Here is a 57,671-nt window from a genome sequence, read left to right on the forward strand (position 1 = left end):
CCGAAGATGAGCCGGACGGTGCGCTGGGTCAGCACGATCAGTGGTGCGCCCGTCGTCGGGGCGGCAGGGGCGGCGGATGCCATGGGTGGTCCTCGTTCGACGGTCGTGCGGGTGGGATGACGGCGCCGTTGCCGGTGGAGCGGGACGTGCGTGCGGTGCGTGCGGTGCCTGCGGTGCGCCAGGTGGGCCCGGTCCTCAGAGCTCGGCGAGCAGCGCGCGCAGGTCCTCGACGACGCCGCGGACGTGGTCCCGCGCGTCACCCGCGCTGCCGGCCGTGTCCCAGCGGACGAAGGCGGACCGGGTGACGACGAGGACGAGGACGCCGAGGAGCTCGACGCGGTCGGGTGGGGCGTCGGCCCCGAGCCTGCGCCTGACCAGCGTGTCGATCTCGCGCCGGTAGTCCTCCAGCCACGCCATCTGCCGGACCACCAGGCGCGGCTCGTCCCGCGCGAGCCGGAGGGCGGCCGCGAGGCGTTCGCGTCCCAGCATCGGCTTCGCGATCAGGTGCCCGACGACGACCTCGAGATCGGCGACGATGCGTCCGGTCGGACCGCCCGCCACGAACTCCGCGGCGATCGCCGGGTCGAGCGACCAGGGCTCGATGCCGAGGACGGCGTCGTCCTTCGACTCGAAGTAGTTGAAGAAGGTGCGGGTCGAGACCCCGGCCTCGACGCAGATGGCCTCGACCGTCGCACCGTCGAGCCCGTGGCGCTCGACCAGCTGGTGCGCGGCGTCGATCAGCGCCTCGCGTCGAGCCTGCTTCTGCCGCTCCCGTAGCCCGACCGGGTGCTCGGCCCCCGCATCGGGGCCGCCCGGCGCGCGGGCGCTGGGTACGGAGACGGTCGACGGCACGCGGTGACGTTACGCGGGGTGCAACTTTGCAGTCAATGCAACCTTGTGTCGCGTGGGTCACCCCTCGCCGAAAGCGGCCTCGATCTCGTCCATCACCGCGACGAACGCCGGCCGTGCCTGCGGGCCCGACGCCGCGACCACCAGCTCGCGCCCGCCGGTCGCGCCCAACCCGATGAGCGCCAGCACGCTGCGCGCGTCCACGCCGTCGACCGTCACGGTGGCGTCGAACTCCGCGGCCGTGCGGGCCAGCTGAGCGGCCGGGCGCGCGTGCAGGCCGAGCGGGTTGCGCAGGACGACGCTCCCTCGCACCGTCGGCGACGAGGCGTGCGTCGACGCTCGCCCGCCGGGCGAACCCGCGGAGGAACCCGGCCCGGACGCAACCGGTGCGGGCGCGCCGGACCGCGCGAACGAGGCGGCGGCGGACTCCGCGGCCTCGGCGACCTCGCTCAGGCCACCGCCGCCGGCCGCGGCGACGGCTGCGGCGACCGCGCCCTCCACGAACGGGGCGTCCACCAGGAGGACGCGTCCGGCGACGTCGTCGGCCGCGAGCTCGAGGACCGACTCCGTGGTCAGCACCGCCGAGCCGAGATCCGTGAGCACGACGACCGGGCGGTCGCCGGCCGCCGCCTGCTCGACGGCTCGCGCGATGAGCGCGAAGCTCGTACCGAGGCCTCCGTCCTCGAGGCCGCCCGCGGGAAGGATCGCGACGTCGGTCGCCATCTGACGCGCCAGCGTGGCGGTGCCGACCGCGACGTCGGCGGAGTGGGAGACCAGCACGAGCGCGACCCGCGGCGTGCGGCCGGCGACCCGGCCCGTCGTCACGTCAGGCACCGTCATGTCGGGCGTTGTCGGAAGGGGCCCTGTTGCGACCAGCCCCCTCGGGACCGGCCCGCTCGGCACCGGCGGCGTCGGCCGCCGCTCGGAGCACCAGGGCCGTCGACGTCGCACCGGGATCCGCGTGACCCGCGCTGCGCTCCCCCAGGTAGCTGGCGCGCCCCTTCGTGGCGACGAGCGGGATCGTCGCCACCGCGCCCGCCTCCGCGGCGTCGGCCGCCGCCGCGAGCACCGCCGCGGGGTCGGCACCGGAGTCGGCGGCAGCGACCGCGGCCTCGACCGCCGGCGTCCACGCGTCGACCATCGTCTTCTCGCCCGGGGACGCCTTCCCGCGCGCGACGACGCCCTCGAGCCCGGCCTCGAGCATCGCCACGACCGCGCGCGAGTCGAGCGCGTCCACGCCGGTGACCTTCGCCGACCGGAGGTAGGCCGTCCCGTAGAGCGGGCCTGCCGCTCCGCCGACGGTCGACATGAGCGTCGTCGCGACGAGCTTGAGCACGTCACCGACCTCGGCGGGCGCGTCCTCGAGCGCGTCGAGCCGCGCGATGACCGCCGAGAAGCCGCGGGCCAGGTTCTCGCCGTGGTCACCGTCGCCGATCTGCCGGTCCAGCTCGGTCAGCTCGACGCGACGGGCGGCCACCTGCTCGGCCGTCCGACGGGTCCAGTCGACCGCCCATGCCACGTCCAGCGTCATCGTCTCCCTCTCCGCACGTCACGCGGGCGCATGCCGAGCACCCTCACCCGATCATCGACCCGCGCGCACGGTCGCGCGCCGTGAGCTCGCGTGATTCATCCACCGCGCCCGGGCCGGATCGGCGAGGTGCCGCCTCGCCGAGGCAGGCGGGGCGGGGCGGCACCCGGTCACCAGTGGAGTGCCGCCGTGCGGACCGGCGCGTCCCACAGCGCGGTCAGCTCGTCGTCGAGACGCAGGACCGTCACCGAGGCGCCCTGCATCTCGAGCGAGGTCACGTAGTTCCCGACGAGCGACCGCGCCACCGTGACCCCGCGCCCCTCGAGGAGCGCCCGCGCGTGCCGGTAGACGATGTAGAGCTCCGACGCCGGGGTGCCGCCCATCCCGTTGACGAAGAGCAGCACGTCGTCGCCACGCGCCAGGCCGAGGTCGTCCGCGGCCGGGGTCAGCAGCATCTCGGTGATCGCGTCGGCGCCGGCCAGCGGTATCCGGCGTCGACCGGGCTCGCCGTGGATGCCGATCCCGATCTCGAGCTCGTCCTCCGGGAGGTCGAAGCTCGGGCGCCCCGCGTGCGGCACGGTGCAGGCCGTCAGAGCGACGCCCATCGACCGCACGTTCGCCACCACGCGCTCGGCGACGGCCGCGACCGTGGCGAGGTCGTCGCCGCGCTCGGCGGCGGCACCCGCGATCTTCTCCACGGCCACCGTGCCGGCGACGCCGCGGCGACCGGCCGTGTAGAGCGAGTCCTCGACCGCGACGTCGTCGTTCACGACGACGGTGCGCACCTCGATGTCGTCGGCCTCGGCGAGCTCGACCGCGGTCTCGAAGTTGAGCACGTCCCCGGTGTAGTTCTTCACGATCGCCAGCACGCCCGCGCCGCCGCTCGCGACCGTCAGCGCGGGGGCGATCTGGTCCGGGGTCGGCGACGTGAAGACCGCGCCCGGGACGGCCGCGTCGAGCATGCCGACGCCGACGAACCCGGCGTGCAGCGGCTCGTGGCCGCTGCCCCCGCCCGAGACGAGCCCGACCTTGCCGGCGACGGGTCCACCCGCGCGCGAGACGACGAGGGGATCCGGGTTGACGGTGACGAGGTCGGCGTGGGCGAGCCCGAAGCCCTCCACGGACTCCCGCACCACGTCCTGCGGGTCGTTGATCAGCTTCTTCACGCGGCCACATCCCTTCGCACCCGGCGCCGAGCGCCGGAACCAACGGGTGCCACGCGACGTCGTCGACGCGTGGGTCACGCAGCGGTGGAGCAACACCTGTGCTGCTCACCCAACTCACGCGGCGGCGGCACGTCAAGAGACGGACAGCTGTCCAGGGATCAGTCCCGGCCGAGCAGGATGCGCACGTCCGCGACCATCGTGACCGAACCGGTCACCAGGACGCCCGCGCCGTGCTGCTGGGCGCCCTCGGCCAGCTCGACGGCGAGGTCGAGCGCCGCGTCGAGCCGCTCGACCTGGTGCACCCGGTCCTCGCCGAAGACCTCGATGGCGACCTGCGCCAGGTCGTCGACCGCGAGCGAGCGGGTCGAGGACGAGCGGGTCACCACCACCTCGGCGAGCAGCGGCTCGAGGCCGGCGAGCACCTGCTCGGCGTCCTTGTCCTCGAGCACCCCGACCACGCCGACGAGTCGCGTGATCTCGAAGGCCTCCTCGATGCCCTCGACGAGCGCCTCGATGCCGGCCGGGTTGTGCGCGGCGTCCACGAGGATCGTCGGGCTCGAGCGGACGACCTCGAGCCGACCGGGCGAGGTCGCACCGCCGAACGCGGCCTCGACGACGGCGCCGTCGAGCGCGGCTCCCCCGGTCAGCAGCGACTCGGTCGCCACGAGCGCGAGGAGCGCGTTGTGCGCCTGGTGCGCGCCGTGGAGCGGCAGGAACACCTCCGTGTAGAGCCCGCCGAGGCCGCGCAGCGAGAGCAGCTGCCCGCCCACGGCCACGCTGCGGGACTCGACGTGGATGTCCACGCCCTCGCGCACGACCCGAGCACCCCGGGCGGCCGCCGCCGCGAGGACCACGCCCTCGACGTCGTCGGGCTGCTGCGCGAGCACCACGGTCGCGCCGTCCTTGATGATCCCCGCCTTCTCCCCCGCGATCGACGCGAGGTCGTAGCCGAGCCAGCGCTCGTGGTCGAGCGCGACCGGCGTGAGCACCGCCACGTCGCCGTCGACGACGTTCGTCGCGTCCCAGCGGCCGCCCATGCCGACCTCGACGATCGCGACGTCGACCGGCGCGTCCGCGAAGGCCGCGAGGGCCATGACGGTGAGCACCTCGAAGAAGCTCATCCGCGGGCCGGCCTCGGCCGCCGAGCGCGTGTCGACGAGGTGCACCAGCGGGGCGACGTCCTGCCACAGCTCGACGAAGCGCTCGGCGCTGATCGGCTCGCCGTCGATCGCGATGCGCTCGCGCACGCTCGTCAGGTGGGGGCTGGTGAACCGGCCGGTCCGCAGCCCGTGCTCGCGCACGAGCCGTTCGACCATCCGCGCGGTGGACGTCTTGCCGTTGGTCCCCGTGACGTGGATCGTGCGGAAGCTCCGCTGCGGGTCGCCGAGCAGCTCGCACACCGCGAGCACGCGGTCCAGGGTGGGTTCGAAGTCGTGCTCGGGCGCGCGCGCCAGGATGCCCTGGTAGACCTCGCGCGCCGCCTCGTCGGCAGCCCGCTCGGCGTCGCGCCGGTCGCGGTCGGCCCGGCTCACGCGCCGGTCCGCCCGTCGGCAGCGGCCCGGTCAGCCCGCTCGTCCCGCGCATCCCGCGCGACCCGCTCGACCCGCTCGACCCGCTCGACCCGGACGGTGAGCTCGTCACCCGCCACCGCGTCGACCACCACCTCGACCGCGAGCGTCTCGTGCGCGACGAGCTCGCGGTGCCGCTCGACGGCCTCCTGCCACGGCGTCGGGACGCCGAGCGACAGCCGGATGCGGTCGGCGACGTGCAACCCGGCGGCCTTGCGGGCGTCCTGGACCGCACGCACGACGTCGCGCGCGTACCCCTCGGCCCGCAGCTCGTCGTCGAGGCCGATGTCGAGCACCACGAACCCCGAGCCCGGCAGCACCGCGGCGGCGATCTCGTCACCCTCGCGCTCGGCCACCACCGTGCGCAGCTCGTACTCGGGCTCGAGCAGCGCCACGTCGCCGCCGGCGGTCCGGACCACCACCGCGCCGTCGGCCGTCTGCTCCCAGTCGCCCGCCTTGGCGGCGCGGATGACGTCCTGGACGCCGCGGCCGAGCCGCGGGCCCGCCGCGCGCGCGTTCACGGTCAGCCGGCTCGAGACGCCGTACTCGGACGCGCCGGCGTCCGCCACGTCGAGCAGCTCGACGCGCCGGACGTTGAGCTCCGCCTGGATCAGCCCCGTGAGCCCGGCCAGGCGGGCCGGGGACGGGACCGCGACGCGCAGCTCGCGCAGCGGCTGACGCACGCGCAGACCGTTCGCCTTGCGCAGCCCGAGCCCCACCGAGCAGACCGCGCGCACCGTGTCCATCGCGGCCACCAGCTCGGCCTCGCCCGGCCGGCTCCCGGCACGGGCGTCGTCGACGAGCGACGGCAGCTCGTCCGCCGTCGGCCAGTCGGTGAGGTGGACGCTCCGCCCGCCGGTCAGCCCGCGCCAGACCTCCTCGGTCAGCAGCGGGGCGAGCGGCGCCATCACGCGCGTGAGGACCTCGAGCGCGGTCCACAGGGTGTTGAACGCGGCCTCGTCCTCGTCCCAGAACCTCTGCCGCGACGTGCGGACGTACCAGTTGGTCAGCACGTCGAGGTGCTCGCGCACGCTCTCGCACGCGCCCGGCACGTCGTACGCGTCGAGCTGGGCGGTCACGGTCGTCACGAGGTCCCGGGTCCGTGCGAGGAGGTACCGGTCCATCGTCGCCAGCCCCGCGACGTCGTCGGCCGTCACGCGGCGCGCCGCCAGGCCCTCGCCGCCCCGGGCGGCGCCCGCGTACAGCGCGAAGAAGTACCACGTGCTCCACAGCGGGAGCAGGACCTGGCGGACGTTCTCGCGGATGCCCTCCTCCGTCACGACGAGGTTGCCGCCGCGCAGGATCGGCGAGGCCATGAGGAACCAGCGCATCGCGTCCGAGCCGTCGCGCTCGAAGACCTCGCTGACGTCCGGGTAGTTGCGCAGCGACTTGCTCATCTTGCGGCCGTCTGAGCCGAGCACGATGCCGTGGGACACGGCCGTCCGGAACGCCGGCCGGTCGAACAGCGCCGTCGCGAGGACGTGCAGCGTGTAGAACCAGCCGCGCGTCTGCCCGATGTACTCCGTGATGAAGTCGCCCGGGTAGTGGCGGGTGAACCACTCGCGGTTCTCGAACGGGTAGTGCGCCTGGGCGTACGGCATCGAGCCCGAGTCGAACCACACGTCGAGCACGTCGGGGATCCGGCGCATCGTCGAGGCGCCGGTCGGGTCGTCGGGGTTCGGCCGCGTGAGGTCGTCGATGAACGGCCGGTGCAGGTCCGTCACCTCGACCCCGAAGTCCGCCTCGAGCTCGGCGACCGAGCCGTAGACGTCGATGCGCGGGTGCGCCGGGTCGTCGCTGACCCACACCGGGATCGGCGTACCCCAGTACCGGTTGCGCGAGATCGACCAGTCGCGCGCCCCCGCGAGCCACTTGCCGAACTGCCCCTCCTTGATGTGGTCGGGCACCCACGTGATCTGCTCGTTGAGGTCGACCATGCGGTCACGGAACTCCGAGACGCGCACGAACCAGCTCGAGACCGCGCGGTAGATCAACGGGTTCCGGCACCGCCAGCAGTGCGGGTAGGAGTGCTCGTACGTCTCGTGGCGGACGACGACGGCGCGCCGGTCCGCGGGCGTGGCGGCGAGCGGTCCCGTGCCCGCCTTGAGGTCGGCGATGATCGCCTTGTTCGCCTCGAAGACCTGCTGACCGGCGTAGTCCGCGACCTCGCTCGTGAACCGGCCCTTGGCGTCGACCGGCACGACCGTCGCGATCCCCGCCGCGCCGCACACCGCCATGTCGTCCTCGCCGAAGGCCGGGGCGAGGTGCACGAGCCCGGTGCCGTCCTCGGTGGTCACGAAGTCGGCGACGAGCACCTGGTGGGCCTGGGGGTCGCGGCCGGCGAAGTACGGGAAGACCGGCGTGTACCGGCGCCCCGCGAGCGCCGTGCCCGGCAGCCTCTCGAGGACCGTGGCGTCCTCGCCCAGCTCCCGCGCGTAGGACGCGAGCCGCGACGACGCGATCACGACCCGCTCGCCCGCCCAGGCGCTGGCGTCGCCCGGGGCGACGACGACGTACTCGATCTCGGGCCCGACGGCGACGGCCAGGTTGGAGGGCAGCGTCCACGGCGTCGTGGTCCAGAGCAGCGCCAGCTCGCCCGTCTCGAGCCGGACCCCGACCGTGAGCGCCGGGTCCTGACGTGACTGGTACACGTCGTCGTCCATGCGGAGCTCGTGGTTGGACAGCGGCGTCTCGTCGCGCCAGCAGTACGGCAGGACGCGGTAGCCCTCGTAGGCCAGACCCTTGTCGTAGAGCTGCTTGAAGGCCCAGATGACCGACTCCATGTACGTCAGGTCGAGGGTCTTGTAGTCGTTGTCGAAGTCGACCCACCGCGCCTGCCGGGTCACGTACGCGCGCCACTCGTCGGTGTACCGGAGCACCGAGGTGCGGCACACCTCGTTGAACGCGGCGATGCCCATCTCGTCGATCTGCGACTTGTCCGCGAAGCCGAGGATCCGCTCCGCCTCGAGCTCGGCCGGGAGGCCGTGCGTGTCCCAGCCGAACCGGCGCTCGACCCGGTGCCCGCGCTGGGTCTGGTACCGGCCGACGACGTCCTTGGCGTACCCCGTGAGCAGGTGGCCGTAGTGCGGCAGCCCGTTGGCGAACGGCGGACCGTCGTAGAACACGAACTCGTTGGCGCCGTTCTCGCCGGCGGGCCTGTTGTCGATCGAGGCCTGGAAGGTCCCGTCCGCCGCCCAGTACGCGAGCACGTCCTTCTCGAGCGCCGGGAGGTCCGGCGACGCGGTGACGGGGGCGACGACGTCGTCGTCGCGCGTCGGGTCCGTGGGTCGGTGCAGGGGGTACGCCATGGTGCCTGGCTCCTGGTCGGTACGTCGGGTGTCGTCGCGTCTGGGCCACGAGGACGACAGGCCGTGCGCGTCGCGCGCCGCCTGCCGCGGTACCACCCCGCTTGCCGCCGCTCGGCCCCGGAGCCCTGGGGGCTGGCCCGGTGCGTATGCGACGACCACTCGACCGGCTGTGACGGGCCACCCGTCCGGTTCTAGTGGGGCTGCGGTGCCGACGTGTGCGCCGGCGCCGAGGCCTGTTCTTCCGGAGGCTCGCCGGTGATGTCCGGGTCGACGCCTGTGCGGTCATGCTACCCCGCGTGCGAGCCTGCGGCCGGAGCCGGCACGGGGGTCGTCGCGGCCGAGGCGCCCGCGAACGCGCTGCGCCCCTCGCTGCGACTCGCTGCGCCTCGGCCCCTCAACCCGAGCAGCATGGGCATCCGCGCGCGTCCCCGCGACGGCCGCCCGACCATTCGCGCGCGCCGTCCACCCCGGGTCAGTGGTTCTGCGGGAACCCCAGGTTGATCCCGCCGTGGCTCGGGTCGAGCCACCGCGACGTCACGACCTTGCCGCGCGTGAAGAAGTGCACGCCCTCCATCCCGTGCGCGTGCGAGTCGCCGAACAGCGAGCTCTTCCACCCGCCGAACGAGTAGTACGCCATCGGCACGGGGATCGGCACGTTCACGCCGATCATGCCGACCTCGACCTCGTTCTGGAACCGCCGGGCGGCGCCGCCGTCGTTGGTGAAGATCGCCGTGCCGTTGCCGTACGGGTTCGCGTTGATCAGGTGCAGGCCGTCGTCGTACGACTCGACCCGCACCACCGACAGCACGGGGCCGAAGATCTCCTGCTGGTAGATCGACATCGCGGGCGTGACCCGGTCGAAGAGCGTCGGGCCGAGCCAGAAGCCGTCCGCCTCGCCGTCGGGCTCGACGCCGCGACCGTCGACCACGAGGTCGGCGCCCTCCGCCTCGCCCGCCGCGACGAAGCCGGCGACCTTGTCGCGGTGCTCGCGCGTCACGAGCGGACCCATGTCGGCGCCGACGCCGTCGCGCACGGCCGCGCCGTCCCCGGTCCGCAGGCGTCCCATCCGGTCGCGGATCTTCCCGACGAGCTCGTCGGCGACCGGCTCGACGACCACGAGCGCCGAGATCGCCATGCACCGCTCCCCCGCCGACCCGAACCCGGCGTTCACCGCGGCGTCCGCCGCGAGGTCGAGGTCGGCGTCGGGCAGCACGAGCAGGTGGTTCTTGGCGCCGCCGAGCGCCTGCACCCGCTTGCCCGCCGCCGTGCCGCGCTCGTAGACGTACCGGGCGATCGGGGTCGAGCCGACGAACGAGATCGATGCGACGTCGGGGTGGTCGAGCAGCGCGTCGACCGACTCCTTGGCGCCGTGCACCACGTTGAAGACGCCGTCGGGCAGGCCGGCCTCCCGCCACAGCTCGGCGATCCAGACCGACGCCGACGGGTCCTTCTCGCTCGGCTTGAGCACGACGGTGTTCCCCGCCGCGATCGCGATCGGGAAGAACCACATGGGCACCATCGCCGGGAAGTTGAACGGGCTGATGATGCCCACGACGCCGAGGGGCTGGCGGATCGAGTAGACGTCGACGCGCGTCGAGGCGTTCTCGGTGAACCCGCCCTTGAGCAGGTGCGGGATGCCGCACGCGAACTCGACCACCTCGAGCCCGCGGGACACCTCGCCGAGCGCGTCGGACAGGACCTTGCCGTGCTCGGCCGTGAGGATCGCGGCGAGCTCCTCCTTGCGCGCGTTGAGGAGCTCACGGAACGCGAAGAGCACCTGCCCGCGCCTGCTGAGCGCGGTGTCGCGCCACGCCGGGAACGCGGTGCGGGCCGCGGCGACCGCGGCGTCGACGTCGGCCGCGGTGCCCAGCGGGACGCGGCCCGAGACGCGCCCGGTCGCCGGGTTGGTCACGGCGGCCGTGGGCGCGCCGTCGGCCGGCGGCACCGCTCGGCCGCCGATCCAGTGCGGGATCAGCACGGGGGCGACGCCGCCGTCGCCCGAGCGCTCGTCGGTACCGGGGGTGGTCGAGATCGCGGTGCTCATGGTGGTCGCCTTCGTCGGAGGTGAGCGGGTGGTGAGCGGGAGTGCCGTCCGCAGCGGGGTCGGTGCCGCGCGCTGGACCCGAGGCTACGCCCGGGCCACCTGGGTGTTCGAGACCTGCGCACGCGGCCGGAGCACGAGGAGGTCGACGTTCACGTGGTGCGGTCGGGTGAGGGCCCAGACGATCGTGTCGGCCACGTCCTGCGCCGTCAGCGGCGCGTCGACGCCCGCGTAGACCGCCTCGGCGGCCGCGGCGTCGCCGCCGAAGCGCTTGAGCGAGAACTCGTCGGTGCGCACCATGCCGGGCGCGATCTCGATGACGCGGACCGGCTCGCCGATCAGCTCGAGGCGCAGCGTCGTGGCGATCTGCCGCTCGGCGTGCTTGGCCGCGACGTAGCCGCCGCCGCCCGGGTAGGTGCCGAGTGCGGCGGTCGAGGTGATCACGAGGACGTCGCCGCGCCCGCTCGCCCGCAGCGCCGGGAGCAGCCTCTGCGTGACGCGCAGCGTGCCGAGCACGTTGAGCTCGAGCATCGCGCGCCAGTCCTCGACGCTGCCGCTCGCCACCGGGTCCGCCCCGATCGCTCCGCCCGCGCCGTTGACCAGAGCGTGCACAGGCCCGGCCGCCGTCACCTCGGCGACCAGCCGCGCGACGTCGTCGTCGGACGTCACGTCGGCGACGAGCGGTGTGGCGCCCGTCTCGGCCGCGAGCGCGGCGAGCCGGTCCGCGCGCCGGGCCACCGCGACGACGTCCCAGCCGGCGGCGACCAGGCCGCGCACCGTGGCGGCCCCGATGCCCGACGACGCCCCCGTCACCACGGCGCGGAGACGCTCGAACCCTCCCGTCCGCGACGACACCTCGGCAGGAACCGACGGCTGCGCGGCCGTCACAGGCCCGCCTCGACGACCGAGAGGGCCTCGTCGTAGACGGCCAGCGCACGGCCGACCTCGTCGTCGGTCACGACGCACGGCGGCACGACGTGGATCCGGTTCTCCGCGAGGAACGGCAGCAGCCGTCGCGCCATGAGCTCGGACTTGAGCTGCCCCATGACCGCGGCCGGGACCGGCTCGCGGGTCGCGCGGTCGGCGACGAGCTCGAGGGCCCAGAACACGCCCAGCCCCCGCACCTCGCCGATCATCGGGTGGCGCTCGGCGAGGTCGCGCAGCCCCGGCCCGAGGACCTCCGCGCCGATCCGGGCCGCGTTGGCCACGATCCCCTCCGACTCCATGGCCGCGAGCGCCGCGACGATCGACGCCATCGCGAGCGGGTGCCCGGAGTACGTCAGCCCGCCCGGGAACACCCGCTCGTCGAACGTGGCGGCGATCTCGTCCGAGAGGATCACGCCGCCGACCGGGACGTACCCCGAGTTGACCCCCTTGGCGAACGTGATGAGGTCGGGCCGCACGTCGAACCGGTCGAACGCGAACCACGAGCCGGCCCGGCCGAACCCCGCCATCACCTCGTCGAGGACCAGGACGATCCCGTAGCGGTCGGCGATCTCGCGCACGCCCGGCAGGTACCCGGGCGGCGGCACGAGCACCCCGGCGGTGCCGACCACGGTCTCGAGGAGGATCGCGGCGATCGACCCCGGCCCCTCGGCCTGGATGACGCGCTCGAGGTGGTGCAGGGCGCGCTCGGTCTCCTGCTCCGCGCTGGTCGACCAGAACTCCGAGCGGTAGGGGTACGGCCCGAAGAAGTGCACGTGGCCGCGCGCGTACTCGTTCGGGATGCGGCGCCAGTCCCCCGTCGCGACGATCGCCGCGCCGGTGTTGCCGTGGTACGAGCGGTAGGTCGAGAGCACCTTGTCGCGTCCCGTGTGCAGGCGTGCCATGCGCAGCGCGTTCTCGTTGGCGTCGGCGCCGCCGTTGGTGAAGAAGACCTTCGACATCCCGCCCGGCGCGTGACCCACGATCGCCCGCGCGGCGAGCCCGCGGGCGAGGTCCGCGTTCGCGGGCGCGACCGTCGGCAGGACGTCGGCCTGCTCCTGGATCGCCGCGACCACGGCGGGGTGCCGGTGGCCGATGTTCACGTTGACCAGCTGGCTCGAGAAGTCCAGGTAGGTGGTGCCGTCGAAGTCCCAGACCTCGCACCCGAGCCCACCGGCGACCGCGAGCGGGGCGAGCGTCGCCTGGGCGGACCAGGAGTGGAAGACGTGGGCGCGGTCGAGCTCGAGCGCGAGCTCGCCGTCGGCGGTGCGGGAGGAGGGGCCGGTCTGCTCGGTCCCGGTCTGCTGTGTCACTGTGCTCAACCCATCACTGTGCTCAGGCCTGTCCCCAGGCGCCGGAGGAGGGCCGTCGCTCGCGCGACGCCGCTGGCGTCGATCCTGCCCGATGGCGCGCGCTCCGTGCCGCGCTGGGGCCGTCGGCGCGCCACCGGGCTCAGCCCGGCACGACGGCGGACGGCTGCGGGTCGGGGGCGACCAGCGCGACGGGCGGGCGCCGGACGGCGGGGATCACCGTCTCGCCGTACACGCGGAGCGTCTCCTCCTTGTTGTCGTGCTGGAGGTAGCCGGCGAACTGGTCGACGCCGAGCGCGCGCAGCTCCTCGAGACGCTCGACGTGCTGGGCCGCGGTCCCGAGCAGGCAGAACCGGTCGACGATCTCGTCGGGCACGAACTCGGCGTGCGTGTTGCCCGCGCGACCGTGCTGGTTGTAGTCGTAGCCCTGCCGGCCCGCGATGTAGTCGGTGAGGGCCCGCGGGATCCCGGCCGCGGCGTCGGCCCCGTACCGCGCGACGATGTCGGCGACGTGGTTGCCGACCATGCCGCCGAACCAGCGGCACTGGTCGCGCATGTGGGCGCGCGACGACGGCGTGTCCGCCCCGACGTACATGGGCGCCGCGACGCAGAACCGGACGGCCGCGGGGTCGCGCCCTGCCCGTTCGGCCGCCTCGCGCACCACCCGGATCGTCCACGCGGCGATGTCGGGGTCCGCGAGCTGCAGGATGAAGCCGTCGCCCACCTCGCCGGCCAGCCGCAGCGCGAGCGGGCCGTAGGCCGCGACCCACACGTCGAGGCGCGACCCCTCGCTCCACGGGAAGCGCAGCTCGACGCCGTTGACCTCCACGGGGCGGCTGTTCGCCAGCTCCCGGATCACGTGGATCGACTCGCGCAGCGTCGCGAGGCTCGTCGGCTTCCCGTTGAGGACCCGGACCGCGGAGTCGCCGCGCCCGATGCCGCAGATCGTCCGGTTGCCGAACATCTCGTTGAGCGTCGCGAACAGCGAGGCCGTCACCGTCCAGTCCCGCGTCGCGGGGTTCGTCACCATCGGACCCACCGTGACCTTGCGCGTCGCGGCGAGGATCTGCGAGTAGATGACGAACGGCTCCTGCCAGAGCAGGTGGGAGTCGAACGTCCAGACGTGGCTGAACCCCTGGGTCTCGGCGAGCCGCGCGAGCTCGATCGTGCGGGCGGCGGGCGGATTGGTCTGCAGGACGACGCCGAGATCCATGCGGGCTCCCCTCAGAGCAGGTACTGGGACAGGCCACGAGGCACGTACCGGCCGTGGCCGGCGCGGCCGTGGAACTGCCCGCCGTCGATCACGACCGTGCCGCGCGACAGCACCGTGTCGACATGCCCGTCGATCTCGAAGCCCTCCCACGCGGAGTGGTCCATGTTCATGTGGTGCGTCTTGCCGAGCCCGATGCTGGTGCGGCCCGCGGGGTCGTAGACGACGACGTCGGCGTCGGCCCCGGGGGCCAGGACCCCCTTGGTGCCGTGCAGACCGAACATCCGGGCCGGCGTCGTGCAGCAGAGCTCGACCCAGCGCTCGAGCGAGATCCGCCCGTCGACGACGCCCTGGTACAGCAGGTCCATGCGGTGCTCGACGCCGCCGATGCCGTTGGGGATCTTCGAGAAGTCCCCGAGCCCCAGCTCCTTCTGGTCCTTCATGCAGAACGGGCAGTGGTCGGTCGAGACGACCTGGGCGTCGTTCGTGCGCAGCGCGCGCCACAGCTCCTCCTGGTGCCCCTCGGCCCGCGAACGCAGCGGCGTCGAGCAGACCCACTTCGCGCCCTCGAAGCCCGGCGCGCCGAGCTGCTCCTCGAGCGAGAGGTAGAGGTACTGCGGGCACGTCTCGGCGAAGACGTTCTTGCCGAGGTTCCGCGCCGCGGCGACCTGCGCGATGGCCTGCTTCGCCGAGACGTGGACGACGTAGAGCGGCGCGCCCGTGAGGTCGGCCAGCATGATCGCGCGGTGCGTGGCCTCCTCCTCGAGCTGCCACGGGCGCGAGACGCCGTGGAAGTACGGGCTCGTCTCGCCGCGGGCCAGGTGCTGGGCCACGAGGGTGTCGATCGCGGGCCCGTTCTCGGCGTGCATCATGACGACGGACCCGTTGTCGGCCGCCTTCTGCATCGCGCGCAGGATCTGGTCGTCGGTCGAGTAGAAGACGCCCGGGTACGCCATGAACAGCTTGATGCTCGTGACGCCCTCGGTGACGAGCTCGTCCATCGCCTTGAGGGAGTCGTCGTCCACGCCGCCGACGATCTGGTGGAACGCGTAGTCGATCGCGCAGCGCCCGGCCGCCTTCTCGTGCCACGCCGCGAGCCCGTCGAGGACGCGCTCGCCCTGCCGCTGCACGGCGAAGTCGATGATCGTGGTCGTGCCGCCCCACGCGGCCGCGGCGGTGCCGGTCTCGAACGTGTCGGACGCGAAGGTGCCGCCGAACGGCAGCTCCATGTGCGTGTGCGCGTCGACGCCGCCCGGGATGACGTACTTGCCGGTCGCGTCGATCACGCGGTCGACGCCGGCCGCGAGGTCGGCGCCCAGGGCGGTGAACCCCGGGGCGACCAGCGCCGCGATCGTCTCGCCGTCGACCAGCACGTCGGCGCGGGCGCGCCCGGTCGCGTTGACGACGGTGCCGCCGGTGATGAGGGTGGTGGTCATCGCGCGGCCCCCTACGGCGCCACGAGCGGGCCGTAGGCGTCCGGCCTCCGGTCGCGGTAGAACTGCCAGGTCTCGCGGACGCGCCGCAGCTCCTCGAGGTCGAGGTCGCGGACCACCAGCTCGGAGCGGTCCTTGCTCGCGACCTCGCCGACGTAGTTGCCGGTCGGGCTGACGAAGTACGAGCTGCCGTAGAACGTCACCGCCTCGCCGCCGAACTCCTCCGACTCGGTGCCGATGCGGTTGTTCGCCCCGATGAAGTACCCGTTCGCGATCGCGGCGGCGGGCTGCTCGAGCTCCCAGAGCCGGTTGGAGATGCCGGGAGCGGTGGCTGAGGGGTTGAAGACGAGCTCGGCGCCCGCGAGACCCAGGGCGCGCCAACCCTCGGGGAAGTGCCGGTCGTAGCAGATGTTGACCCCGATCCTCCCGGCGGCGGTGTCGAACACCGGCCAGCCCAGGTTCCCCGGGCGGAAGTAGAACTTCTCGAAGAAGTGGGGCAGCTGCGGGATGTGGGTCTTGCGGTACTTGCCGAGGTAGCTGCCGTCCGCGTCGACGACCGCCGCGGTGTTGTAGAGCACGCCCGGCTGCTCCTCCTCGTACAGCGGCACGACGATCACGATGCGGTGCTCGCGCGCGAGCGCCTGGAACCGCTCGACCGTCGGCCCGGGCACCGACTCCGCGTACTCGAAGTACTTCGGGTCCTGGACCGCGCCGAAGTACGGCCCGTAGAAGAGCTCCTGGAAGCAGATCACCTGGGCGCCCTGGGCGGCGGCGTCGCGCACGAACTCCTCGTGCACCTTGATCATCGACTCCTTGTCGCCGGTCCAGGTGGTCTGGGTCAGTGCTGCGCGTACGACGGTCATGTGCCTCGCCCCTCCGGTCTGCGTCCGGGTCACGGTCGCGGTCGGTTCTGCCGATCGGCCCACTATGGCTGGGCACGCCCTCCCTGACCAGGGGTCGGGCGACCACGTTCGGGCGGACCTCGCCCGCGCCGGTCGTTCCGTGAGGTCCGGGTATGCGGTATGCGGCGGGCAGCGCCGAGACCGTGATCCCACCCGTCGTGGTCGTGCCCGGGTTCGACGCTCACGCTGCTGGTCGACGACGCCGTGGCGCGCCTCGCGTAGGCGCCCCTCAGCCGCGTGCGGCCGCGGCGGCCTTCCAGCCCTGGGCGTAGGCCTCGGCGCTGCCCAACGCGAACATGTCGTCCGCGCCCCGGCGGACGAGAGCGCACGCCCCCGGTCCGTCGTCGTCCGTCACGAGGTGGCCGAGCCCGCGGACCACCGCGACCGGCCGCCCCGCGACCTTGCCCTTGACGAGCTCGGCCGCCGCCGCGATCTCGTCGGCCACCGCGGTCATCGTGACCTCGAGCGGCCGACCGTGCGAGTCCGTGCCGCCGCGCAGGTCCTCGAGGACGGTGATCCCCGCGGCACCGATCGCGAGGTCCGTCTGGCCGTGCCGCCACGGGCGACCGGCCGTGTCCGTGACGACGACGCCGACGCACACCCCGAGCCGCTCGCGCAGCCCCGCCCGCAGCGCGCGGGCCGACGCGTCGGGGTCCACCGGCAGGAGCAGGACGGTGCCTTCGGGCGTGTTGCTCGCGTCGACGCCCGCGGCCGCCATCACCAGGCCGAGGCGGTTCTCGACGATGCGGGTGACTCCCCCGGCGTGCTCGCGTGTCGCCACGACGCGGACCGTCTCGTCGGTGATCGCCTGCTCGCGGTCCGCGGCCGCGACGACGCGGCCCTCGGCCTTGGAGACCACCTTGCTGGTGACGACGACGACGTCGCCGTCCGCGAGCGCCGTCGGGCCGGGTGCTCCGCCGTCGGGCCCGGGAAGGTCCAGACGCGCGAGGACAGGCACGAGCAGCTCCACCAGGTCGTCCCCCGGGGCCACCTCGGGGATGCCCCCGGGCGCGGTCACGGAGAAGGCGGCGCTCACCGCGACGTCACCGGCTCAGGCGCGGAAGGACGTCGCGGGCGAAGGTGTCGATCCACTCGCGCTGGTTGCGCCCCACGTTGTGCAGGTAGATGCGGTCGAAGCCGAGGTCCACGAACTTCTGGATGTAGGCCCGGTGCTCGTCGGGGTCCGCGGAGATGACCATCCGGCCCTCGAAGTCCTCGGGGCGCACGAGCTTGGCCATCTGCTCGAAGTCGAACGGCGAGCGGATGTCGGCCTTCGGGAACTTCATGCCGCCGTTGGGCCACTCGTGCATCGCGTTGGCGAGCGCCTGCTCGTCCGTCTCGGCCCACGAGAGGTGCAGCTGGAGCACCTTCGGCATCGTGGCGGGGTCCTTGCCTGCCTCGCGCGCGCCGTCGTCGAACTTGGCGAACAGGCCCGAGATCTTCTCGAGCGGGGCGCCCACGGTGATCAGCCCGTCCGCGGCCCGGCCGGCGCGCTTGGCCGTCACGGGGCCGGCCGTCGCGACGAGGATCTCGGGCGCGACGTCGGGCATGGTCCACAGGCGCGTCGACTCGAGCGTGAAGAACTGCCCCGAGTGCTTGACGTCCTTGCCCGCGATCGATGCCGCGAACAGCTTCTTGATGAGGTCGATCGCCTCGAACATGCGGTGGATCCGCTCGGGCGCCTCGGGCCAGTACCCGGCCACGACGTGCTCGTTGAGCGCCTCGCCGGAGCCGAGCCCGAGCCAGTGCCGCCCCGGGTACATCGCGGCGAGCGTCGCCGACGCCTGGGCGACCATCGCGGGGTGCCAGCGGAACGTCGGCGCCGTGACGCCCGGGCCGAGGTCGCCGCGCGTCCGCTCGCCGAGCGCGGCGAGCACGTTCCACACGAACGCCGACTGCCCCTGCGCGGGCACCCACGGCTGGAAGTGGTCGGCCGCCATCACGCCGGAGAAGCCGCGCTCCTCGGCGTACGCCGCCAGCTCGAGGACCTCGGTCGGGTGGAACTGCTCGAGCATCGCCGCGTAGCCGATGGTCAGTCCGGTGCCCATGCGCTCCCACCTCGTCGTTCGCCACGGCACGCCGCGCGCCGTGACCCCTGGCCCGACCCTACGCGGGACGGGCCAGGGTTGGGACGTCGCTCGGACGAGACCGGGTGCCGAGCTCCGGCGCCCGGACGCCCACCGTTCCTCGCGTGAACCCTGGTGGACCCTGGGTGCGTGCGCGGGGGCCGCCGTGCGTCTGGGAGAATCGGCCGCTATGAGCGACGACCAGCCGACCACCTCCTCCCCCGCAGCGAGCGACCAGGCCGGGTCAGCCGCCTCGCGGGTTCCCGACAAGGTCTCCCTCGACGGGCTCGAGGACCGCTGGAACGCCGCCTGGACCGCGGACCGGACGTACTCGTTCGACCGGACGGCTTCGCGCGCGCGGGTGTACTCGATCGACACCCCGCCCCCGACCGTCTCGGGCTCGCTGCACGTCGGCCACGTCTTCTCGTTCACGCACACCGACGTCGACGCGCGCTACCGGCGGATGTCCGGCCGCGAGGTGTTCTACCCGATGGGCTGGGACGACAACGGCCTGCCGACCGAGCGCCGGGTGCAGAACTACTTCGGGGTGCGCTGCGACCCGTCGCTCCCCTACGACCCCGACCTCACCCCTCCGCAGGTGGGGGGCGACGGCAAGAGCGGCAAGGCGGCCGACCAGCTCCCCGTCTCGCGCCGGAACTTCATCGAGCTGTGCGAGCGGCTCACGATCGAGGACGAGCGGGAGTTCGAGTCGCTCTTCCGGTACCTCGGCCTCTCGGTCGACTGGGACCACCACTACCAGACCATCTCCGCCGAGTCCCGGGCCGTCGCCCAGCAGGCGTTCCTGCGCAACCTCGCGCGCGGCGAGGCGTACCAGGCCGAGGCGCCGGGCCTGTGGGACGTGACCTTCCAGACCGCAGTCGCGCAGGCCGAGCTCGAGGCGCGTGACTACCCGGGCGCGTTCCACCGCGTGGCCTTCCACCCGGCGTCGGGCACTGCGGGCGGTGACGGTGCGGCGGGCGGGGCGGCTGCGCCCGTGGTCATCGAGACCACGCGGCCCGAGCTCATCCCCGCCGTCGTCGCGCTCGTCGCGCACCCCGACGACGAGCGCTACCAGCATCTGTTCGGGACCACGGTCCGGTCGCCGCTGTTCGGCGTCGAGGTGCCCGTCCTCGCGCACCCGCTCGCCGAGCCCGACAAGGGTGCGGGCATCGCGATGTGCTGCACCTTCGGCGACCTCACCGACGTGCAGTGGTGGCGCGAGCTGCAGCTGCCGACGCGCTCGGTCATCGGCCGCGACGGGCGCCTCGTGCGCGAGACGCCCGCCTGGCTGACGGCCGAGGCAGGCGCCTCGCCGTCGGCCGCGGGGCTCTGGCCCCAGCTCGCCGGCAAGACGACGTTCTCCGCCCGCGCCGCCGTCGTCGACGCCCTGCGTGCGAGCGGGGACCTCGACGGCGAGCCGGTCTCGACGCAGCGCAAGGCGAACTTCTACGAGCGGGGCGACAAGCCGCTCGAGATCGTGACCTCACGGCAGTGGTACATCCGCAACGGCGGGCGCGACGCGGGACTGCGCGACGAGCTGCTCGCCCGTGGCAAGGAGCTGGCCTTCCACCCGGACTTCATGCGGGTCCGGTACGAGAACTGGGTGGGTGGGCTCAACGGTGACTGGCTCATCTCCCGCCAGCGCTTCTTCGGCGTGCCGTTCCCGGTGTGGTACCCGGTCGACGCCGACGGCGAGGTCGACCACGACGCCCCGATCCTCCCCACCGAGGACCAGCTCCCGGTGGACCCCTCGGCGGACGTGCCGCCCGGGTACACGGCCGAGCAGCGCGGCGTCGCGGGCGGCTTCGTGGGCGACCCTGACGTGATGGACACGTGGGCCACGAGCTCGCTGACCCCGCACATCGCGGGCGGCTGGCGCACCGACCCCGACCTCTTCGCGCGGGTGTTCCCGATGGACCTGCGCCCGCAGGGCCACGACATCATCCGCACGTGGCTGTTCTCGACCGTGCTGCGCGCGCACCTCGAGCACGGCTCGCTCCCGTGGGGCAACGCCGCACTGAGCGGGTGGATCCTCGACCCCGACCGCAAGAAGATGTCCAAGTCGAAGGGCAACGTCGTCACCCCGCGGGGCCTGCTCGAGGAGCACGGGACCGACGCCGTGCGCTACTGGGCCGCGTCCGCGCGCCTGGGGACCGACGCGGCCTTCGAGGTCGGCCAGATGAAGATCGGCCGGCGGCTCGCGATCAAGGTCCTCAACGCGAGCAAGTTCGCGCTGTCGTTCGGTGGCGACGACGGCCTGGCGATCGACCCGGCACTCGTGACCGAGCCGCTCGACCGTGCGATGCTCGCGGGTCTGGCGGACGTCGTCGAGCGGTCGACCGCGGCGTTCGAGTCGTACGAGACGCCGCGCGCGCTCGAGGCCACCGAGACCTTCTTCTGGTCGTTCTGCGACGACTACCTCGAGCTGGTCAAGGACCGCGCCTACGGCGCCGGTGCGGTCGAGCTCTCCGCGGCGACGGCCTCGGCGCGCGCGGCGCTCGGCCTCGCGCTCGAGACGCTCCTGCGCCTGTTCGCCCCGGTGCTGCCGTTCGCGACCGAGGAGGTGTGGTCGTGGTGGAAGGAGGGCTCGGTCCATCGTGCGCCGTGGCCGACCTCCGACGGGCTGCGGGCCGCGGCCGGCGACGCCGACCCCGGGCTGCTCGCGGCCGCCGGCGCTGCGCTGGCCGCACTGCGGAAGGTGAAGTCGGAGGCCAAGGTCTCGATGCGCACGGAGATCTCGCGCGCCGAGCTCGTGGTCCCGGCGGACGCGGTCGCGGCCGTCACGAGCGCGGAGAGCGACGTGCGTGCGGCGGGCCGGGTCACCGGAGAGCTGTCGCTGGTCGCGGCGCCCGAGGGCGCCGAGACGATCGAGGTCCGGCTCGCGGACCTCGTGCCCGCGGAGCCGAAGGCGCCGGAGGGTCCGGCGGCCGGCTGACCTCCCCTGCCCACGCGATCCCTCGCCGCACGCCCTCAGAACCCGCTGACGTCCGAGCGTTGACGTCCGAGCGCTGACCTCCGACCGGAGGTCAGCGCTCGGACGTCGCGTGGTGGAGCGACGGTTCGGGTGGTCAGACGACGTCGCGGACCCGGCCCCGGTCGGCCGACTGGGAGAGCACGGCCTCGCTCGGGGTCGCCGAGTCGTGCCAGCGCAGCACAGCCCCGACCCCGTCGATCAGGTCGACGCTGCCGTCGACCGCGAACGTGAGCCCGGCGTCCTGCCCGAGCGCCGCCCGGACGAGACCGATGTCAGCGCGCAGCTCGCGCGCGCCGTCGTCGACGCCCATCGCCGCGAGGTCCGAACGGCTCCCGGCGATCTGGAGCGGGTCCGGGCCGACCCAGACCGTGCGCTCGGCGAGCGGCGACGTGGGGGTCGCGACCGACTCGAGCAGCACGAGCTCCGCGACCTGGCCGCGTCCCAGCACCGCGATCACGTCGTCGAGCTGGGTCACGGCCGCCTCACCGCGACCCTGCTCGAGCCGGAACCGGTCGAGCACCTCCTCGCGGCGGCGGGCCCGGTAGGCGTCCAGGGTGGCGCGAACGCGCTCGTCGAACGAGTCCTGCTTCACCCCGTCGGCGCGCGAGCCGCCCGGCACCTCGACCACCAGCTCCTTCGCCTTGTGCCCGAGCGCCTGGTGGAGCAGCGGCACCGCGCGCACGTCACCGGTGAGGATGATCAGCTCGGGCGTCCGCTCGCGGATCTGGCGGTCGATGTCGGCGGCGACCGTCTCGGCGTTGCGCTCCCACGAGTCCTCGGCACGCATCTGGCTGCGCCGGTGGTGCCAGCCGTCGCCCGTGCGGACCTTGCGGATCTCGTCGTGGTCGCCCTCGACCACCTCGTGCAATCCGCCGGCGAGCCGACCCGAGTCGTCGCTCCAGTACAGGTCGGCGCCGACCCGGTCGACGACGACCAGGAGGTGGTCGACCGTCTCGTCCGCGGCGCGTGCCGCGGGCAGGAGCGCGGGGACCGGGCCGTGCACGCCCATGTCCTGCGCCGGCGGTTCGGCGAGCACCCGGTCGACGCGGACGCCCTCGGCATCCGCGATGAGGACCCGTCCGTGCGGCGCGGCCACGCGGGTCGGGCGGTCGATCCGGTCACCGAGCTCGTCGAGCAGGCGCGACGGTGCGCCCTGCCGTTCCAGCTCCCGGCGCAGCCCCTTCCAGCGGTCCTGCACCTCCGTGGCACCCGCTGGGTCGGCCCGTGTCGCATCGAGGTAGACGGTGGTGAACGGGCCGGTTCGTCCGAGAAGTGGCTTGAGCCAGTCGAGCTTCATGGGCAACGCCTCCGGGTCGACGGGTGATCCGGCCCACGCCACGGGCGGGGCCGGGTGTGACCTGTCCACAGTGCTCCACCCGGGGTGCGGGTGCCACCCCTGGTCCGGTCTCCGGACCCGATCCCGCCCCGATGGAGGCGACTTGCGTCGGTTGTCCGGGCCGGCGCCCGGCCGCTGGGGCGACGAGTGGCGCTCTCCGCCCGGGCCGCACGTGCCGTCAGGACCGCGCGCTCGCGATCTCCTCGTGGTGCCGGATGACCTCCTCGACGATGAACCCGAGGAACTTCTCCGCGAAGACCGGGTCGAGCCCGGCGTCGTGCGCCAGGGTCCGCAGCCGCTCGATCTGCTGCGCCTCACGGGCCGGGTCGGACGGCGGAAGCCCCTGCGACGCCTTGAGGTGCCCGACGCGCTGGGTGCACTTGAACCGCTCGGCGAGCAGGTGCACGAGCGCGGCGTCGATGTTGTCGATGCTCTGACGCAGCGAGGCGAGCTCCGGTGGGATCCCCGGTCCGACGGCGGTCACGCGGTCAGGCGCTCTTCTCGCGTGGCCGCTTCGTCGGGGCCGGCGTCTCGCGCGGCACCAGGGTCGGGTTGACGTTCTCGAGCACGACCTCGCGCGTGATGAGCACCCGGGCGACGTCGTCGCGGCTCGGGACCTCGAACATCACCTGCTGGAGGACCTCCTCCATGATGGCCCGCAGACCGCGTGCGCCCGTGCCGCGGAGCAGCGCCTGGTCCGCGATCGCGTCGACGGCGTCCTGGTTGAACTCGAGCTCGACGCCGTCGATCTGGAACATCCGCTGGTACTGCTTGACGAGGGCGTTCCGCGGCTCCGTGAGGATCCGCACCAGGGCCTCGCGGTCGAGCGGCGACACCGTCGTGATGACCGGCACGCGGCCGATGAACTCCGGGATCAGCCCGAACTTGAGCAGGTCCTCGGGCATGACCTCACCGAAGACGTCGGTATCGTCCGCGGAGTGCAGCGGCGCGCCGAACCCGATCCCGCGACGACCGGCGCGCGACGTGATGATCTCGTCCAGCCCGGCGAAGGCACCGGCCACGATGAACAGCACGTTCGTCGTGTCGATCTGGATGAACTCCTGGTGCGGGTGCTTGCGACCGCCCTGCGGGGGCACCGACGCCGTCGTGCCCTCGAGGATCTTGAGCAGCGCCTGCTGCACGCCCTCGCCGGAGACGTCCCGCGTGATCGACGGGTTCTCGCTCTTGCGGGCGATCTTGTCGACCTCGTCGATGTAGATGATCCCCGTCTCGGCCTTCTTCACGTCGTAGTCCGCGGCCTGGATGAGCTTGAGGAGGATGTTCTCGACGTCCTCGCCGACGTAGCCGGCCTCGGTGAGCGCCGTCGCGTCCGCGATGGCGAACGGGACGTTCAGCATCTTGGCGAGGGTCTGCGCCAGGTACGTCTTGCCGCAGCCGGTCGGGCCGATCAGCAGGATGTTCGACTTCGCGATCTCGACGGCGTCGCTGTCCGCTCCGGCGCGGGTGGACTCACCGGCCTGGATCCGCTTGTAGTGGTTGTAGACGGCGACCGCGAGCGACCTTTTCGCCGGCTCCTGCCCGATGACGTACTGCTCGAGGAAGTCGAAGATCTCCTTCGGCTTCGGCAGCTCGACCAACCCGACCTCGGAGGTCTCGGCCAGCTCCTCCTCGATGATCTCGTTGCAGAGGTCGATGCACTCGTCGCAGATGTAGACGCCCGGGCCGGCGATCAGCTTCTTGACCTGCTTCTGGGACTTGCCGCAGAACGAGCACTTCAGGAGGTCGGCGCCGTCCCCGATGCGAGCCACTGCCGTCCCCTTCCTTCGGTTCGTCCGCCCTGCCGGGGACGAGATACCTCGTGCGAGCGGCCCGCCCGCAGGCGGACGCGCTCTTCCCATTGCACACCACCCGCGGTCCGGTGTCAGCATCAACACCCGGGTGGCGGGCACCGAGTATGCCTGGGTGCCCGTCATGTCCCGCGGGGCGCCACCCCCGGCGTGCGCGGTCGCGGCCCCGGTCGCCTGATCAGACGGGTGCGGTCACGACCTTGCGGCTCGCGAGCACCTGGTCGACCAAGCCGTACTCCATCGCCTCGGCGGCCGTGAGGATCTTGTCCCGCTCGATGTCCTGGCGGACCTGCTCGACCGTCCGGCCGGAGTGCTGGGCCAGGGTCTCCTCGAGCCACTCGCGCATACGGATCAGCTCGTTGGCGTGGATCTCGATGTCGGAGGCCTGGGCGTAGCCGCCGCCCTCCATCGCAGGCTGGTGGATCAGCACACGGGCGTTCGGAAGCGCGAGCCGCTTGCCGGGCGTCCCGGCGCCGAGCAGCACGGCGGCGGCCGAGGCGGCCTGCCCGAGGCACACGGTCTGGATCTGCGGCTTGATGTACTGCATCGTGTCGTAGATCGCCGTCATGGCCGTGAACGAGCCGCCCGGCGAGTTGATGTACAGGATGATGTCGCGGTCCGGGTCGGTGCTCTCGAGCACCAGGAGCTGGGCCATCACGTCGTCCGCCGACGCGTCGTCGACCTGGACGCCCAGGAAGATGATCCGGTCCTCGAAGAGCTTGGTGTACGGGTCCTGGCGCTTGAAGCCGTACGCCGTGCGCTCCTCGAACTGGGGCAGGACGTACCGGTTCGCGGGCGCACCGTAGGGCAGCGCGCGGCCGCCGGCGAGGCGGGCGGCGCTGGAGAGGTACTGCGACTCGATGCTCACGGGATCTCCTCGTTCTTGTGCAAAGGGCTGGCGCGGTGCGGTGCCGGCGGCGTCAGGAGCCGGTCGTGCCGCCGCCACCCGTGACCGAGCCGGCGTGCGCGACGACGTGGTCGACGAACCCGTACTCGAGGGCCTCGGGCGCGGTGAACCAGCGGTCCCGGTCCGAGTCGGTGTGGATCTGCTCGACGCTCTTGCCGGTCTGCTCGGCGATGAGCTCCGCGAGGACCGTCTTCATGTGCAGGATCAGCTGGGCGTTGATCCGGACGTCCGTGGCCGTGCCGCCGATACCGCCCGAGGGCTGGTGCATCATCACGCGGGCGTGAGGGGTGGCGTACCGCTTGCCCTTGGTGCCCGAGGAGAGCAGGAACTGCCCCATCGAGGCCGCCATGCCCATCGCGACCGTCGCGACGTCGGGCTTGATGAACTTCATGGTGTCGTAGATCGCCATGCCGGCCGTGATCGAGCCGCCGGGCGAGTTGATGTACAGGAAGATGTCCTTGTCCGGGTCCTCCGCCGCGAGGAGCAGCATCTGGGCGCAGATCGCGTTCGCGTTCTCGTCGCGGACCTCCGACCCGAGCCAGATGATTCGCTCCTTGAGGAGCCGGTTGTAGATGTGGTCGCTGAGTCCCAGGCCCGGACCGTCGGCCCGCGCGATCATCGGCATCTGCTCGTTCACCAAGGCTCCCTCGTTCTGACTGCGTGCGCCGGTCCCGTCGTCGCGCGACCAGGACCTCGCGTGTCCAGTGACCCTAACGCGACGCCGTCAGCGAGAAGGTCCCGCGTCGGGGCCTTTTCGCTGACGGCGCAGCGGGTCGCGGGGCGTGCCGCCCGCTCGGGTCAGACCTTGTCCGTGCCCTCGTCGGCGGGCTCCGCGGCGGGCTCGCCGGCGGCGGGCGCAGCCTCGTCTGCCGACGAAGCCTCGTCGGCCCCCTGCGCACCCTCGTCGTCGAAGACGACGTCCGAGGTGTCCACGGCCGCGTCGTCGGCGTCCGAGCCGATGTACTCGCTGAGGTCGACGGCGTCGCCCGCGCCGTCGGTGACCGCCACGCGCCGCAGCGCGACGGCGATCGCCTTGGAACGGGCCACCTCGGCGACCATCGCGGGCACCTGGCCCTGCTCGTCGACCGTCTTGATGAAGGTGTTCGGGTCCATGCCGTACTGGCGCGACGCGCTCACGAGGTACTCGAGCAGCTCGTTCTGGTTCACCTTGACGTCGAGCTGCTCGGCGAGCGTGTCGAGGAGGATCTGGTTCTTGAGCGCGGTGGCGGCCTGCTCGGTGACCTCGGCGCGGTGCTCGTCGTCCTCCAGCCGGCCCTCGGACTCCAGGTGCCGGTGCACCTCGGCCTCGACGACCCCGGCCGGGACCGGGACGTCGACCCGCGCGAGCAGCTGCTCGACGAGGAGGTCGCGCGCCTGGACCGCCCGGTTCGAGCCCTTCGCGCCGGCCGCCTGCTCGCGCAGGTCCGCGGTGAGCTCGTCGAGCGTGTCGAACTCGCTCGCGAGCTGCGCGAAGTCGTCGTCGGCGGCAGGCAGGTCACGCTGCTTGACGGTCGTCGCCGTCACGGTGATGTCGGCCTGCTCGCCCTCGCGCTCGCCGCCGGCCAGCGGCGCCGTGAACGTCGTCGTCTCGCCCGCCGAGAGCCCCGTGAGCGCCTCGTCGAGCCCCTCGAGCATGTTGCCCGAGCCGATCTGGTAGCTGATGCCGCTGACGCTGTCGACCTGCTCGCCGTCGACCTTGGCCTCGAGGTCGAGCACGACGAAGTCGCCCTCGCCCGCGGGACGGTCGACCCCGACCAGCGTGCCGAAGCGCTCGCGCAGGGCGTCGAGGCGGCCGGCCACGTCGTCGTCGGACACCTCGAGGTCGTCCACCGTGACGGTCAGCGAGTCGAGCGCGGGCAGCGTGAGCTCGGGCCGGACCTCGACCTGCGCGACGAAGTGCAGCTCGGTCGCCGTGTCGGCCAGGTCGGGGACCTGCGTGACCTCGATCTCGGGCTGGCCGAGCGGGCGCAGGTTGTTCTCGCGGACCGCGGCGCTGTAGAAGGACGACATGCCGTCGTTGATCGCGTGCTCCAGCACGGCGCCCCGACCCACCCGCTGGTCGATGATGCGCGGCGGCACCTTGCCCTTGCGGAACCCGGGGACGGTGACCTGCGCCGCGATGTGCGCGTAGGCGTGGTCGATGCTCGGCTTGAGCTCGTCGTACGGCACCTCGACGGTCAGCTTGACCTTGGTGGCGTCCACGGTCTCGACAGCGCTCTTCACTTCGATGGTCTCCAACTGCTCGGGTGGGCTCGGCCGGGGGTGCCGGCCGGAGTGCTCGTGGTCTGTCGTGGTGCAGCTGCGACGGAGACGGCGCGGTGAGTGCCCGTCCCCCCGGTCCGCAGCGGCGCGAACGGGCATGGGCGACCGTGCGCGCGACCCGTCGATGGTACGCCAAACGCGTCGGGTACCGAGGGCCGGCCTGTCGGGCGTCGACGGCGAGCGAGTCGGGATGGCGGGATTCGAACCCACGACCTTCCGCTCCCAAAGCGGACGCGCTACCAACCTGCGCCACATCCCGTGACGACCGCGAGTCTAGTGCGCGGACAGACGGCGACCGTTGCACACGTTCCCAGCCGGCTCCCCTACCCTCACTCCAGCACCGGGCTCGCGAGCCGTCGTCGGCGGCGGGAACGGGGCCATCTCCTCGAGCGTTCGAGTTCATGCTGCATCCTCGCCCCACGGCCCCCCCCTGAAGGAGCACCCCGACCGTGAGCACCAACCGCAAGGCCGAGCAGGCGCAACGTCAGGCCCGGATCGCCGCGATCAAGGCTGAGCAGCAGAAGGCCGAGCGCAAGCGCAACGTGATCGTCGGTTCGGTGGCGGGCGCGCTCGTCCTTGGCCTCGTGGGCACCACGGCCTTCGTGGTCGTCAACGAGGGGCGCAAGAACGCGGCAGAGGAGGCCGAGCTCGCCGCGCGTGCCGAGCAGCCGATCGAGGGCCTGGAGACGTTCGAGGGCCTCACGCAGAACCACGTCACCGGGCCGGTCGACTACGCGCAGGACCCGCCCGTCGGCGGCGACCACGCGTCGGTGTGGCAGAACTGCGGCTTCTATGCCGAGCCTGTGGCCGACGAGAACGCGGTGCACTCGCTCGAGCACGGAGCAGGCTGGATCACGCACGACCCCGCGCTGCCCGAGTCGGAGGTCGCGCTCCTGCGGGCCTACGCGGACGACAACAACTTCGTCCTGGTGAGCCCGCGGGACGGCCTCCCGTCGCCGATCGTCGCGAGCACCTGGGGTCTGCAGCTCCAGCTCGACAAGGCGGATGACGACCGCCTGGCCGTGTTCCTCCAGGCGAACGTCCGCGGGCCGGGGACCCCGGAGCCGGGCGCGGTCTGCACGGGCGGGGTCGGTACACCGGGGTGAAACCTTGTGCACGTGAGCAGCCCGCACACCTCCAGGTCCCGCAGCACGACGTCCCCGCTCCCGCCCGCCGGGCGTCGGGCGAGCCGTCACCGCGGGTCGACGCCGGGACGACGGTCCGGATGTTCGCGATCGTCGTCCCGCGTTCGGCGTGGCTCCCGCGGTCGGCTAGCCTGGTCGCCGGTCCGGCCGGAGCCGGGCGCGCGGGTGTAGCTCAATGGTAGAGCCCCAGTCTTCCAAACTGGCTACGCGAGTTCGATTCTCGTCACCCGCTCCTGGTGAGAGTGCTTCGCGTCAGAAGGGCATCTTCGCGTTCCGGCTGGGACCGGCTCGGCGACGTGACGACCTCCGTGCGGCAGGTGGGCCGACACAGGCGCGTTGCGGCCCGCCGCGCCCACGGGCTACGGTCGCTTCGACCCAGCACTGACGCCCAGGAAGGACGCGCGATGGCCCGCCGGCCCCGCCCCACGTGCGCGCCCCTCGGCCGGGCCGCCCGCTGTCACTGTCCCTAGAGCGCTGGTCCCTCATGCCCGCGCGCCGCCCGCGCGTGCGCGACCCCCGACCACCGCTCGTCCTCCTGGACACGTACCCAGGTTCGCCGCTGCCGCCGGAACACCCGCGGCCACGAACCGGTTCACCCAGCAGAAGCCCCCCGCACGCTTCCCGCACGCTTCCCGCACGCTCCGGCCGCACCGCGGCCCCGACCGATGAGGACCCATGGCACGCATCTACGACGACGTCACGCAGCTGATCGGCAACACTCCCCTGGTCCGGCTCAACCGGCTTACCGAGGGGATCGACGCGACGGTCGTCGCGAAGCTCGAGTTCTACAACCCGGCGAGCTCGGTCAAGGACCGGATCGGCGTCGCGATCATCGACGCGGCGGAGAAGGCGGGTGACCTCAAGCCGGGCGGCACGGTCGTCGAGGCGACGAGCGGCAACACCGGCATCGCCCTCGCGATGGTCGGCGCGGCGCGCGGTTACGACGTGGTGCTGACGATGCCCGAGACCATGTCCCGCGAGCGCCGGGCCCTGCTGCGCGCGTTCGGCGCCGAGCTCGTGCTGACCCCGGGCTCCGGCGGCATGAAGGGCGCGGTCGACAAGGCCAACGAGATCGCCACCGAGCGCCCCGGCGCCATCCTCGCGCGCCAGTTCGCCAACGAGGCGAATCCGGAGATCCACCGCCGGACCACGGCCGAGGAGATCTGGGCGGACACCGACGGGGCCGTCGACATCGTCGTCGCGGGCATCGGGACCGGCGGCACGATCACCGGCGTCGGGCAGGTCCTCAAGGAGCGCAAGCCGGGCGTGCAGATCATCGGAGTCGAGCCGGCGGAGTCGCCGATCCTCAACGGCGGCGCCCCGGGCCCGCACAAGATCCAGGGCCTCGGCGCCAACTTCGTCCCCGAGATCCTCGACCGCGAGATCTACGACGAGATCATCGACGTCGACGCCGAGACCTCGGTCGCCGTCGCGCGCGAGGCCGCCGAGCGCGAGGGCCTGCTGGTCGGCATCTCCTCGGGTGCGGCCATCCACGCCGCGCTGCAGGTCGCGAAGCGCCCCGAGAACGCCGGGAAGCTGATCGTGACGGTCGTCCCGTCCTTCGGCGAGCGCTACCTGACCTCGATCCTGTACTCGGACCTCCTCGACTGATGTCCCGGCTCAGGCGGTTCCTCACGGTGCTCCGGGAGGACCTCGAGGTGGCCCGTCGTCGCGACCCCGCGGCGCGGACCTACGCCGAGGTCGCCCTGGCGTACTCCGGGGTGCACGCCATCTGGGCCTACCGGGTCGCGCACCGCATGTGGCGCGAGCCGGGCCTGCGCCTGCCCGCCCGCCTGCTCTCGCAGGCGGCGCGGGCGGCGACGGGCGTCGAGATCCACCCGGGCGCCACCCTCGGGCGCCGGCTGTTCATCGACCACGGGATGGGGGTCGTGATCGGGGAGACCGCGGAGGTCGGCGACGACGTCACGCTCTTCCACGGTGCGACGCTCGGCGGCAAGGCGATGCACCACGGCAAGCGCCACCCCACCCTCGGCGACGGCGTCGTGGTGGGCGCGGGCGCGAAGGTGCTGGGCCCGGTGTGGATCGGCGACGGCGTCCAGATCGGCGCCAACGCCGTGGTCATCACCGACGTCCCGGCGGGCGCGGTCGCGGTGGGCGTGCCCGCCAAGATCCGGGTCCGGCCGCAGACTCCGCTGACGCCGGCCCAGGTCGACGACCCCGCGATCTACATCTGAGGGTAGAACGCCGGGTACCGGGTACCCGCGCGTCGGGCCCCGCGGACGGCGCCCCGGTGCGAGGATGCGATCCCGTCCTCGCGATCGAAGGAGCACCGATGCGCCTCGGCTACCACACCGGGTACTGGTCGGCCGGCCCGCCCCGCGGAGCCCTGGAGGCGGTGCTCGAGGCCGAGCGGCTCGGGTTCGACTCGGTGTGGACGGCCGAGGCGTACGGCTCCGACGCGCTGACCCCGCTCGCGTGGTGGGGGGCGCGGACGTCGACGATCCGGCTCGGCACCGCGATCGCGCAGCTCTCCGCGCGCACCCCGACCGCCGCCGCGATGGCCGCGCTCACCCTCGACCACCTCTCGGGCGGGCGCTTCACGCTCGGGCTGGGCGCGTCGGGACCCCAGGTCGTCGAGGGCTGGTACGGGCAGCCGTACACCCGGCCGCTCGCGCGCACGCGTGAGTACGTCGCCATCGTGCGCGAGGTGCTCGCCCGCGAGGCCCCCGTGACGTTCGACGGCGCGTTCTACCCCCTGCCCCTCCGTGAGGGCGGGACGGGCCTCGGCAAGCCGCTGCGCTCGACGGTCCACCCCCTGCGCGCCGACCTGCCGATCCACCTCGCCGCCGAGGGCCCCAAGAACGTCGCCCTGGCCGCCGAGATCGCCGACGGCTGGCTACCGCTCTTCTACTCCCCACGCATGGACGCCACGTACCGCGAGCTCCTCGCCGACGGGTTCGCGCGCCGCGCGCCGTCGCACCCCGGCCGGGGCCCGCGACCGGTCGAGGAGTTCGAGGTCAGCGCGACAGTGCCCGTCGTCGTGCACGACGACGCCGAGCGGGCCGCCGACGCCGTGCGCCCCTTCATCGCGCTGTACGCGGGCGGGATGGGCGCCAAGGGCGCCAACTTCCACCGCGACGTCCTCGCGCGGCTCGGCTATGGCGACGCGTGCGACGAGATCCAGTCGCTCTACCTCGCCGGCCGGCGCGAGGAGGCAGCGGCCGCGGTCCCGCTCGAGCTGGTCCAGGACATCGCCCTGGTGGGGCCGCCGGACGCGATCCGGTCCGGCCTCGCGGCCTGGCGGCAGACGGCGGTGACGACGCTCCTCGTCCAGGCCGACCCGGCCTCGCTCGCGCTCCTCGCCGAGACCCTGGACGGCGGCCCGGCACCCGCCTCCTGAGGCAGCCTGCTCGACCGATCCGCGACATCGCCGGGCATACCGCGCAGCCCGTCCGAATAGTGGACGCTGTTTTTGAGACGCTCGTTGCTCGGCCGCGCGACGAACGCTAGTGTCGCCAGCGATCCCACAAAGTGATCGCTGACGTCTCATCGTTTGAGATTTGCCTCCGATCGCGTCCCGGACGAGAGGAGGCAGCGCCATGACCGGTCACCCGACCGCACGTCAGGCCGTGCAGATGCAGTCCTCCTCGCGCTGTCCCGACAGCTGTTGTCGCACGTGCAGCTCCCTGCGCATGCGCGCTGTCTCCTGACGGGTCCCCGCACCGCGCGGTGACCCGGCCCGCCGACGGCAGCCGGCGCACCTCCCCCGTCCTCAGCACCCCGGTCGGCCCTCGACCACCGCGTCCGCGTGCTCGCGCCAGCGACGCCGCGGCGGTGCCTCGCGGCCTGAGCCCAGAAGAGACGTCATGGCCCTCACCACGTTCGCCAGCCCGGCACCCGCCGGCGTGCGCTCGCCCCAGCCGGTCCGGCTCCGCGACGTCCGACGCGCGTTCGCGACGCCGACCGGTCCGCGCGCCGTCCTCGCCGAGGTCGACCTGACCCTGGCCGCGGGCGAGATCGTCGCGCTGATCGGGCCGTCGGGGTGCGGCAAGTCGACCCTGCTCCGGCAGATCAGCGGCCTCGACGCCCCTGACGCCGGCGAGATCCTCATCGACGGCACGGCGACCCGCGGCATCGACCACCGCTGCGCGGTCGCGTTCCAGGAGCCGCGCCTGCTCCCCTGGCGGACGCTCTCGGAGAACGTGAGCCTGGGCCTGCCGCGCGGGACGGCCAAGGACACCGGCGCCGGTCGCGTCGCCGAGCTGCTGGAGCTCGTGGGTCTCGGCCCGTCGGCGGACCTGCGGCCCCGCCAGGTGTCGGGCGGCATGGCGCAGCGCGCCTCCCTCGCCCGCGCCCTGGCCCGGAACCCGGGCGTGCTGCTCCTCGACGAGCCGTTCGGGGCGCTCGACGCCCTCACCCGCCTGAAGATGCAGGACCTGCTGCTCGACGTCCACGCGGCCGAGCCGACCACGATCGTCCTCGTCACCCACGACGTCGAGGAGGCCCTGTACCTCGCCGATCGCGTGGTGCTGCTGGGAGCCCCCGAGGGCCCGGGGGCCGGCTCCGTCAAGAAGATCATCACCGTCCCGGGTGCCCGCCCGCGCGACCGCGCCTCGGCCCCGCTGGCCGAGCTGCGCGTCGAGCTGCTCGAGGGGCTCGGCGTCGACACGCACCACGCGGCGCAGCACCCCACCACGCAGCACCCCACCACGAACCCCGGCGACCGCCCGGTCGACCCGGCCACCCGCACGACGCCCACCACGGAGACCCCCCGATGAGAGCACGCACCGCACTGTCCGTCACCGCGACGACCCTGGCCGCCGCCCTGATGCTCAGCGGCTGCGTGGCCGGCGAGGGCTCGGCCTCGGCCGACGACGCCCCCGCGGGGGGTGCCACCACCGCCGGCGAGTGGAGCGCCGACGTCCTCAACGTCGACTTCGCGACCTACAACCCGTTGAGCCTCGTGATCAAGGAGCAGGGCTGGCTCGAGGAGACGCTCGGCGACGACGTCACGGTCAACTGGATCCAGTCGGCCGGCTCGAACAAGGCGAACGAGCTGCTGCGCGCCGGTGCCGTCGACGTCGGCTCGACGGCGGGCTCCGCCGCGCTGCTCGCCAAGGCGAACGGGTCCCCGATCACCACGATCGACATCTACTCGCAGCCCGAGTGGTCGGCGATCGTCGTCCCGGCCGACTCCGACATCACCGACGTCTCGCAGCTCGCGGGCAAGTCGATCGCGGCCACCAAGGGCACGGACCCCTACTTCTTCCTGCTTCAGACGCTCGAGGAGGCCGGGGTCCCGCTCGACCAGGTCGAGGTCCAGAACCTGCAGCACGCGGACGGCCGGACGGCGCTCGAGAGCGGGTCCGTCGACGCGTGGTCGGGGCTCGACCCGATGATGGCGGCCACCGAGGCCGCCGCCGGGTCGAAGCTCATCTACCGCAACATCGACTTCAACACGTACGGCTTCCTCAACGCGACCGACTCGTTCCTCGAGAAGAGCCCCGACCTCGCGCAGCTCGTCGTGGACGCGTACGAGAAGGCGCGCGCCTGGGCCCAGGAGAACCCCGACGAGACGGTGGCGATCCTCGCCGAGGTCGCCGGGATCGAGCCGGCGATCGCCGAGAAGGTCCTGCTCGAGCGCACCAACCTCGCGGTCGACCCCGCGCCGGGCGAGAAGCAGCGCAAGGTCCTCGAGATCGTCGGTCCGATCTTCGTCGAGTCCGGTGACGTCGCGAGCCAGGCCGCCATCGACACCGCACTCGAGACGCTGCTCGACCCGAGCTTCGTCAACGCGGCCGACCCGTCGGCTGTCACGGGCGACTAGTCGCCCCGCGCAGGACCGAGCACCCACCCGCAGCCGCAGGAAGGAACCGTCGTGACGGACACGATCGTCGGAGGCACCGGCACCGGCCCGGTCGTCGACCAGCACGGCAGGCCGCTGCGCGGGCTCAACCAGCTCGACGCCGGCACCGGCGGCGCCACGCCGCCCGGGACGGGCGCGCACGGCTCACCCCACGACGGTGGCGCGCCGGCGCCCGACACCGCGGCGGCCCGCACCACGGGCTCGCGGCTCGTCGACCGGCGTCCCGTGCGCGCGCTCCTCGCGCTGCTGATCCCGCTCGCGCTGCTCGGTGCGTGGCAGTGGGCGACGACGACGGGTCAGGTCGCGCCGCACCTGCTCCCGAGCCCGGCAGCGGTCTGGGCGTCGGCGATCGACCTCGCCGAGCGCGGGCTGCTCGGCCAGTACGTCGCGATCTCCACGCAGCGGGTCCTGCTCGGGTTCGCCGCCGGGGCCGGCCTCGGCCTGCTGGTGGGCGCCGTCGTCGGGCTCTCGCGCCTCGCGGACGTCCTCGTGGCGCCGACCCTGGGCGCGGTGCGCGCGATCCCGTCCCTCGCCTGGCTGCCCCTGCTGATCCTGTGGGTCGGCATCGACGAGGAGTCGAAGGTCACGCTCATCGCGATCGGCGCGTTCTTCCCGGTCTACACGACGGTCGCCGGCTCACTGCGGCACGTCGACCCGCACCTCGTCGAGCTCGGCCGCGCCTACGGGCTGCGTGGGCCCCGCCTGTTCACCGGTGTCCAGCTGCCCGCGGTGCTGCCGTCCGTCGTCTCCGGGCTCCGGCTCGCGATGGCCCAGGCCTGGCTCTTCCTCGTCGCCGCCGAGATGATCGCCTCCTCGATGGGCCTCGGCTTCCTGCTGATGGACTCGGCCAACAACGGACGCACGGACCGCACGCTCCTCGCGATCGTGCTGCTGGCCTCCCTCGGCAAGCTGACCGACACGGTGATCGGGCTCGGGCAGAAGCACCTGCTGCGGCGGTGGTCATGACAACCGCCGGGCCCGAGCTGCTCGCCCGCGAGCGCACCTACCCGGCGCCGCCCGCGTTCGCCGCGGACGCGCACCTCGACGCCGGCGTGTACGCGGAGGCCGACGCCGACCCGGTCGCGTTCTGGGAGCGCGCGGCCGACCGGCTCGAGTGGGCCGAGCGGTGGCACACGGCGCACACGTGGGCGCCCGCGGAACGTGCGCCGTCCGCCGCCGACGGCGCGCCGGGCGACCTGAGCGTCCCGGCCGCGCAGTGGTTCGTGGGCGGCCGCCTCAACGTCGCGGTCAACTGCGTGGACCGGCACGTGGCGGCCGGTCGCGGCGACAAGGTCGCGCTCCACTTCGAGGGCGAGCCGGGCGACCGGCGCACGCTCACCTACGCCGAGCTCCAGCGCGAGGTCTCGCGCGCCGCCAACGCCCTCCGGTCGCTTGGCGTCGGCCAGGGGGATCGGGTCGTCGTCTACCTGCCGGTCCTCCCCGAGACGGTCGTCATCACCCTCGCCATCGCGCGCATCGGCGCGGTCCACTCGCTCGTGTTCGGCGGGTTCTCGGCCGAAGCGGTCCGCTTCCGGCTCGAGGACACCGGCGCGAAGCTGCTCGTCACGAGCGACGGCCAGTTCCGTCGCGGCCGGGCGACCGAGACCAAGTCGGCCGCCGACGCCGCGATCGCCGGCCTGCCCGGCGCCGGCCCGGACGGCCTGGGCAGCGCCGTCGAGCACGTGCTCGTCGTCCGCCGCACCGGCGACGCGACGCCCGACATCCCCTGGACCCCGGGGCGGGACGTCTGGTGGCACGACGTGGTCGACACGGCCGACGACGTCCACGTGCCCGAGGCGTTCGACTCCGAGACCCCGCTGTTCATCATCTACACGTCCGGCACGACGGGTCGGCCCAAGGGGCTGGTCCACACGAGCGGCGGCTACCTGACCCAGGCCTCGTACACGCACTGGGCGCACTTCGACGCGCGCGACGACGACGTGCACTGGTGCACCGCCGACCTCGCGTGGGTCACCGCGCACACCTACGAGATCTACGGACCGCTCTCGAACGGGCTCACGCAGGTGATCTACGAGGGCACGCCCGGGACGCCGACGCCGACCCGCCACCTCGAGATCATCGAGCGCTACGGCGTCACGACGTACTACACCGCGCCGACGCTGATCCGCACGCTCATGACCTGGTTCCCCGACGGACCGCCGCCCGAGCACGACCTGTCCTCCATCCGGCTGCTCGGCACGGTCGGCGAGTCGATCAACCCCCAGGCGTGGGCGTGGTTCCACCGGCACCTCGGACGCGGCGAGGCGCCGGTCGTCGACACCTGGTGGCAGTCCGAGACCGGGGCCACCGTCGTGGCGCCGCTGCCCGGCGTCACCACGCTCAAGCCCGGCTCCGCCGGCCGTCCCTCCCCCGGCTCGTCGGTGCGCGTCGTGGACGAGGCGGGGGACGACGTCGGGCCGGGCGAGCACGGCTTCCTCGTCATCGACCGGCCGTGGCCGTCGATGGCACGCACCATCTGGGGCGACCCGGAGCGCTACCGCGACTCGTACTGGGCGCGGTACGCCGACCGCGGCTACTTCTTCGCGGGCGACGGGGCCCGCTTCGACGCGGACGGCGACCTGTGGCTGCTCGGGCGCGTCGACGAGGTCATCAACGTCTCGGGCCACCGCCTCTCGACCATCGAGGTCGAGTCGGCCCTCGTCGCGCACCCGGCCGTCGCCGAGGCCGGCGTCACCGGTGTCGCCGACACGACGACGGGCCAGGCCATCGCGGCGTTCGTCGTCCCCACCGCCCCGCCGGGCCGCCCCGACCTGCCCGACGACGTCGCACGGTGGGACGCGGCCGACCTCGCCGCGTGGCGGGGCGAGGCCGCCCGGCTCCGCGACACGCTGCGCGAGCAGGTCGCGCGCGAGATCGGCCCGATCGCCAAGCCGCGCGACGTCGTCGTCGTCCCCGAGGTGCCCAAGACGCGGTCGGGCAAGATCATGCGACGCCTGCTCGCCGACCTCGCCGCCCGTGAGACGCTCGGCGACACGACCTCGCTCCAGAACCCGTGGGCCGTCGAGCAGGTCGACGCGATCCTGCACGACGACGCCGCCCGCACCGCACGACCGCACCAGGACCGCACGAGCCCCGCACCCGAGGAGACGCACGCGTGACCGACCACATCGACGCCCCGGGAGCCGGGGCCGGAGCGACCGCCGGCGACCGCAGCTGGGGCTTCCGGACCCGGGCGCTGCACGCCGGCGGTGTCCCCGACGCCGCGACCGGCGCGCGCGCCGTCCCGATCTACCAGACGACGTCGTTCGTGTTCAACGACACGACGGACGCCGCGAACCTCTTCGCGCTGCAGAAGTACGGCAACATCTACTCGCGCATCGGGAACCCGACCGTCGCCGCGCTCGAGGAGCGCATCGCCTCGCTCGAGGGCGGCATCGGGGCCGTTGCCACGGCGTCGGGCATGTCGGCCGAGTTCCTCACCTTCGCGGCCCTCGTGGGAGCCGGGGACCACATCGTCGCGGCCGCGGCCCTGTACGGCGGCACCGTGACCCAGCTCGACGTGACCCTGCGCCGCTTCGGCGTCGAGACCACGTTCGTGCCGGGCACCGACCCCGCCGACTACGCCGCGGCGATCCGGCCCGAGACCAAGGTCGTGTACGCCGAGGTGATCGCCAACCCGTCGGGCGAGATCGCCGACCTCGCCGGGCTCGCCGAGGTCGCGCACGCGGCCGGCGTGCCGCTCGTGATCGACGCGACCCTCTCCACGCCGTACCTCGTGCGGCCGATCGAGCACGGCGCCGACATCGTCATCCACTCGGCCACCAAGTTCCTCGGCGGGCACGGCACGACGCTCGGCGGCGTGGTCGTCGAGAGCGGCCGGTTCGACTGGGGCAACGGGAAGTTCCCCCAGATGACCGAGCCCGTGCCGTCGTACGGCGGCGTGCGGTGGTGGGAGAACTTCGGCGAGTACGGGTTCCTCACCAAGCTGCGCAGCGAGCAGCTGCGCGACATCGGTCCGTCGCTGTCCGCGCAGTCGGCGTTCCAGCTGCTCCAGGGTGTCGAGACGCTCCCCCAGCGGATGGACGCGCACCTCGCCAACGCCCGCGTCGTCGCCGAGTGGCTCGAGGCCGACCAGCGCGTCTCGTACGTCAACTGGGCGGGCCTGCCCTCGCACCCGCACCACGAGCGCGCGGCGCACTACTTCCCGCAGGGCCCGGGGTCGGTGTTCGCCTTCGGCGTCGTCGGGGGCCGGGACGCGGGCCGCACCTTCATCGAGTCGCTCCAGCTCGCGAGCCACCTCGCGAACATCGGCGACGCACGCACCCTGGTGATCCACCCCGGGTCGACGACGCACCAGCAGCTCTCCGCCGACCAGCTCGCCGCCGCGGGCGTCCCGGAGGACCTCGTGCGGATCAGCGTCGGGCTCGAGGACGTCGAGGACATCCTGTGGGACCTCGACCAGGCGCTCACGGCGGCCGCGAAGGTGGAGGTGACGGCATGAACGACGCGCTGGCGTGCGCGCTGCCCGGTGCGGGGGTCGGCGCGACGTCGAGCTCCGCGGGGACCGGCGGCCCGGCTGCCCCGAACCGGACCTGGACCGGCCCGAGCGCGCCCGCGCGGCTCGCGCTGCTGCGCCGGACGCAGTCGATCGCGATCGTCGGCGCCTCGAGCAATCCGGCACGCGCGAGCTACTTCGTCGCGACGTACCTGCTCTCCTCCTCACCGTACGACGTGTACTTCGTGAACCCGCGGGCCGACCGGATCCTCGGGCAGCCGGTGTACCCGTCGCTCGACGCGCTCCCGGTCGTCCCGGATCTCGTCGACGTCTTCCGCCGGCACGACGACCTACCCGCCGTGCTCGACGAGACGCTCGCGGTCGGCGCGAAGTCCCTCTGGCTCCAGCTCGGCTCGTGGCACGAGGACGTCGCGCGACGCGGCGAGGCGGCCGGCCTCACGGTGGTCATGGACCGCTGCGTGAAGATCGAGCACGCGCGCTTCCACGGAGGCCTGCACCTCGCCGGGTTCGACACCGGCGTGATCAGCTCGCGCCGCGCTCTCTGAAGGGGCCCGGGGCCCCAGGCGGGCCCGACGGCGCGGCTCAGGCTGCGTCGTCGGGCCACCAGAGGGCGGTGCGCAGGTCGACGCGCGAGCCCGCGCCGGCGAGCGGCGCCCCCTCGCTCGCCAGCAGCCCGAGTGCGTGCTCGCGCTTGAACGCCGGTGGCAGGCCGGCCGCGTCGACGACGCGCCACCACGGCACCCCGCTGCCGGCCCGCGACAGCACGTGGCCCACCTGCCGGGGACCGCCACGGACCCGGGACCCGGTCGCGGTGAACCGGTCGGCGACCGTGTCCGCGATCGTGCCGTAGGTCATCACCCGCCCCCGCGGGATGGCGCCGACGACGTCGAGCACCGCCTCCAGGTACTCCTCGTCCACGACGGCTCAGTCCCGGTAGACCAGCACCAGCGCGCGGTCGTCGGACTCGTCGCTCCGCACCCCCGCGAGCACCTCCTCGGCCCCGCCGCGGCGCGTCGCCACGACGTGCTCGGCGACCCCCATCAGCCGGTCGATGCCGAGGTCCAGGTCCGACCCGGGGTTCTCGACCATGCCGTCGGTGTAGAGCATGAGGGCGTCGCCCGGCTCCATGCGCCCGTGGTGGGTCTGGAACATCGGCTCGCGCACGACCCCGAGCGCCGGGCCGCCGACGGTGCTGACCACCTGCAGCACGCCCGAACCGGCATGGAGCTGCACCACGGGCGGGTGGCCCGCCGTCGAGACCCAGAACTCCCCCGTGTCGAGGTGCACGGCCAGGTGGACGGCGGTCGCGAAGCCTTCGTCCCAGTCCTGCCGGAGCAGGTAGTCGTTGGCCGCGCGGAGGAACTCCTCGCGCGGCATCGCCCCGAGAAGCCCGCCGAACGCGCCGGACAGCAGCAGCGAGCGGACCCCGGCGTCCTGCCCCTTCCCCGAGACGTCGACGAGGACGATCTCGAGCTTGCGCCCCGCCCGCGACCGGGCGGCCACCATGAAGTCGCCGGAGAACGCCTCCGCGTAGGCGGATCGCAGCGCGCTGTCCACCCGCCAGCCGGCCGGCAGCGCGGGGAGGCGTCCGTGGGCCTCGAGCCGGTCGCGGAGGTCGACGAGCATGAGGTCGCCCGCGGCCCCTTGAAGGCCGAGGCGCTCGCGCGACCGGACGAACAGCAGCAGCGCCACGAGCGCGACGCCCTGGACGATCATCACGCCCGGCGGCAGCACGGCCGCCCCCGAGAGGTGCAGGAGCGCGAGCACCACGGCGATCGTCGCGCAGACGACCGCCGTCCCGTGCAACCGCAGCAGGAAGGCCGCCAGCAGCAGGATGAGCAGCATGACCGACGGCGGGAACCACGACCGCGAGTAGAGCGTCCCGAGCCCTGCGAGCACCACCAGCAGGACGAGCAGCATGGTCAGGACGACCTGGAGGGACAGGCCGGCGCGCCGGAGCCGGACCACGAGGCGGCGGGTCCCCTCCGAGCGGCGTGGTGCTCTCAACCCCTGGGTGGTCACGCCGTGAGGGTACTCAGCGGCGCATCGCGGCGCAGCACGCGCGCAGGTGGGGGGCACGGTGCGCCCGAAAAGTCTCGCCCGACCGACCGGTTCCGACCACGATGGTCGGATGACCACCCTCCCGCCCGGCTACCGCATGGTCGAGGTGCCCGCGTCCCGCAAGCCCGAGGTCGTCGACCTCGACCGGTCCCGTGCGCCGGCTTGACGTGGGTCGGGGTCCGGCCCGACCACCGCCGCCGCGGGCTGCTCCGCTCGATGCTCGCCACCCACTTCGAGCGGTCGCCGAGCCGCGGCGAGGCGGTGTCCGCGCTCTTCGCCGCCGAGTCCGGCATCTACGGGAGGTTCGGCTACGTGCTGTTCCGCCGCGCCGAGCGGTGGGACGCGGGCCGAGCGACGGAGGCGGTCCGCGCCCGCGAGCTGTGCGCGGTCGACGCCCGAGCGGCGCGCCGGCTGTGGACGTTCCTGCTGGACCTCGACCTCATGGCGACGGTCGAGGCGGCGCGGCTGCCGGTCGACGACGCCGTCCTGACCCTGCTCGTCGACCAGCGGCAGGTGCGCCCGCGCGTGAGCGACAACATCGGGCTGCGGCTCCTCGACGTGCCCGCCGCGCGACGGTACGCGGCACCGCTCGACGTCGTGCTCGACGTGACCAACGACCTGCTGCCGGCCAACGCCGGGCGGTGGCGGCTGCGCACCGCGGCCGCCGGCGGCGCCGAGGTCGCCGCGGACGGCTACCCCGCTGAGGTCGTCCGCACGTCGGAGCCGGCCGATCTCGCGGTCGACGTCCGCGACCTCGCTGCCGCGTACCTCGGCCGGTGCTAGCGGCGCGCCTCGTAGGCCGCGACCAGGTCGATCCGGCGCTGGTGCCGCTCGTCGCCGCTGAACGGCTCGGCGAGGAAGGCCTCGACGATCGCGACGGCGGCGTCGGGCGAGTGCTGACGCGCGCCGATCGCGACCACGTTGGCGTCGTTGTGCGCGCGCGCGAGCCGCGCGGTGTCCTCGCTCCAGGCGAGCGCCGCGCGGACCCCGGCGACCTTGTTGGCGGCGATCTGCTCGCCGTTCCCCGAGCCTCCGAGCACGACGCCGAGGGACCCGGGCTCGGCCACGACCGCCTCGCCCGCGGCGAAGCAGAAGGGCGGGTAGTCGTCGGACGCGTCGAACGCGTGGGCCCCGTGGTCGACGACGTCGTGCCCGCCCGCCCTCAGGTGCTCGGCCAGGTGCTCCTTGAGGTCGAACGCGGCGTGGTCGGCGGCGATGTGGATGCGCATGGCGCACATCCTGCCGCACCTCCTGACGCGCCCGTGCGCCCGTCCTCCGTGTCTGCGGCGTCGCCTACGCTGGGTGGTACAGGTCAGCGGGGCGCCCCGCTCGTCCTGTTCCTCACGTCCGTACCGTTCCTCACGTCCGTACCGCCGGCCCTCTGCCTGCCACGAGAGAGAAGCGCCCCATGGCCCGTAGCGGCATCGACCTCACCGCCCTCGACCCCGCCGTCCGCCCGCAGGACGACCTCTACGCGCACGTCAACGGCAGGTGGGTCGCGCAGCACGAGATCCCGGCCGACCGCGCGATGGACGGCGCATTCCGGGCGCTGCACGACCAGGCCGAGGAGCACGTCCGCGACATCATCACGGATGCGGCCGCGAAGGCTGCGGCGGGCTCGGCCGGCGAGTCGGGGGTCGAGGCCAAGATCGGTGCGGTCTACGCGAGCTTCATGGACGAGGCGACGGTCGAGCGGCTGGGCGTCGCACCCCTGCGCCCCGACCTCGAGCTGATCGACTCGGCCATGACCCAGGCGGAGCTCACCGGCGCGCTCGGGGCGCTGCAGCGCACGGGCGCGGCCGCGGCGGTCGGCTTCTGGGTCGACAACGACGCGAAGGACCCGAGCCGCTACGTCGTCCACCTGTACCAGTCGGGTCTCGGGCTGCCCGACGAGTCGTACTACCGCGACGAGCAGTACGCGTCCGTCCTCGCCGCGTACCGGCCGCACGTCGCACGCATGCTGACCCTGGCGGGGCTGGCCGAGGGCGCCGCCGCCGACGAGGCCGCGGGCCGCGTCGTCGCGCTCGAGACCAAGCTCGCCGCGGGGCACTGGGACGTGGTCAAGGACCGTGACGCCGAGCTCACCTACAACCCGATGACGCTCGGCGCGCTCGCGGAGTCGGCGCCGGGATTCGACTGGCGCGCGTGGGCGAGCGCCCTCGGCTCACCGGCGGGGGCGCTCGAGGACCTCGTGGTGCGCGAGCCGTCGTACGCGCAGGCCTTCGCGGAGCTGTGGCGCAGCGAGCCGCTCGAGGACTGGAAGACGTGGCTCGCGTACCACGTCGTGACCGCGCGGGCGGCCTACCTGTCGAGCGACCTGGTCGAGGCGAGCTTCGACTTCTACGGACGCACGCTGACGGGAGCCCAGGAGCTGCGCGACCGGTGGAAGCGTGGCGTCGGGCTCGTGCAAGGGGTGCTGGGCGAGGCGGTCGGCGAGGTCTACGTCGAGCGGCACTTCCCGCCCACGCACAAGGAGCGGATGGCGACGCTCGTCGACAACCTCGTCGAGGCGTACCGCGAGTCCATCACCGCGCTCGACTGGATGGGCGAGGAGACCAAGGTCAAGGCGCTCGCGAAGCTCGACGCGTTCACGCCCAAGATCGGCTACCCCGTGAAGTGGCGCGACTACTCGTCGCTCGTCGTGTCGGCCGACGACCTCGTCGGCAACGTCCGGCGGGCCCACGCGTTCGAGCAGGACCGCGAGCTGGACAAGATCGGGAAGCCGATCGACCGCGACGAGTGGTTCATGACGCCGCAGACGGTCAACGCGTACTACAACCCCGGCATGAACGAGATCGTCTTCCCGGCCGCGATCCTGCAGCCGCCGTTCTTCGACGCCGAGGCGGACGACGCGGTCAACTACGGCGGGATCGGCGCCGTGATCGGCCACGAGATCGGCCACGGGTTCGACGACCAGGGCTCGAAGTACGACGGGGAGGGCCGGCTCGAGGACTGGTGGACGGCCGAGGACAGGGCCGAGTTCGAGGCGCGGACGAAGGCGCTCATCGCGCAGTACGACGCCTTCTCCCCCGCACAGCTCGACGGCTCCCACCACGTCAACGGCGCCCTCACGATCGGCGAGAACATCGGGGACCTCGGCGGCCTGTCGATCGCGATCACGGCGTACCGGATCGCGCTCGGGACGGACCTCGACGAGGCGCCCGTGATCGACGGCCTCACGGGCCTCCAGCGCGTGCTCCTCGGCTGGGCGCAGGTGTGGCAGTCCAAGGGTCGCGACGAGGAGGTCATCCGCCGGCTCGCCACCGATCCGCACTCCCCCAACGAGTTCCGGTGCAACGGCGTGCTGCGCAACATCGACGAGTTCTACGCGGCGTACGACGTGCAGCCCGGTGACGCGCTGCACCTCGAGCCCCACGAGCGCGTGCGCATCTGGTAGCAGACGACCGGCCCGGTCGGCACGCGGCCGGGCCGGTCAGAACAGCTCGGCGGTCAGCACGGCTCGCCGGCCAGCACAGCTCGGCGGTCAGAACAGCTCGGCGGTCAGAACAGCTCGGCGCGCGCCCGCGCCAGCGCGAAGCCGCGTCCGCTCGGGTCGTGACGACACGTCACTCCCGTCGACGAGCTGGTGCACGTGAAGTCCCCGACCGTCGTCGAGTCGCCGTACTCGAGCACGGCCGTGCCCGGCGCGGCCACCCCGGGCAGCGCGCCCTCGACGCACGGCATCTCGGCACCCTCGGCGGTGACGGTCAGGATGCGGCCGATCACCCCGGTGCAGCCCGCGTCGGGTGGCGGCGTGGCCGTGGTGTTCGCGATGGTGCACGTCGCGGCGTCCGTGCTCATCTCGCACGCGATGTTGCCGCTCGGAAGCGCGAACGTGGTGTCGTCGTCGCCGGCCGAGCCCGCGGACGGAGCCGCGCCGGGCGACGTCGGGCCCGTGGCGGCCGGAGTGGCGCCGTCGTCCGGGGCGGCATCGCCGCCCGTTCCAGGACCGCTCGAGAGGAACAGCACCAGGACCACGAGGAAGGCCAGGACGAGGAGCGCGTCGACGACGACGAAGGTCGTCAGCCGTGGGCCGAGGGCGCCGCGTCGCGATCGTCCGCGCGCCTGGGGGCCGTCCGGTGGCGACGTCGAGCGATCCATCCGTGCGGTTCCCCCGTCGTGGCGTGCCGTGCTCCGTCCGGGTGACAGCATCACACGCTCACGCGACGCCGTCACATCGTTCGGCGCACCGGCGCGAGCTCGCCGGGGCGAGGAGTCAGTCGAAGACCGGGCCCTGCGTCCGGGTGCGCTTGAGCTCGTAGAAGCCGGGAACCCCCGTGACGAGGACGAGCCCGTCGAACAGGCGCGCTGCGTCCTCGCCCTTGGGGGCGGGCGTGATCACCGGCCCGAAGAACCCGACCCCGTCGATCGCGACGACCGGGGTGCCGACGTCCTCGCCCACCAGGGAGATCCCCTCGTGGTGGGACGCGCGCAGGCGCTCGTCCATCTCGGTCGACGTGCCGTAGGCGGCGAGCTCCGCGGGCAGCCCGACCTCGTCGAGCGACTCGGCGATAATCGCAGCCGTGTCTGTGCGCCCACCCGGGTGGCGCCGCGTCCCGAGCGCGTCGTACAGCGGCTTGACGTACTTCTCCCCGTGCAGCTCCTGCGCGGCGATCAGGACGCGGACCGCGGCCCAGGAGTCGTCCATGAGCGCGCGGTACTCCGCCGGAAGGTCCCGCCCCTCGTTGAGCACGGACAGGCTCATGACGTGCCACCGGACGTCGACGTCGCGCACCGCGCCGACCTCGTCCATCCAGCGCGACGTCATCCAGGCCCACGGGCACGCGGGGTCGAACCAGAAGTCGACGACCGTCTGCGCCGTCTGCGCCGTCTGCACGTCGGTGGCGGGGGTGGGCGCGGCGGGGGCGTGCGTCACGAGGGTCTCCTTGGGCAGGGGGAATCGTCCGATGTGGCCAACGCCCGCCTGCGTGGGAAGATTCCGCGGAACCACCGTCCGTCGAAGGAGCCGTGCTGTGCCCGCTGAGAACCTGACCCGGGACGAGGCCGCCGAGCGCGCCCGCCTCCTGACGGTCACCTCCTACGACGTCACGCTCGACCTCACCAGGGGGCCGACCACCTTCGCCTCGACGACCGTCGTCCGCTTCCGGGCCACCGCCGGCGCGAGCACGTTCGTCGACCTCATCGCCCCCGAGGTGCACGAGGTCACGCTCAACGGCCGCGCGCTCGACCCCGCAGCGGTCTTCGCCGACTCGCGCATCGCGGTCACCGACCTGGCGGACGAGAACGAGCTCCGCGTCGTCGCGAGCTGCGCGTACACCCACTCGGGCGAGGGCCTGCACCGGTTCGTCGACCCGGTCGACGACGAGGTGTACCTCTACTCGCAGTTCGAGGTCGCCGACTCCCGGCGGGTCTTCGCGGTCTTCGAGCAGCCGGACCTCAAGTCGGTGTTCACGTTCACCGTGACGGCACCCGCCCACTGGACGGTCGTGTCCAACTCCCCGACCCCGGAGCCCGTGCCGGTCCTGGACGACGCCGGCCCGATCCCGGCCTCCGTGTGGTCCTTCGAGCCGACCGCCGTGATGTCGAGCTACGTCACGGCGGTCATCGCCGGCCCGTACCACGAGGAGCGCGGCGAGCTCACGAGCTCCGACGGCCGCACGATCCCGCTCGGAGTGCTGTGCCGGGCGTCGCTCGCAGAACACCTCGACACCGACAACATCCTCGAGGTCACGCGCGCCGGGTTCGAGTTCTACGAGAACGCGTTCGGCCGGCCGTACCCCTTCGGCAAGTACGACCAGGTCTTCGTGCCGGAGTTCAACGCGGGCGCCATGGAGAACGCGGGCGCCGTCACGTTCCGTGAGTCCTACGTGTTCCGCTCCAAGGTGCCCGACGCCACGATCGAGCGCAGGGCCGTGACGATCCTCCACGAGCTGGCGCACATGTGGTTCGGCGACCTCGTGACGATGCGCTGGTGGAACGACCTGTGGCTCAACGAGTCGTTCGCCGAGTACGCGTCGACCCTCGCGACGGCCGAGGCGACGCGCTGGACGAGCGCCTGGACGACGTTCTCCTCGCTCGAGAAGTCATGGGCGTACCGCCAGGACCAGCTCCCGTCGACGCACCCGATCGTCGCGGAGATCCGCGACCTGGCCGACGTCGAGGTCAACTTCGACGGCATCACCTACGCCAAGGGCGCGAGCGTGCTGCGCCAGCTCGTCGCCTGGGTGGGCCAGGAGCAGTTCTTCGCCGGGGTCCGGGCGTACTTCGACAAGCACGCGTTCGGGAGCACGACGCTGCGCGACCTGCTCGTGGAGCTCGAGGCCGCGAGCGGCCGGGACCTGACGCAGTGGTCCGCGGTCTGGCTCGAGCGTGCGGGCGTCACCCTGCTGCGCCCCGACATCACCACCGACGACGACGGCGTCATCACCTCGTTCGCGATCCTCCAGGAGGTGCCGGCGGAGCACCCCGTCCAGCGGCCGCACCGACTCGCCATCGGCGGTTACGACGTCGTGGACGACGCCGGCGAGGCGCGTCTCGAACGCTCCGTGCGCGTGGAGCTCGACGTCGCGGGGGAGCGCACCGAGGTGCCCGAGCTCGTCGGCCGTCGCCGCCCCGCGCTCGTGCTCGTGAACGACGACGACCTCGCCTACGCGAAGGTGCGTCTCGACCCGGCCTCGCTCGCGACCGCCGTCGAGCACCTCGGCGGGTTCACCTCGTCGCTCCCGCGCACGCTGGTGTGGGCCGCGGCCTGGGACATGACGCGCGACGGCGAGTGGGCCGCCCGCGACTTCGTCGACCTCGTCCTGGGCAACCTCGCCCACGAGACCGACTCGTCGGTCGTCCTCGTGCTGCTGCGCCAGGTCGCGACGGCGATCGAGCTCTACGTCGCCGACGAGCACCGGGTCGAGACCTCCGAGGCCGCCGCGGAGCGCCTGTGGGAGCTCGCGCGGGCGGCCGAGGGCGCGAGCGACACCCAGCTCCAGCTCGTCAAGGCGTTCGCGGGTCGCGCGAGCGCGGGCCACCAGCTCGACCACGTGGCCGGCCTGCTCGACGCGAGCGAGTCGCTGCCCGGGCTCACCATCGACACGGACCTGCGCTGGGAGCTCCTCACGTCGCTGGTCGCGGGCGGGCGCGCGGGGACCGAGGCGATCGACGCCGCGCTGGCCGCCGACGCCACGGCCACCGGTCAGCGGGCCGCGGCCGGCGCACGCGCCGCCATCCCGACGCCCGCCGCGAAGGCCGAGGCGTGGACCTCGATGGTCGAGATCGACACGCTGCCGAACGCGCTCCTCGAGACGTCGATCGGGGGCTTCATGACGGTGCACGACCGCTCGCTCCTGCTGCCCTACGTCGAGGCGTACTTCGACTCGATCGAGAAGGTCTGGACGACGCGCGGGAACGACATGGCGCAGGACATCGTCCAGGGCCTGTACCCGACCGAGCTGGCCGCGGGCGGCGCGGTCGACCTGCTCGCGCGCACCGACGCGTGGCTCGCGGAGCTGGGCGACCGGCTGCCGGGGCTGCGGCGCATGGTGGTCGAGAACCGTGACGGCGTCCGTCGCGCGCTCGCCGCGCAGGAGGCGGACCGCGCCCGCGGCTGACCCCCTCCCTGCAGACGTCCGCACTCCGTGGTGCCCTGACCCCACGGAGTGCGGACGTCGCGAAGAGGTTTCCTACAGGTCGCGGCGGATCGCCTCGACGAGCGACCGGAGCCGGGCGCTCTCGAACAGCTCCTCGACCCCGACGAGCCGACCCGAGCCGTCGGCGAGGGGCACCTTCCAGTTCGGGTACTCGGTGTCGGTGCCCGGCTGGTTCTGCGCGCGGCGCTCCCCGACGGCGTCGGCCAGCGAGACGCCGACCAGCGCGGCGGGCGACGCCAGAACCCACCGGTGCAGCGCCTCGACGACCTCGCGCTCGGACGGGTCCGGACCGACCAGGCCACGCTGCGCGAGCGCGTCGAGCATGGTGGCCCGCTCCGCGCGCGCCGCCCGCCGGACCACGTGCACCGGCTCCGTGAGCAGCCCCAGCCGCTCGCGCAGCGCGACGTGCTCCTCGGCGAGGTAGCCCGCCGTCGGCGGCAGGTCGTGGGTCGTGACGGTCGCGAGCGCCAGGCGACGGTACCTCTCGGGCGCCAGCGGGGTGCCCTTGTCGTCCTTCTCGAACCACAGGACGGAGGTGCCGAGGATCCCGCGGTCGGTGAGGTAGTCCCGGACCCACGGCTCGAACGTGCCGAGGTCCTCGCCGATCACCACCGCGCCCGCGCGCGCCGCCTCGAGGCACAGGATCCCGATCAGGGCCTCGTGGTCGTAGCGGACGTAGGCCCCCTGGTCGGCCGGCACGCCGTTCGGGATCCACCACAGCCGGAACAGCCCGATCACGTGGTCGATCCGGATCGCCCCCGCGTGCCGTAGGACCGTCCTGAGCATGTCGCGGTACGGCAGGTAGCCGGCCCGGGCGAGCGCGTCCGGGCGCCACGGCGGCTGGGACCAGTTCTGGCCCTGCTGGTTGTACATGTCCGGCGGCGCGCCGACGCCGATCTCGGTCGCGAGCACGTCACCGAGCGCCCACGCGTCGGCGCCCTCGGGGTGCACCCCGACGGCGAGGTCGTGCATGATCCCGATCGACATGCCGCCCTCGCGAGCCGCGCGTTGCGCCGCGCCCAGCTGGTCGTCGGCGACCCACTGCAGCCAGCACCAGAAGTCGATCCGGTCCGCGAGCTCGCTCCGGGCGCGCTGGACGAGGGCCGACGCCGGGTCGTGCGCCTCGGTCGGCCACGCGGTCCCCGCGCCGTACTTCTCGGACAGCGCGCACCACAGGGCGAAGGCCTCGAGCCCCTCGCCCTGCTCCTCGCGGAACGCCTCGAACGCCGCCTGCCGAGCGGCCGACCGGGGAGCGGCGAACACCACGTCGAGCGCGCTGCGCTTGGCCTGCCAGACGGCGTCGCGGTCGATCGGACCCTCGTCGTCGCCCAGCTCGCGGACCGGGTCGGCCGCCCACTCGACGAGCGAGCGGTCGGCCGCCGAGAGGTAGCCCGTCTCGCGGATGTCCTCGACCCGCAGGTACAGGGGGTTGACGAAGCGTCGGGTCGTCGGCAGGTAGGGCGACGGGCTCATCGGGCCGACGGGTTCGGCGGCGTGCAGCGGGTTGATCAACAGGAAGTCGGAGCCGCAGCGGCGCCCGGCCAGCCAGGCGATCTCCGCGAGGTCGCCGAGATCGCCCGCACCCCACGACTGCCGCGACCGTACCGAGTACAGCTGCGCCATGAAGCCCCACGCCCGGCCGTCGCGCAGCTGCGCGGGCAGCTCCAGGCGCTCGGGGGTGACGACGACGCGGCAGCGTGCGGGCCCGCTCGGACCGCCCGCATGCATCGTGTGCCACCCGAGCGGGAGGTCGGGCGGAACCCGGAACGTCGCGCGCCCCACCCGCCGTCCGTCCACGGTGCGCGGTTCGGTGTACGCGTCGAGCTGGGACAGGTCACGTCGACCGCCACCGCTCTCCTCGTCGAGCTCGATCCACACCTCGACGGCGTCCCCGTCGCGCACGTGCACCGGCACCTCGGGCGACTGGCCCTGTCGCAGGACCAGGACGGGCGGCAGCGTACGGCGCCACGGGTCGTCGACCGCGTGGGCGAGGCTGACCTCGATGCGCTCCGGGGACGAGGCGTCGACGCCGAGCGCGGCGAGCACCTTGACGAGCGTGCCCGGCGCGACGAGCTTGTGGGTACCGTCGAACCCCCAGTAGTCCGGGACGACCCCGTACGCGTCGGCAAGACGGAGAAGCTGCTCGGGCAGGTCGTCGGTGGCTTGTGGCACCCTCGAATCCTGCCAGAGGCGCTCGCGCCCGGCCCCTCAGGCGCTCCGGTGCGCCGACTACCCTGCTCGCCATGCCTGTCACGTTCTCCTGGCTTCCGGCCGCCCTCGCACGCCCCCGTCCGTCCACCGCGCTGACCCGCCCCGAGTCGCTGACGTCGATCGCGCCGCCGCCCGAGGCCGCGGCGTGGTTCGAGGCGCTGATCACGCCCGCCTGGCAGATCGGGCTCACCATCGCCCTCGGCGTGGTCGCCGTCGCGCTCCTGCGCCGCCTCGTGGCGCGGACGGTCCGCAACATCGTGCGGGGCGGGCCCGCGGTCCGGCGCCGCGCGGACCGTCTCGTCAGCCGGCGGCCACGTCAGGAGGCGCGCGAGCTCGACCCGAGCCCGCTGGGTGCGGCCCGTCGGGTCCAGCGGGCCCAGACCATGGGGTCGGTGCTGGGCTCGCTGTCGACCTTCGTCGTCGGGCTGCTCGTCATCGTCATCGTGCTCGGCATCCTCCAGGTCGACGTCGGCCCGCTGCTGGCGTCGGCGGGCGTCGTGGGGGTGGCGCTGGGCTTCGGGGCGCAGACGCTCGTCAAGGACTTCCTCGCCGGCATCTCGATGCTCGCGGAGGACCAGTACGGCGTGGGTGACGTCGTCGACGTCGGCGAGGTGAGCGGGTCGGTCGAGCAGGTCGGCCTGCGGGTGACCCAGATCCGGTCGCTCGACGGCACCCTCTGGTACGTCCGCAACGGCGAGATCCTGCGGCTCGGCAACATGACGCAGGGCTGGTCGCGGGCGGTGGTCGAGGTCCGCGTGCTCTCGGACGCCGACGTGCCCCGCGTGCGGGAGCTGCTGCTGGGAGCGGCGGCGGAGGTCGCCGCTCATCCGGACCTCGCGGCCGCGATCCTCGACGACCCGGAGGTGGCCGGCATCGAGGACCTCACCGCCGAGGGCGCGATGCTGCGCCTGCTCGTCAAGACCGCCCCCTCGAAGCAGTGGGACGTCGCCCGCGAGCTGCGCGCCCGGATCCGGGACCAGCTCGCGCGCGAGGGCATCGAGCTCGCACTGCCACGCCGGGAGGTGCTGATCGAGCGCGACGTCAGCCGCCCGGGCGACGACTCCTGACCGCCTCGGCGATCCCTTCGAGGTCGACCGCCGTCTCGTGCGCCCCCGCGGTGACGAGACGCTCGGCGGGGTGCGACGTCGTCATGCCCAGCACCCACCCGATGCCCGCGCCGAGCGCCGAGGCGATCCCTGCGGGCGCGTCCTCGGCCGCGACGAGGTCGCCGGGCGCGAGCCCGAGCCGCTCGGCTCCCCGCCGGTACGGCTCCGGGTCGGGCTTGCCGTGCGTGCAGTCCTCGGCCGTGACGAGCTCGATCCGCTCGAGGCGGGCGCCCAGCATGTCGACGACCCGGGCCGTCCAGGCCCGCCCCGCCGAGGTGACGACCGCGACCGGCAGGCCCACCTCGTCGCACGCGGCGAGCAGGTCGGCCGCCCCACGCACCGGGACCGGCGGCTCGTGGCCGTGCCCCAGCGCGTCCAGCACGCCGCGGGTCAGCGCGTGCGGGTCCTCGCCACGCCACGGTCCGTCCAGCACGGGGAACACCTCGTGGGCGCGGCGACCGGAGAACTCGCGGACGACGTCGTCGGGCACGTCCCAGCCGCGGCTCGCGAAGTAGACGGCGAACGCCCGCCGGTGCAGCGGTTCGCTGTCGACCAGCGTGCCGTCGAGGTCGAGCAGCAGCCCGCCACCCGGACGGGCGACGCGGGCCGCCGCGGTCGGAGCGTCGGTGGCCCTCATCTCCACCTGCGGGTCAGGTCCACTCGAACAGGGGCTCACCGGCGGTCACGCTCGTGCCCGGCTCGACGAGCCCGTTGACCGCCTCCGGTGCGCCCTGCAGGGCGACGACCGGGCAGATCGGCGAGCGCCCGCCGGCCTCGACAGCGGCCGGGTCCCAGCTCACGACGAGGTCGCCCGCGGCCACGGCGTCGCCCTCGGCCGCGTGCAGCGTGAAGCCCTCGCCGCCCAGCTGCACCGTGTCGAGCCCCAGGTGCACGAGCGCGCCGCGGTCACCGTCGGCCTGGACGACGAACGCGTGCGGGTGCAGCTTGACGATGGTGCCGGCGATCGGCGAGACCGCGTCCACCACGCCGTCGCGACTCGGGTCGATCGCGAGCCCCGGGCCGACGATGGCCCCCGCGAAGACCGGGTCGGGCACGTCGGCCATCGCCACCACCGTGCCGGCGACGGGCGCCAGCACGGTGAGCGACGTCGGCATCAGCGCAGGTCCTCGATGTCGGACGCGAGCGTGTCCGCCTCTGGCCCGACGACGACCTGCACGACCTTGCCCGACCGGACGACGCCGAACGCGCCGGTCGCCTTGAGGCCCGCCTCGTCGACGAGGGCGGGGTTCTCGACCTCGACGCGCAGGCGCGTGATGCACGGCTCGAGGTCGAGGATGTTCTTGTCGCCACCGAGGGCCTTGAGGATCTGCTCTGCCTTGCTCATCAGTACTCCTTCGTGACCGACGACGACGCTGCTGCAGTGCGACCCAGACTAGTCACATCAGGTCCTCGAGCTCCGACGCGAGCGTGTCGACGCCCGGCCCCACGACCACCTGGACCACGCGCCCGGCGACCATGACCCCGTGCGCCCCGGCGGCACGGAGCGCGGCGACGTCGACCAGGCCCGCGTCGTGCACCTCCGAGCGCAGCCTCGTGGTGCACGGCTCGATCTCGACGATGTTCGTCACTCCCCCGAGACCCGCCAGGATGCTCGTCGCCTGGTCTGTCACTGCTGTCCGCCCCTCCGGCTGCGCCTGTGCTGCCCGTGCCGTCCTCCTCATCCTGCGACCTCCTGGGGTGCGGGCCCGGACGACGCGCCGCCGTCGTCGTCCGGGCCCCCACCCGCACCTGGCCCGGGCGGGTCGACGCCGGTGTCAGGAGCGGGGCGGGGCGTGAGCGCGGGCCGCGGCGCCCGCAGCGGGACCCAGAGCACGTACCGGTCCGCGCGGTACGACGAGCGCGAGTACACGCACGCGGTCTGCCCCGCGAACGTCCGCCGGGTCAGGCGCAGCACGGCCGCACCCGCGCGCAGGCCCAGCAGGGCGGCGTCGCGCCCGTCGACCTCGGTCGCCTCGACCGTGTCCTCGCCCCAGTCCAGGTCGAGCCCCCGACGCCGGAGCTCGCCGTAGACGCTCGGCGGCGGCCCGTCGTCGAACAGGCCTGGGGTCAGGGCGCGCGGCAACCACGACTGCTCGATCGCCATCGGCTCGCCGTCCGCGTACCGCACCCGGTGCAGGTAGAGCACGTGCTCGCCGGGGACGAGCTCGAGCGCGTCGGCGATGTCGGGCGTCGCGGGAATCTCCTCGGCGGCGAGGACCTTCGACGACGGCTCCATGCCCCGGCGCCGCATCTCCTCGCCGAAGGACGCGAGCCGGACCTCGAGATCCATCTTCGTGGGCGCGACGAACGTGCCGCGCCCCTGCTCGCGCTGCAGCAGGCCCTCGACCACGAGCGCGTCGACCGCCTGGCGCACGGTCATGCGCGAGACGCCGAACCGTTCGCACAGCAGCCGCTCGGACGGGATCGCGTCGCCGACCGCGAGCTCGTGCGTCACGAGCGAGCGCAGGTAGTCGCGCACGCGTACGTACTTGAGCGCCGACCGCCGCACGCGAGCCCCCTGTCCGAGAGGTCCGGGACCTGCCCGGGTGTCGTCCTTGACACCGGATGCGCCATTCCACCATGGTGTGGATCGACTGGTCCAGACATCTGTGCGAGCCCGCCAACGACGCCGAGGAGTGCACACGCCATGACCGCTACCACCGCCCCTGAGGTGCGGGAGAAGAGGCCCATCCCGGGCCTCGCGCAGATGCAGCGGGTCGGCCGCTCGCTGATGCTGCCGATCGCCTCGCTCCCCGCCGCGGCCCTGTTGCTGCGGCTCGGGCAGTCGGACATGCTCGGCGCCGACGGGCTCGCCGGCGCCTGGGGCGACTGGCTCCTGCCGGTCGCCGCGACCCTCGGCGCGGCGGGCAACGCGCTGTTCGCCAACCTGCCGCTGCTGTTCGCGCTCGGCGTCGCGGTCGGCTACGCGCGGAAGTCGGACGGCTCGACCGGGCTGGCGGCGCTCATCGGCTACCTCGTCTTCAAGGGCGTCTCCGATGCCCTGTCGCCCTACGTGCTGGGTGAGGCGGCCGAGGGCGAGACCCAGGTGCTCATCAACTACGGGGTGCTCGGCGGCATCGTCATGGGTCTGGTCGCGGCGCTCCTGTACCAGAAGTACTACCGGATCAAGCTGCCGCCCTACCTCGCCTTCTTCGGCGGGCGCCGGTTCGTCCCGATCGTCACGGCCGGGATGGCGATCGTCGTCGCCATGATCGGCGCCCTGGTCTACCCGGTGTTCGACGCCGGCATCACAGCCATCGGCGAGTGGGTGACCGGCTCGACGATCCTCGGCGCCTTCGTCTACGGCACGGCCAACCGGCTGCTCGTCCCGTTCGGCCTGCACCACCTGCTCAACTCGCTGCCGTGGTTCCAGTTCGGCGAGTTCACCGACGCCAACGGCGAGGTCTGGCAGGGCGACATCGCGCGCTTCCTCAACGGCGACCCGACCGCCGGCACCTTCATGACCGGCTTCTTCCCGATCATGATGTTCGCGCTGCCGGCGGCCGCACTCGCCTTCGTGCACACCGCCAAGCCGGGCAAGCGCAAGGTCATCGCGGGCATCATGGGTTCGGCCGCGCTCGTCTCGTTCGTCACCGGCGTGACCGAGCCGCTCGAGTTCGCGTTCGTGTACGTCGCCTACCCGCTCTACGTGATCCACGCGATCCTCACCGGCACGTCGCTCGCGCTGGTCAACGCGCTCGACATCCACGCGGGCTTCGGGTTCTCCGCGGGCGCGATCGACTACCTGCTGAACTTCAACATCGCCCAGAAGCCCCTCCTCCTGCTGCTCGTCGGCCTCGGCTACGGCGTCGTCTACTACTTCCTCTTCCGGTTCGTGATCACGAGGTGGAACCTGCGCACCCCGGGCCGTGAGGAGGAGGGCGGCGCCGCGGACACCGACAGCGCGCTCGTGGACCAGCCCGCCGCCGACGACAGGGTGGGTGCGACCGCCACCGGCTCGACCACCACGGCGGCCGACACCTCGGCCGACCCGGGCCGCGGCAACCCCGGCAGCGGACCCGCCACGGGCACCGCGTCGCGCTGACATGACCGCGACACAGGGGGCGGGGTCCCAGCGGGTGGTCTCCGGCCTGGGCGTGAGCCCAGGCCGGGCGGCCGGCGTCGTCGTGCGGATGCCGGACCCGGTGCCCGAGCCGCCCGCGGGCGCCACACTGACGGCGGACGACGACGTCACCGCGGCGGCGCAGCGGATCGCCGAGGCGTCCGCGGAGGTGCAGGCGGCCCTGCAGGAGGCCGCCGAGCGGGCGAGCGGGACCGGGCGCGAGGTGCTCGAGACGACGGCCATGATGGCGGCCGACCCGACGCTCGTGAAGAGCGCCCAGAAGCTGGTCACCGCCGAGCGTCGGGACCCGCCGTCGGCCGTGTGGGCCGCGGCGGGCAAGGTCATCGACCAGCTGGCCTCCCTCGGCGGCTACATGGCCGAACGCACGCGCGACGTCGCCGACGTGCGCAACCGCCTCGTCGCGGCGCTGACCGGCCGGCCGGCCCCCGGGGTCCCCGACCCGGGCCACCCGTTCGTCCTCCTCGCCACCGACCTCGCCCCTGCCGACACGGCCACGCTCGACCCGGCGCGCGTCGTCGCGATCGTCACGAGCGAGGGCGGGCCGACGTCCCACACGGCGATCCTCGCGCGCGCGCTCGGCATCCCGGCCGTGGTCGGGGCGGCGGGTGCGACCGAGGCGATCCCGGAGGGGACGCAGGTACTGGTCGACGGCGCCGCGGGCTCGGTGACCCTCGACCCCACCGAGGAGCAGGTCGCGCGCGCGGCCGAGCTCGCCGCGCGCGTGCGGACGTTCGGCGGGAACGGACGGACCAGCGACGGGCACGCGGTGCCGCTGCTGGCCAACGTCGGCGCGCCCGACGGCGCCCAGGCGGCGGCGGACGCCGGCGCCGAGGGGGTGGGCCTGTTCCGGACGGAGTTCTGCTTCCTCGACCGCACCGAGGCACCGTCGATCGAGGAGCAGGTCGCGCAGTACCGCCAGGTGCTCGCCGCCTTCCCGGGCAAGAAGGTGGTCGTGCGCACGCTCGACGCCGGGGCCGACAAGCCCTTGCCGTTCCTCACCAACACGCAGGAGCCGAACCCGGCGCTGGGCGTGCGAGGTCTGCGGACGGCGTCGCGCGACCCGCAGGTGCTCGAGGACCAGCTCGCCGCGATCGCGCAGGCGGCGCAGGCCGAGACCGCCGAGGTCTGGGTCATGGCGCCCATGGTCGCCACGACGTCGGAGACCGAGGAGTTCGTCGCGCGGTGCACGGCGCACGGGCTGACGACGGCCGGCGTGATGGTCGAGGTCCCGAGCGCGGCGCTGCAGTCGGGCCAGATCCTGGCGCGCGCCGACTTCGCGAGCATCGGCACCAACGACCTCACGCAGTACGCGATGGCGGCCGACCGCCTCCTCGGGGAGCTCGCACCGCTCCAGACCCACTGGCAGCCCGCCGTCGTCCAGCTGATCGCCGCGACGTGCCGCGGCGGTGCGCAGCAGGGCCGTCCCGTGGGGGTGTGCGGCGAGTCGGCCGCGGACCCCGCGTTCGCCGTCGTGCTCGTCGGCCTGGGCGTCGCGACGCTCTCGATGTCCCCGCGCGCGCTGCCCGACGTCGCGGCGGTGCTCGAGTCGGTCACGCTCGAGGAGTGC

Annotated in this window: 49 protein-coding genes and 2 tRNA genes (2 of these 51 only partly in view); 18 read left to right on the plus strand and 33 right to left on the minus strand. The window is 73.3% G+C overall.

Going from position 1 to position 57,671, the window contains the following annotated elements; genetic code table 11:
* The 15 genes from HIR71_RS05110 to HIR71_RS05180 form a co-directional block, all read right to left on the minus strand.
* Window positions 1-83, minus strand: the 5' end (the start) of a protein-coding gene (locus tag HIR71_RS05110; RefSeq protein ID WP_169323979.1) for an MDR family MFS transporter. The gene continues 1,642 nt to the left of window position 1, outside the view; 83 of the gene's 1,725 nt are visible here — the first part of the coding sequence; its start codon is at window positions 81-83; its stop codon lies beyond the left edge, outside the window.
* Window positions 84-195: 112 nt separating this feature from the next.
* Window positions 196-852 (minus strand): TetR/AcrR family transcriptional regulator, encoded by a 657-nt coding sequence (locus HIR71_RS05115; RefSeq protein ID WP_169323980.1) that lies wholly within the window; start codon window positions 850-852, stop codon window positions 196-198.
* Window positions 853-909: 57 nt separating this feature from the next.
* A complete protein-coding gene (dhaM, locus tag HIR71_RS05120) occupies window positions 910-1,689 on the minus strand; it encodes a dihydroxyacetone kinase phosphoryl donor subunit DhaM (protein ID WP_169323981.1) in 780 nt (259 codons plus the stop codon).
* Complete coding sequence (gene dhaL / locus HIR71_RS05125) at window positions 1,676-2,380, minus strand: dihydroxyacetone kinase subunit DhaL (protein ID WP_169323982.1); 705 nt, start codon at window positions 2,378-2,380, stop codon at window positions 1,676-1,678. The genes dhaM and dhaL overlap by 14 nt, the downstream gene beginning before the upstream one ends.
* A 167-nt stretch (window positions 2,381-2,547) precedes the next feature.
* Window positions 2,548-3,543, minus strand: a complete 996-nt coding sequence (dhaK, locus tag HIR71_RS05130; protein ID WP_169323983.1) for a dihydroxyacetone kinase subunit DhaK — start codon at window positions 3,541-3,543, stop codon at window positions 2,548-2,550.
* 158 nt (window positions 3,544-3,701) lie between these two features.
* Window positions 3,702-5,075 (minus strand): bifunctional folylpolyglutamate synthase/dihydrofolate synthase, encoded by a 1,374-nt coding sequence (locus HIR71_RS05135; RefSeq protein WP_169323984.1) that lies wholly within the window; start codon window positions 5,073-5,075, stop codon window positions 3,702-3,704.
* Entirely contained in the window at window positions 5,072-8,419 is a 3,348-nt protein-coding gene (ileS, locus tag HIR71_RS05140; RefSeq protein WP_169323985.1) for an isoleucine--tRNA ligase, read from the minus strand. Before ileS ends, HIR71_RS05135 begins: the two co-directional genes overlap by 4 nt.
* Window positions 8,420-8,891: 472 nt before the next feature.
* Window positions 8,892-10,463, minus strand: a complete 1,572-nt coding sequence (locus HIR71_RS05145; RefSeq protein WP_169323986.1) for a CoA-acylating methylmalonate-semialdehyde dehydrogenase — start codon at window positions 10,461-10,463, stop codon at window positions 8,892-8,894.
* 84 nt (window positions 10,464-10,547) lie between these two features.
* Complete coding sequence (locus HIR71_RS05150; RefSeq protein ID WP_169324042.1) at window positions 10,548-11,315, minus strand: SDR family oxidoreductase; 768 nt, start codon at window positions 11,313-11,315, stop codon at window positions 10,548-10,550.
* A gap of 29 nt (window positions 11,316-11,344) precedes the next feature.
* Entirely contained in the window at window positions 11,345-12,697 is a 1,353-nt protein-coding gene (locus HIR71_RS05155; RefSeq protein ID WP_169324043.1) for an aspartate aminotransferase family protein, read from the minus strand.
* Window positions 12,698-12,836: 139 nt separating this feature from the next.
* Entirely contained in the window at window positions 12,837-13,907 is a 1,071-nt protein-coding gene (locus tag HIR71_RS05160) for a TIGR03842 family LLM class F420-dependent oxidoreductase (protein WP_169323987.1), read from the minus strand.
* An 11-nt stretch (window positions 13,908-13,918) separates the two neighbouring features.
* The gene (hydA, locus tag HIR71_RS05165; protein WP_169323988.1) at window positions 13,919-15,340 is read right to left on the minus strand and encodes a dihydropyrimidinase; all 1,422 of its coding nucleotides are present in this window, start codon (window positions 15,338-15,340) and stop codon (window positions 13,919-13,921) included.
* An 11-nt stretch (window positions 15,341-15,351) separates the two neighbouring features.
* Entirely contained in the window at window positions 15,352-16,200 is an 849-nt protein-coding gene (locus HIR71_RS05170) for a nitrilase-related carbon-nitrogen hydrolase (RefSeq protein ID WP_169323989.1), read from the minus strand.
* A gap of 268 nt (window positions 16,201-16,468) precedes the next feature.
* Window positions 16,469-17,275 (minus strand): coenzyme F420-0:L-glutamate ligase, encoded by an 807-nt coding sequence (locus tag HIR71_RS05175; RefSeq protein ID WP_169323990.1) that lies wholly within the window; start codon window positions 17,273-17,275, stop codon window positions 16,469-16,471.
* A 7-nt stretch (window positions 17,276-17,282) separates the two neighbouring features.
* Entirely contained in the window at window positions 17,283-18,287 is a 1,005-nt protein-coding gene (locus HIR71_RS05180) for a TIGR03557 family F420-dependent LLM class oxidoreductase (RefSeq protein ID WP_169323991.1), read from the minus strand.
* Between the two features lie 208 nt (window positions 18,288-18,495).
* On the opposite strand from HIR71_RS05180, the gene valS reads away from it, so the two are divergent.
* A complete protein-coding gene (valS, locus tag HIR71_RS05185) occupies window positions 18,496-21,240 on the plus strand; it encodes a valine--tRNA ligase (protein ID WP_169323992.1) in 2,745 nt (914 codons plus the stop codon).
* 133 nt (window positions 21,241-21,373) lie between these two features.
* Here the strand turns inward: valS and HIR71_RS05190 are convergent, their stop codons facing one another.
* The 7 genes from HIR71_RS05190 to HIR71_RS05220 all read right to left on the minus strand — a co-directional run bounded on the left by HIR71_RS05190 (window position 21,374) and on the right by HIR71_RS05220 (window position 27,851).
* Complete coding sequence (locus tag HIR71_RS05190) at window positions 21,374-22,576, minus strand: baeRF2 domain-containing protein (protein ID WP_169323993.1); 1,203 nt, start codon at window positions 22,574-22,576, stop codon at window positions 21,374-21,376.
* Window positions 22,577-22,793: 217 nt separating this feature from the next.
* Window positions 22,794-23,099 (minus strand): chorismate mutase, encoded by a 306-nt coding sequence (locus HIR71_RS05195; protein WP_169323994.1) that lies wholly within the window; start codon window positions 23,097-23,099, stop codon window positions 22,794-22,796.
* Window positions 23,100-23,103: 4 nt separating this feature from the next.
* Entirely contained in the window at window positions 23,104-24,384 is a 1,281-nt protein-coding gene (gene clpX, locus HIR71_RS05200; protein ID WP_169323995.1) for an ATP-dependent Clp protease ATP-binding subunit ClpX, read from the minus strand.
* A 217-nt stretch (window positions 24,385-24,601) separates the two neighbouring features.
* A complete protein-coding gene (locus tag HIR71_RS05205; protein ID WP_169323996.1) occupies window positions 24,602-25,291 on the minus strand; it encodes an ATP-dependent Clp protease proteolytic subunit in 690 nt (229 codons plus the stop codon).
* A 52-nt stretch (window positions 25,292-25,343) separates the two neighbouring features.
* Entirely contained in the window at window positions 25,344-25,967 is a 624-nt protein-coding gene (locus HIR71_RS05210) for an ATP-dependent Clp protease proteolytic subunit (protein WP_311836099.1), read from the minus strand.
* A gap of 161 nt (window positions 25,968-26,128) precedes the next feature.
* Window positions 26,129-27,553, minus strand: coding sequence for a trigger factor (tig, locus tag HIR71_RS05215; protein WP_169323997.1), 1,425 nt, complete (start codon window positions 27,551-27,553; stop codon window positions 26,129-26,131).
* A 224-nt stretch (window positions 27,554-27,777) separates the two neighbouring features.
* A tRNA-Pro gene (locus HIR71_RS05220) sits at window positions 27,778-27,851 on the minus strand.
* A 190-nt stretch (window positions 27,852-28,041) separates the two neighbouring features.
* On the opposite strand from HIR71_RS05220, the gene HIR71_RS17365 reads away from it, so the two are divergent.
* From HIR71_RS17365 to HIR71_RS05275, 11 genes are all read left to right on the plus strand, one after another.
* Window positions 28,042-28,698: a DUF3105 domain-containing protein gene (locus HIR71_RS17365; RefSeq protein WP_169323998.1), complete on the plus strand. Its 657-nt coding sequence runs from the start codon at window positions 28,042-28,044 to the stop codon at window positions 28,696-28,698.
* A 200-nt stretch (window positions 28,699-28,898) separates the two neighbouring features.
* Window positions 28,899-28,969 (plus strand) — tRNA-Gly (locus HIR71_RS05230).
* A gap of 443 nt (window positions 28,970-29,412) precedes the next feature.
* Window positions 29,413-30,348: a cysteine synthase A gene (gene cysK / locus HIR71_RS05235; RefSeq protein ID WP_169323999.1), complete on the plus strand. Its 936-nt coding sequence runs from the start codon at window positions 29,413-29,415 to the stop codon at window positions 30,346-30,348.
* Window positions 30,348-30,932 carry a serine O-acetyltransferase EpsC gene (gene epsC / locus HIR71_RS05240; protein ID WP_169324000.1) on the plus strand — a complete coding sequence of 195 codons (585 nt, stop codon included), beginning with the start codon at window positions 30,348-30,350 and terminating at the stop codon, window positions 30,930-30,932. The genes cysK and epsC overlap by 1 nt, the downstream gene beginning before the upstream one ends.
* Window positions 30,933-31,030: 98 nt before the next feature.
* Window positions 31,031-32,098, plus strand: a complete 1,068-nt coding sequence (locus HIR71_RS05245) for an LLM class F420-dependent oxidoreductase (RefSeq protein WP_169324001.1) — start codon at window positions 31,031-31,033, stop codon at window positions 32,096-32,098.
* 466 nt (window positions 32,099-32,564) lie between these two features.
* Window positions 32,565-33,476 (plus strand): ABC transporter ATP-binding protein, encoded by a 912-nt coding sequence (locus HIR71_RS05250; protein WP_169324002.1) that lies wholly within the window; start codon window positions 32,565-32,567, stop codon window positions 33,474-33,476.
* Window positions 33,473-34,525 carry an aliphatic sulfonate ABC transporter substrate-binding protein gene (locus tag HIR71_RS05255; RefSeq protein WP_169324003.1) on the plus strand — a complete coding sequence of 351 codons (1,053 nt, stop codon included), beginning with the start codon at window positions 33,473-33,475 and terminating at the stop codon, window positions 34,523-34,525. The genes HIR71_RS05250 and HIR71_RS05255 overlap by 4 nt, the downstream gene beginning before the upstream one ends.
* Window positions 34,526-34,576: 51 nt before the next feature.
* A complete protein-coding gene (locus HIR71_RS05260; protein WP_311836100.1) occupies window positions 34,577-35,530 on the plus strand; it encodes an ABC transporter permease in 954 nt (317 codons plus the stop codon).
* Window positions 35,527-37,683: an acetate--CoA ligase gene (gene acs, locus HIR71_RS05265; RefSeq protein ID WP_169324004.1), complete on the plus strand. Its 2,157-nt coding sequence runs from the start codon at window positions 35,527-35,529 to the stop codon at window positions 37,681-37,683. Before HIR71_RS05260 ends, acs begins: the two co-directional genes overlap by 4 nt.
* Entirely contained in the window at window positions 37,680-39,026 is a 1,347-nt protein-coding gene (locus HIR71_RS05270; protein ID WP_311836101.1) for an O-acetylhomoserine aminocarboxypropyltransferase/cysteine synthase family protein, read from the plus strand. Before acs ends, HIR71_RS05270 begins: the two co-directional genes overlap by 4 nt.
* The gene (locus HIR71_RS05275; RefSeq protein WP_249051576.1) at window positions 39,023-39,586 is read left to right on the plus strand and encodes a CoA-binding protein; all 564 of its coding nucleotides are present in this window, start codon (window positions 39,023-39,025) and stop codon (window positions 39,584-39,586) included. The genes HIR71_RS05270 and HIR71_RS05275 overlap by 4 nt, the downstream gene beginning before the upstream one ends.
* 37 nt (window positions 39,587-39,623) lie before the next feature.
* Here HIR71_RS05275 and HIR71_RS05280 read toward each other — a convergent pair whose 3' ends face one another.
* Together HIR71_RS05280 and HIR71_RS05285 are read right to left on the minus strand one after the other, a co-directional pair.
* Window positions 39,624-39,959 (minus strand): MGMT family protein, encoded by a 336-nt coding sequence (locus HIR71_RS05280; RefSeq protein ID WP_169324005.1) that lies wholly within the window; start codon window positions 39,957-39,959, stop codon window positions 39,624-39,626.
* Window positions 39,960-39,965: 6 nt separating this feature from the next.
* Entirely contained in the window at window positions 39,966-41,063 is a 1,098-nt protein-coding gene (locus tag HIR71_RS05285) for a PP2C family protein-serine/threonine phosphatase (protein ID WP_311836102.1), read from the minus strand.
* A gap of 201 nt (window positions 41,064-41,264) precedes the next feature.
* On the opposite strand from HIR71_RS05285, the gene HIR71_RS05290 reads away from it, so the two are divergent.
* Window positions 41,265-41,885: a GNAT family N-acetyltransferase gene (locus HIR71_RS05290; protein WP_249051577.1), complete on the plus strand. Its 621-nt coding sequence runs from the start codon at window positions 41,265-41,267 to the stop codon at window positions 41,883-41,885.
* Here HIR71_RS05290 and HIR71_RS05295 read toward each other — a convergent pair.
* A complete protein-coding gene (locus tag HIR71_RS05295) occupies window positions 41,882-42,331 on the minus strand; it encodes a ribose-5-phosphate isomerase (RefSeq protein ID WP_169324006.1) in 450 nt (149 codons plus the stop codon). The genes HIR71_RS05290 and HIR71_RS05295 overlap by 4 nt on opposite strands.
* 179 nt (window positions 42,332-42,510) lie before the next feature.
* Here HIR71_RS05295 and HIR71_RS05300 point away from each other — a divergent pair, with 179 nt between their 5' ends.
* Window positions 42,511-44,499 (plus strand): M13 family metallopeptidase, encoded by a 1,989-nt coding sequence (locus tag HIR71_RS05300; protein WP_169324007.1) that lies wholly within the window; start codon window positions 42,511-42,513, stop codon window positions 44,497-44,499.
* 104 nt (window positions 44,500-44,603) lie between these two features.
* Here the strand turns inward: HIR71_RS05300 and HIR71_RS05305 are convergent, their stop codons facing one another.
* Complete coding sequence (locus HIR71_RS05305; protein WP_169324008.1) at window positions 44,604-45,203, minus strand: hypothetical protein; 600 nt, start codon at window positions 45,201-45,203, stop codon at window positions 44,604-44,606.
* A 115-nt stretch (window positions 45,204-45,318) separates the two neighbouring features.
* Window positions 45,319-45,939, minus strand: a complete 621-nt coding sequence (locus tag HIR71_RS05310; RefSeq protein WP_169324049.1) for a mycothiol-dependent nitroreductase Rv2466c family protein — start codon at window positions 45,937-45,939, stop codon at window positions 45,319-45,321.
* Window positions 45,940-46,075: 136 nt separating this feature from the next.
* Here HIR71_RS05310 and pepN point away from each other — a divergent pair, with 136 nt between their 5' ends.
* Window positions 46,076-48,664 (plus strand): aminopeptidase N, encoded by a 2,589-nt coding sequence (gene pepN, locus HIR71_RS05315; RefSeq protein WP_169324009.1) that lies wholly within the window; start codon window positions 46,076-46,078, stop codon window positions 48,662-48,664.
* Window positions 48,665-48,736: 72 nt separating this feature from the next.
* On the opposite strand, the gene malQ is transcribed toward pepN, so the two are convergent.
* A complete protein-coding gene (gene malQ, locus HIR71_RS05320; protein ID WP_169324010.1) occupies window positions 48,737-50,875 on the minus strand; it encodes a 4-alpha-glucanotransferase in 2,139 nt (712 codons plus the stop codon).
* Window positions 50,876-50,946: 71 nt separating this feature from the next.
* Here malQ and HIR71_RS05325 point away from each other — a divergent pair, with 71 nt between their 5' ends.
* Window positions 50,947-51,981, plus strand: coding sequence for a mechanosensitive ion channel family protein (locus HIR71_RS05325; protein WP_169324011.1), 1,035 nt, complete (start codon window positions 50,947-50,949; stop codon window positions 51,979-51,981).
* Here HIR71_RS05325 and HIR71_RS05330 read toward each other — a convergent pair.
* Genes HIR71_RS05330 through HIR71_RS05350 form a run of 5 tightly spaced genes read right to left on the minus strand, consistent with a single transcriptional unit; the run spans window position 51,956 to window position 54,529 of the window.
* Window positions 51,956-52,657 (minus strand): HAD family hydrolase, encoded by a 702-nt coding sequence (locus tag HIR71_RS05330; protein WP_169324012.1) that lies wholly within the window; start codon window positions 52,655-52,657, stop codon window positions 51,956-51,958. The two genes, HIR71_RS05325 and HIR71_RS05330, sit on opposite strands and share 26 nt — an antisense overlap.
* Window positions 52,658-52,670: 13 nt before the next feature.
* Entirely contained in the window at window positions 52,671-53,135 is a 465-nt protein-coding gene (locus tag HIR71_RS05335) for a PTS sugar transporter subunit IIA (protein ID WP_169324013.1), read from the minus strand.
* On the minus strand, window positions 53,135-53,365 hold the full coding sequence (locus HIR71_RS05340) for a PTS sugar transporter subunit IIB (protein ID WP_169324014.1): 231 nt from the start codon (window positions 53,363-53,365) through the stop codon (window positions 53,135-53,137). The genes HIR71_RS05335 and HIR71_RS05340 overlap by 1 nt, the downstream gene beginning before the upstream one ends.
* Before the next feature lie 52 nt (window positions 53,366-53,417).
* Entirely contained in the window at window positions 53,418-53,651 is a 234-nt protein-coding gene (locus HIR71_RS05345) for a PTS sugar transporter subunit IIB (RefSeq protein WP_311836103.1), read from the minus strand.
* Between the two features lie 47 nt (window positions 53,652-53,698).
* The gene (locus HIR71_RS05350) at window positions 53,699-54,529 is read right to left on the minus strand and encodes a GntR family transcriptional regulator (protein WP_169324016.1); all 831 of its coding nucleotides are present in this window, start codon (window positions 54,527-54,529) and stop codon (window positions 53,699-53,701) included.
* Window positions 54,530-54,667: 138 nt separating this feature from the next.
* On the opposite strand from HIR71_RS05350, the gene HIR71_RS05355 reads away from it, so the two are divergent.
* Window positions 54,668-56,065, plus strand: coding sequence for a PTS transporter subunit EIIC (locus HIR71_RS05355; RefSeq protein WP_169324017.1), 1,398 nt, complete (start codon window positions 54,668-54,670; stop codon window positions 56,063-56,065).
* 1 nt (window position 56,066) lies between these two features.
* Window positions 56,067-57,671, plus strand: partial view of a phosphoenolpyruvate--protein phosphotransferase gene (gene ptsP / locus HIR71_RS05360; protein WP_169324018.1) — the 5' portion only. The gene runs 99 nt beyond the window's last position; only the first 1,605 of its 1,704 coding nucleotides appear in the window; its start codon is at window positions 56,067-56,069; the stop codon falls past the right edge of the window.

The organism is Cellulomonas fimi (assembly GCF_012952065.1).
GTDB lineage: Bacteria > Actinomycetota > Actinomycetes > Actinomycetales > Cellulomonadaceae > Pengzhenrongella > Pengzhenrongella fimi_A.

Coding starts and splice junctions, on each gene's coding strand:
- HIR71_RS05255 (WP_169324003.1), top strand. CDS start 33,473: ATGAGAGCACGCACCGCACTGTCCGTCACCGCGACGACCCTGGCCGCC.
- HIR71_RS05170 (WP_169323989.1), bottom strand. CDS start 16,200: ATGACCGTCGTACGCGCAGCACTGACCCAGACCACCTGGACCGGCGAC.
- HIR71_RS05160 (WP_169323987.1), bottom strand. CDS start 13,907: ATGGATCTCGGCGTCGTCCTGCAGACCAATCCGCCCGCCGCCCGCACG.
- hydA (WP_169323988.1), bottom strand. CDS start 15,340: ATGACCACCACCCTCATCACCGGCGGCACCGTCGTCAACGCGACCGGG.
- HIR71_RS05245 (WP_169324001.1), top strand. CDS start 31,031: ATGCGCCTCGGCTACCACACCGGGTACTGGTCGGCCGGCCCGCCCCGC.
- HIR71_RS05300 (WP_169324007.1), top strand. CDS start 42,511: ATGGCCCGTAGCGGCATCGACCTCACCGCCCTCGACCCCGCCGTCCGC.
- HIR71_RS05180 (WP_169323991.1), bottom strand. CDS start 18,287: ATGGGCACCGGACTGACCATCGGCTACGCGGCGATGCTCGAGCAGTTC.
- HIR71_RS05250 (WP_169324002.1), top strand. CDS start 32,565: ATGGCCCTCACCACGTTCGCCAGCCCGGCACCCGCCGGCGTGCGCTCG.
- dhaL (WP_169323982.1), bottom strand. CDS start 2,380: ATGACGCTGGACGTGGCATGGGCGGTCGACTGGACCCGTCGGACGGCC.
- HIR71_RS05330 (WP_169324012.1), bottom strand. CDS start 52,657: ATGAGGGCCACCGACGCTCCGACCGCGGCGGCCCGCGTCGCCCGTCCG.
- cysK (WP_169323999.1), top strand. CDS start 29,413: ATGGCACGCATCTACGACGACGTCACGCAGCTGATCGGCAACACTCCC.
- HIR71_RS05325 (WP_169324011.1), top strand. CDS start 50,947: ATGCCTGTCACGTTCTCCTGGCTTCCGGCCGCCCTCGCACGCCCCCGT.
- HIR71_RS05340 (WP_169324014.1), bottom strand. CDS start 53,365: ATGAGCAAGGCAGAGCAGATCCTCAAGGCCCTCGGTGGCGACAAGAAC.
- valS (WP_169323992.1), top strand. CDS start 18,496: ATGAGCGACGACCAGCCGACCACCTCCTCCCCCGCAGCGAGCGACCAG.
- ileS (WP_169323985.1), bottom strand. CDS start 8,419: ATGGCGTACCCCCTGCACCGACCCACGGACCCGACGCGCGACGACGAC.
- HIR71_RS05275 (WP_249051576.1), top strand. CDS start 39,023: ATGAACGACGCGCTGGCGTGCGCGCTGCCCGGTGCGGGGGTCGGCGCG.
- HIR71_RS05335 (WP_169324013.1), bottom strand. CDS start 53,135: ATGCCGACGTCGCTCACCGTGCTGGCGCCCGTCGCCGGCACGGTGGTG.
- acs (WP_169324004.1), top strand. CDS start 35,527: ATGACAACCGCCGGGCCCGAGCTGCTCGCCCGCGAGCGCACCTACCCG.
- dhaM (WP_169323981.1), bottom strand. CDS start 1,689: ATGACGGTGCCTGACGTGACGACGGGCCGGGTCGCCGGCCGCACGCCG.
- HIR71_RS05145 (WP_169323986.1), bottom strand. CDS start 10,463: ATGAGCACCGCGATCTCGACCACCCCCGGTACCGACGAGCGCTCGGGC.
- HIR71_RS05295 (WP_169324006.1), bottom strand. CDS start 42,331: ATGCGCATCCACATCGCCGCCGACCACGCCGCGTTCGACCTCAAGGAG.
- epsC (WP_169324000.1), top strand. CDS start 30,348: ATGTCCCGGCTCAGGCGGTTCCTCACGGTGCTCCGGGAGGACCTCGAG.
- HIR71_RS05190 (WP_169323993.1), bottom strand. CDS start 22,576: ATGAAGCTCGACTGGCTCAAGCCACTTCTCGGACGAACCGGCCCGTTC.
- HIR71_RS05305 (WP_169324008.1), bottom strand. CDS start 45,203: ATGGATCGCTCGACGTCGCCACCGGACGGCCCCCAGGCGCGCGGACGA.
- HIR71_RS05355 (WP_169324017.1), top strand. CDS start 54,668: ATGACCGCTACCACCGCCCCTGAGGTGCGGGAGAAGAGGCCCATCCCG.